This is a genomic window from Stenotrophomonas sp. Sm10 (genome assembly GCF_030985515.1).
In the GTDB taxonomy this organism is placed as follows: domain Bacteria; phylum Pseudomonadota; class Gammaproteobacteria; order Xanthomonadales; family Xanthomonadaceae; genus Stenotrophomonas; species Stenotrophomonas hibiscicola.
This window is the reverse complement of sequence record NZ_JAPTFO010000003.1, coordinates 55642-109520: the sequence shown is the minus strand read 5'-3', so window position 1 is coordinate 109520 and position 53879 is coordinate 55642. Positions and strand designations below refer to the sequence as shown.

Genomic DNA, 53879 nt, shown 5'->3' with positions numbered 1-53879 from the left:
TCAGTCACGACCTGCCGCTGCTGCGCCGCATGCGCAAGCGCGTGCTGATCCTTGACCACGGCCGGCTGGTGGATGACATCTCGCCGCAGGACCTGGCGGAGTAACCATGGCGAAGAACGAAAACAGCGAAGCCGCCGCCCCCTCGCGCGTGGGCGTCTGGTTCCAGCACCACGTGCACAGCGTGGTGTTCAGCCTGGGCCGTGCCTGCCGCAAGCCGTGGGCGACCCTGCTGACGGTGATGGTCATGGCGCTGGCGTTGGCCCTGCCACTGGGCCTGTCGATCGCGCTGGACAACCTCAAGCAGTTCGCCGGCAGCGTGCAGCAGTCGCGCGACATCAACGTGTTCCTGAAGGGCAACATCGATGGTCCCGGTGCGCTTCGCCTGGCCGGCCAGCTGCGCGACCGCGATGACGTGGCCGAAGTGAACGTGCGCACGCCCGAGCAGGGCCTGCAGGAACTGCGCGATGCCGGCCTCGGTGAGGCGATCGATGCGCTCAACGACAATCCGCTGCCCTCGCTGCTGGTGATCACCCCCGGCCAGGGCAAGGACGACGCACGCCTGGCGCGCGCGCTGAAAAGCCTGCCCGAGGCCGACCTGGTGCAGCACGATGCGCTGTGGCGCCAGCGCCTGGATGCCTGGCTGGCGTTCGGCGCGCGGCTGGTGCAGGTGCTGTCGGTGCTGCTCGGCGCGGGTGCCGCGCTGGTGGTCGGCAACACGGTGCGCCTGGACATCCAGGCGCGCCGCGAAGAGATCGGCGTGCTGCAGCTGCTTGGCGCCAGCGATGGCTTCATCCGCCGCCCCTTCCTGTATCTGGGTGCGTGGTATGGCCTGGGCGCAGGCGCGGTTGCACTGGCCCTGATCGGCGCCGCCGGTGCCGCGCTGCGCGTGCCGCTGGCCGAACTCTCGCGCAGCTACGGCAGCCCGTTCGTGCTGCATGGCCTGGACCTGCTGCATGGTGGCCTGGTCCTGCTCGGCACGCTGCTGCTGGGCTGGCTGGGTGCCTGGCTGGTGACCGGCCATTTCCTGCGCCAGACCCGCCCGACCGATACCTGAGACCGGCATGCAACCGCAAGCGCTGAAGCACCTTGAAGGGCCCGCGACGCGGGTGATGGTGGTCGATGGCTCGAAGCTGGTCCGCAAGCTGATCGCCGACGTCCTGCAGCGCGACCTGCCGGGCGTGGAGGTGATTGGCTGCGACAGCATCGAAGACGCGCAGCAGGCGCTGGCGCAGGGCCCGGTGGACCTGGTGACGACCTCGCTGACCCTGCGTGATGGCGACGGCCTGGCGCTGGCGCGCATGGTCCGCGAAGCGGCCGGACAGGCCTATGTGCCGGTGATCGTGGTTTCCGGCGACGCCCAGCAGCACCTGGAGCAGCGCCGCTTCACCGAGTACGTCACCGACTATTTCGACAAATCCCTGGGCCATGAAGCGCTGGCGACCTTCATCCGTGGCTATGTGCAGCCGCAGACCATCCCCGGCGCCACCATCCTCTATATCGAGGACAGCCGCGTAGTGGCCGAGGCCACCAAGCGCATGCTCGAGCGGCAGCAGTTGAACGTGCTGCACGTGGTCAGCGCCGAAGAGGCCTTCACCCTGCTCACCGCCGAGTCGCTGGGCCGCAGCCGCCACCGCATCGACCTGGTGCTGACCGACGTCACCCTGAAGGGCGAGCTGAGCGGCCGCGACGTGGTGCAGCGCGTGCGCGTGGACTTCGGCTACGGCAAGCGCCGCCTGCCCGTGCTGGTGATGACCGGCGACGGCAACCCCCACAACCAGACCGGGCTGCTGCAGTCCGGTGCCAACGACCTGGTGCTCAAGCCGATCGAAGAGCGGCTGCTGGTCACCAAGGTGCTGTTCCAGCTGCGCCTGGCTCGATTGAATGATGGACCTTTGTTGCGATGATCGATGAAGTAACCGACACCCCGACGATCCAGCTGGAACCGAGCTGGAAGCAGCACGTCGGTGAGTACCTGTTGCAGCCGCAGATGCGCGAGCTGTCGGCCTTCCTGCGCCAGCGCAAGGCCAGCGGTGCGGCGGTGTTCCCGCCCGGGCCGCAGATCTTCGCAGCGTTTGACGCCACGCCGTTCGAGCAGGTGAAGGTGGTGATCCTCGGCCAGGACCCGTACCACGGGCGCGGCCAGGCCCACGGCCTGAGTTTCTCGGTACCGCCCGGCGTGCCGGTGCCGCCGTCGCTGCTGAACATCTACAAGGAGATCGAGAGCGATCTCGGTATCCCGCGCCCGGACCACGGCTGCCTGATCCCGTGGGCGCAGCGCGGCGTGCTGCTGCTCAATGCCGTGCTGACGGTGGAAGAGGGCAAGGCCGGCGCGCACCAGGGCCGCGGCTGGGAAGGCTTCACCGATCATGTGGTGGATGTGCTCAACCGCGAGCGCGAAGGACTGGTGTTCATGCTCTGGGGTGCCTATGCGCAGCAGAAGGGCAAGGTGATCGACACCCGCCGCCATCGCGTGCTGAAGTCGCCGCATCCGTCGCCGCTGTCGGCCCATCGGGGCTTCCTCGGCTGCCATCATTTCTCGATGGCCAACGAGTACCTGCAGCGCCACGGCCAGGCCCCGATCGACTGGTCGCTGCCGCCGCGCTCGGCACTCTGAGCGTCGGCGGGCCGCTGGGCCTGAACACCGGGCAACGTCCCCGGGCCTGAATGGGCCTTCAGAACGGCCCGTTCAGCTCCGCTTGACTGGAATCGGCCGCTTCATGGCAGGTAATTGCTTGAATTCCAAGGGATTGTGAATCCCGAAAAGCGTGCTCGCCACTGTCATCAAATCGCGCTACGGTAGGGCTCTGTTTGGGACCAGTGTTGCATCAATGGGATGCTGGAACTTTTTCCTCCTTTAGCAGTCCAAATCCCGGACTGCTAAGATGGGTGCCTATGAGCCAGAACACCTCTACTGCCCTTGTGGCAAACAATCTCCCGATTCCCAGTGCGCTCGGTTCGCTGGACGCCTACATCGGTGCCGTGCACCAGATCCCGGTGCTGTCGGTCGATGACGAACAGGACCTGGCCCGTCGCTTCCGCGACGGCAACGATCTGGACGCCGCCCGCGAGCTGGTGCATTCGCACCTGCGCTTCGTGGTGCACGTGGCCCGCGGCTACAACGGCTACGGCCTCGCCCTGGGCGACCTGATCCAGGAAGGCAACATCGGCCTGATGAAGGCGGTCAAGCGCTTCGACCCGGACATGGGCGTGCGCCTGGTCTCCTTCGCCGTGCACTGGATCCGTGCCGAAATGCACGAGTTCATCCTGAAGAACTGGCGCATCGTGAAGGTCGCCACCACCAAGGCGCAGCGCAAGCTGTTCTTCAACCTGCGCAAGTCGAAGACGCGCCTGGGCTGGATGAACGCGGCGGAAGTCAGCGCGGTGGCCAAGGACCTGAACGTGTCCGAGCGCGAGGTCATGGAAATGGAATCGCGCCTGTCCGGTCGCGATATCGGTTTCGATGCGCCGACCGACGAGGACAACGAGCACGCCCCGCCGTCGCCGGCTGCGTTCCTGGTTGCCGATGACGAAGACCCGTCGATGGCCTACGAGCGCGAGGACAACGAAGACAACCAGATGCAGCTGCTGCGCGAAGGCCTGGCCGAACTGGATGCGCGTTCGCGTGACATCATCCGCCGCCGTTGGCTGGATGCCGACAGCAAGGTGACGCTGCAGGAACTGGCAGACGAGTACGGCGTGTCGGCCGAACGCATCCGCCAGGTCGAGGCGAATGCCCTGAAGAAGATGAAGGCGCTGTTCACCGCGTAAGGCGGGGAGGCGTTGAAGCAATGAAAAGGCCCGGCACTGCCGGGCCTTTTCTTTTCGGTGGCGTTCTCATCCATGCATGGCGTGGATCTACCCAATGTCAGTAGAGCCACGCCATGCGTGGCTGCGGCGCGGTCGTCACTCTTCGCGTGCGATCGCGCGCCAACCAATGTCGTTGCGGTGGAATTCGTTGGCCCAGCTCACCTTGGCTACGCCGGCATAGGCATTGGCCTGCGCGTCGCGCACGCTGTCGCCCAGTGCGGCCACGCACAGCACGCGGCCGCCGGCGCTGACCACCTGGCCCTGCGCATCCAATGCGGTACCGGCATGGAACACCTTGGCAGCGGCCGGCACGTCGTCCAGGCCGGAAATCACGTCACCGGTGATCGGCGCTTCCGGGTAGGGCTTCGCCGCCAGCACCACGCCCAGCGACGGGCGCGCATCCCACTGTGCCTCGATCTGGTCTAGGCGGCCATCAATCGCCGCTTCCACCAGGTCCACCAGATCCGACTGCAGGCGGAGCATCACCGGCTGGGTTTCCGGATCGCCGAAGCGCACGTTGAATTCGATCACCTTCGGTGCGCCGCTGGCATCGATCATCAGGCCGGCGTAGAGGAAGCCGGTGAACGGGATGCCGTCGGCGATCATGCCCTGCACGGTGGGATTCACCACCTCACGCATCACGCGGGCGTGTACTTCCGGGGTGACCACCGGCGCCGGCGAGTACGCGCCCATGCCGCCCGTGTTCGGGCCGGTGTCGCCGTCGCCGACGCGCTTGTGGTCCTGCGAGGTGGCCATCGGCAGCGCATGCACGCCATCGACCATCGAAATGAAGCTGGCTTCCTCGCCGTCGAGGAACTCCTCGATGACCACGCGCGCGCCGGCATCGCCGAAGGCGTTGCCCGAGAGCATGTCACGCACGGCGTCCTCGGCTTCGGCCTGGGTCATCGCAACGATCACACCCTTGCCGGCGGCCAGGCCATCGGCCTTGACCACGATGGGGGCGCCCTTCTCGCGGATGTAGGCCAGCGCGGCGTCCACGTCGGTGTGCACGGCGTAGAACGCGGTGGGGATGTTGTGGCGGGCCAGGAAGTCCTTGGCGTAGGCCTTGCTGCCTTCCAGCTGCGCGGCGGCGGCGGTCGGCCCGAAGATGCGCAGGCCGGCGGCGCGGAAGCGGTCGACCACGCCGGCCACCAGCGGTACTTCCGGGCCGACCACGGTCAACGCCACGCCTTCAGCCTGGGCCAGCGCCAGCAGGCCGTCGATATCGGTCACCTTCACCGCCACGTTGCGGCACTTGTCTTCGCTGGCGGTACCGGCGTTGCCGGGCGCCACGATCACGTCGGTGACACGGGAGGACTGGGCCAGCTTCCATGCCAGGGCGTGTTCGCGGCCGCCAGAGCCGATGACGAGGATCTTCATGGGACAGGGTTCTCGGGTGCGGAAAAGAAAAGCCGGGCAGGGCCCGGCTTGGTGATGCGGATCAGTGGCGGAAGTGGCGCACGCCGGTGAACACCATGGCCAGGCCATGTTCGTCGGCAGCGGCGATCACTTCGGAATCGCGCATCGAACCGCCCGGCTGGATGACCGCCTTGATGCCGGCGGCAGCGGCGGCATCGATGCCGTCGCGGAACGGGAAGAACGCATCGGAGGCCATCACCGAACCCTCGACCACCAGGTTCGCGTCGGCGGCCTTGATGCCGGCGATGCGGGCCGAGTACACGCGGCTCATCTGGCCGGCGCCGACACCGATGGTGCGGTTGTCCTTGGCATAGACGATCGCGTTGGACTTCACGAACTTGGCCACCTTCCAGGCAAACAGCAGGTCGCTGAACTGCTTGTCGGTCGGCGCCAGCTTGCTGACCACCTTCAGCTCGTCGCGGGTCATGCCGCGGTTGTCCGACGACTGCAGCAGCAGGCCCGAGCCGACGCGCTTGCTGTCGAAGTTGTTCAGGCCGTCGCCATGCGGGATGCGCAGCACGCGTACGTTGGCCTTCTTCTGCGCGTATTCCAGCGCGGCCAGCTCGTAGTCCGGGGCAATCAGCACTTCCACGAACTGGCGGTCCAGGATCACCTTGGCGGTGGCGGCGTCCAGCGGCGTGTTGAAGGCGATGATGCCGCCGAAGGCGCTGGTCGGGTCGGTGGCGTAGGCCAGCTCGTAGGCATCGCCGTTGCCGGCGCCGACGGCCACGCCGCACGGGTTGGCGTGCTTGACGATGACGCAGGCCGGCGCATCGAACTGGCGCACGCATTCCCACGCCGCGTCAGCATCGGCCAGGTTGTTGTAGCTCAGTTCCTTGCCCTGCAGCTGCTGGAACGTGGCCAGCGTGCCCGGCACCGGGTACAGGTCGCGGTAGAACGCGCCGCTCTGGTGCGGGTTCTCGCCGTAGCGCAGGTCCATCACCTTCACGAAGGTCGAGTTCATCTGTGCCGGGTACTCGGCACGCACCGGCACGGCGGCGTCGGTGGCGGTGACCGCCGACAGGTAGTTGCTGATCGCCGCATCGTACTGGGCGACGCGGTTGAACGCGGCCACCGAGAACGCGAAGCGGGTGGCAGCCGTCAGCTGGCCGTTGTTGGCCTCCAGCGAGGCCAGCAGCTCGGGGTACTGCGACGGGTCGGTGGCCACTGCCACGCGGGCGAAGTTCTTGGCCGCCGAACGCAGCATGGCCGGGCCGCCGATGTCGATGTTCTCGACCGCGTCGGCCAGGGTGCAGTCGGCCTTGGCGGTGACCGATTCGAACGGGTACAGGTTCAGCACCAGCAGGTCGATGGCGCCGATGCCGTGCTCGGCCATCACCGCGTCATCCAGGCCGGAGCGGCCCAGCAGGCCGCCGTGCACCATCGGGTGCAGGGTCTTGACCCGACCGTCCATCATTTCCGGGAAACCGGTGACCTCGGCCACGTCCTTCACGGCCAGGCCCGCCTCGCGGATCGCCTTGGCGGTGCCGCCGGTGGACAGCAGCTCCACGCCGCGTGCCGCCAGCGCAGTGGCCAGCTCGACCAGACCGGTCTTGTCGGAAACGGAGAGGAGGGCCCGGCGGACGGGCAACAGATCAGCAGTCATGGGACGGAATCGGCAGCGGAGCGGGGCCGATATTGTAGGCGGTGGGGGCCGGTGGCGGGCGCCGCAGGGGCAGATTTGCCGTGGCAGTTGACGTAAAGGCGGGTCGGGCACATCGATCCGGCCCGATCCGGGGGCTGGGCTGCGGACCGGAGCAGGGTTGTTGGAATCTGCCAACGATGGGGTAGGCTGTGCCCCGCACTGCCAAGGATCAGCGGGTACGGATCATGTCGATCTACGCATTGAAAGGACGTTTCCAGGACCTGTTGCGTCCGGCCGTACGCGGTCTGTTCCGCATGGGGATCACTGCCAATACGGTGACCGTGGCCGCTGCCTTGGTCTCGCTGCTGGTGGCCGCGGCCGTGTGGTGCTGCGCGCCTGCCCAGCCTCTGCTGTACCTGCTGCTGCCGTTGTGGATGCTGCTGCGCATGGCGCTCAACGCGGTGGACGGCATGCTGGCGCGCGAATTCGGCCAGCAATCGCGGCTGGGCGCCTATCTGAACGAATTGTGCGATGTGATCGCCGATGCGGCGCTGTACCTGAGCCTGCTCAGCATACCCGGCGTGCGCCCGGAGGCGCTGTGGCTGCTGGCCTGGACGGCGGCGCTGAGCGAGTACGCCGGCGTGCTGGGGCTGATGGTCGGTGCCAGCCGCCGCTATGACGGCCCGATGGGCAAGAGCGACCGCGCCTTCGTGATCGGTGCGCTGGGCTTGCTGCTGGCCTTCGGCTGGGGCGGTGCACTGACGGCCAGCGGCGTGGCTGCAGCCATGGCAGTGTTGTGCGTGCTGACGATGATCAACCGCGTCCGTCGCGGACTGCGGGAAGCGGCGGTTTCGCCGAATTAATCAAGCAGATACAAAAAGACAATCAGGAGATTGCATGCGTCAGGCGCAGGAACGGGAATTCCACAGCTTCGACCAGGTACCGCTGTTCTACCGGTACTGGGCGGGCACCACCGCAACCCCGGCCACCAAGGCCATCGTGCTGCTGCACCGCGGCCACGAGCACTCCGGCCGGGTCACCCACCTGGTCGATGAGCTGGACCTGCCCGACACCGCCTTCTTCGCCTGGGATGCGCGCGGCAATGGCCGTTCGCCGGGCGCACGTGGCGATGCACCGGGCTTCCCGGCGCTGGTGCGCGACCTCGATAGCTTCATTGCCCACATCGGTGCCGAGCACGGCATCGCGGTGGAAAATATCGTGGTGATCGCGCAGAGCGTGGGCGCGGTGGTCGCCGCGACCTGGGTGCACGATTACGCGCCGCGCCTGCGTGCGCTGGTGATGGCTTCGCCGGCGTTCAAGGTGAAGCTGTACGTGCCGTTCGCGCGCCCGGGCTTGGCCTTGATGCAGAAGCTGCGCGGCAACTTCTTCGTCAACAGCTATGTCAAGCCGCAGTGGCTGACCCATGATCCGGCGCGGGTGGAAAGCTACCGTACCGATCCGCTGATCACCCGGCCGATCTCGGTGCGCGTGCTGCTGGGCCTGTACGAAGCGGCTGACCGCATCGTCGCCGATGCGCAGGCCATCAGCGTGCCGGTGCAGCTGCTGGTGTCCGGTTCGGACTTCGTGGTGCACCGTGGCCCGCAGGATCGCTTCTATGAACGCCTGTCCAGCCCGATCAAGGAGCGGGTGCATCTGCCGGGCTTCTTCCACGACACGCTGGGCGAGCGCGATCGGGCACCAGCACTGGCGCGCATCCGCAGCTTCATCCAGGCGCGTTTTGCCGAGCCGCTGCGCGAACTGCCGCGGCGTGACGCGCACCGTCATGGACCGACCTTCGAGGAATCAGAGATCCTGGCGTGGCCACCCGAACGCAACAGCCTGGCCGACCTGCGCTGGCGCGTGGTGCGCGGCGGCCTGCGCTTCGGTGGCACGCTGTCCGAAGGCATTGCGCTGGGCCTGCAGACCGGTTTCGATTCCGGCAGCACGCTCGACTACATCTATCGCAACGAAGCGCGCGGCAAGGGCCCGCTGGGCCGCATGGTCGACCGCAATTACCTGGACGCAATCGGCTGGCGCGGCATCCGCATCCGTGGCCAGCACCTGCAGGAACTGCTGCGCGATGCTGCCCAGCGCCTGCGCGGGCAGGGCACGCCGGTGCGCGTGCTGGACGTGGCCGCCGGCCATGGCCGCTATGTGCTGGAAGCGCTGGGCCAGGGCGAACAGCGCGCCGACCGCATCGTGCTGCGTGATTTCAGCGATCTGAACGTGACCCAGGGCCAGGCCTTGATCGAGCGCCTCGGTGCAGCCGACATCGCCCACTTCGAGCAGGGCGATGCGTTCGACCCGGCACAGCTGGCCACGGTGGACCCGGCGCCGACGCTGGCGGTGGTGTCCGGCCTGTACGAGCTGTTCCCCGACAACGATGCGGTGCTGCGATCGCTGCAGGGCATCGCTGCGGCAGTGCCAGTGGGCGGCTACCTGGCCTACACCGGCCAGCCCTGGCACCCGCAGCTGGAATTCATCGCCCGCGCGCTGACCAGCCATCGAGGCGGCGCCGCGTGGGTGATGCGCCGCCGTACCCAGCAGGAGATGGATGAGCTGGTGCGCCTGGCCGGGTTCGAGAAGGTGGCGCAGCGCATCGATGACTTCGGCATCTTCACCGTGTCGCTGGCGCGCCGGACCGCGTGATGGCGACGCTGGCCGCAACCCCACTGGCCGCGGAAGGGCGCCCCTGGCGGCGCGCCCTGCTGTGGCTGGTTCTGCTGGGACCGTTCTTCTTCGCCAGCTACGGCTTCGCCAACTGGATGGCTGGTCGCCATCCCGAACTGCCGGTGATGGCGTTCGCCTGGGAGACGCGCATTCCCTTCGTTCCGTGGACGATCGTGCCGTACTGGTCGATCGACCTGTTCTACGCGGTCTCCTTCTTCCTGTGCCGTCAGCGCCTCGAACTGGACCGGCACGCGCTGCGGCTGCTCAGTGCACAGCTGATCGCGGTGACCTGTTTCCTGCTGTGGCCACTGCGCTTCAGCTTCGAGCGGCCGGAGATCGGCGGCGTGTTCGGTTGGCTGTTCGATGTGCTGCTGGGCTTCGACAAGCCGTTCAACCAGGCGCCATCGCTGCACATCGTGCTGCTGATCGTGCTGTGGGTGAAGTTCGCGCAGTACCTGCACGGCGTGTGGCGTTGGGTGCTGCATGTGTGGGCACTGCTGATCGGTGTTTCGGTGCTGACCACGTTCCAGCATCATTTCATCGATATCCCGACCGGCCTGCTGGCCGGCTGGCTGTGCGTCTGGCTGTGGCCGGAGCAGGGTACGCCGCCGCTGCGGGCCTGGCGCACGGCGCGTGATCCAAAGCGCTGGCGTCTGGCCTCGTTCTATCTGCTGGGCGCGGGGGTGCTGCTGGTGCCGGTGGTGGTGCTGGGGGGCACGGCGCTTTGGCTGCTGTGGCCGGTGGTGTCGCTGCTGCTGGTGGCGCTGGCCTATGCGGGGCTGGGTACGGCGGTGTTCCAGAAACGCGCCGATGGTCGCCTGACCGTGGCCGCGCGCTGGCTGCTGGCGCCGTACCTGGGTGCAGCCTGGATCAATTCGCGGCTATGGACGCGGCGTGTGCCGCAGCCGGTGCCGGTGATGGACGGCGTGTGGCTGGGGCGCATTCCCGACGGCGCGTTGCCGCCGCCACTGTCGGGCGTGGTGGATGCCTGTGCCGAGCTGTCCTGCCGCGCGCCAGGCGCGGCGTACGCCAGTGTGCCGATGCTGGACCTGGTAGTGCCCACGCCGGAGCAGCTGCGCGAGGCAGTCGAGGCCATCGAGCGGCTCCATGCGCACGGACCGTTGCTGGTGTGCTGTGCGCTGGGCTATTCGCGCAGTGCGGCCAGCGTGGCCACCTGGCTGCTGCGCAGCGGTCGTGCGGCCGATGCTGACGCTGCGGTCGCGATCGTGCGTGTGGCACGCCCCGGCATCGTGCTGGGCGCGGCGCATCTGCATGCCATCACCGCTGCAGCAGGAGCGCGCGCATGAGCACCGTTCCCGATCTGGCGACCATGCAGCTGCTGCTGCGGCAGGGGCGTTGGCCGGCATGCCTGTCGCTGGGCCTGTTGCTGGTGGCGTTGCTGCTGCTCGGCATCGAGACGGGGCTGGCGATGATCGCTGCCGGGCTGTTGCTGCTCAGTGTTGCCGCGGGCATCGCACAGGCCTACCACGCGTGGCGTGTGGGGCTGGATGCCGACCTGCTGCAGCTGCTGCGCGATGAGGGCCTGCACGACGAAGCCGCCGCGCGCCGCACCGATCAGCTGCTGCACGACAGTGGCCTGCGCCGTGCCTCGCCCGCTGCACAACTGCGCGGCTGGGATGCGCGTTGGGCCGGCATGCGCCGCCTGCTGCTGCGCCAGTACCTGCTGACCGCAGTGCAGTTCGTACTGCTGGTGGTGGCCGTGTTGTGGCCGCAGACGTGAACGGGAGGGACCGATGCTTGCCGAACTGATTGCCCGCGCCTGCAGTGGCGCGATCCATGTGGTGACCGGCGCCCGCGCGCTGTGGATCGGCTGTGCGCCGTCCAGCGAGCGTCGCGTGTACTACGGCAACCATGCCAGCCATGGTGACTTCGTGCTGATCTGGTCGTCGATGCCACCGGCATTGCGACGGCAGGTGCGCCCGGTGGCCGCGGCCGAATACTGGCAGCGCGACGGCCTGCGTCGCTACCTGATCGACGCGGTGTTCAACGGTGTGCTGGTCGAGCGCGAGGCCGGGCATCGTCAGCAGGATCCGCTGCAGGTACTGCGCGAGGCCGTGGACGAAGACTGCTCGCTGATCCTGTTTCCGGAAGGCACGCGCAATGTGGGCGATGAGCCGCTGCTGCCGTTCAAGAGCGGCATTTACCACCTGGCACGGCAACGACCGGAACTGGAGTTCGTGCCGGTGTGGATCGACAACCTGAAGCGGGTGATGCCCAAGGGCCGGTTCCTGCCGCTGCCGCTGCTGTGCACGGCCACCTTCGGTACGCCGCTGCGGCTGCAGGCTGACGAGGACAAGGCCGCCTTCCTGGCCCGCAGCCGACAGGCGCTGCTGGACCTGGCGCCGAATGGAGGTCGTGCATGAGTTTCGTGCTGGATGTATCTGGCGATCTGGCAACGCAGAGTGTCGGCCAGCAGACCGGCCTGCTGTTTGCCGGTGTGGGGGCGGTGCTGGTGCTGGCCACGCTGGTGGCCGAGACCCTGCGCTGGCGCCAGCGCGGCCAGCCCAGTGCAGTCATCGCCAACCTGGTGTCACGCATCCGCGCCTGGTGGGTGATGGCGATCGTGGTCGGGCTGGCGCTGTTCTTCGGACGTGCCGGGGTGATCGTGCTGTTCGCGATCATCTCGCTGTTCGCGTTGCGCGAGTTCATCACGCTGGCGCCGACCCGCTCGGGCGACTACTACGCGCTGCTGGCCGCGTTCTACATCGTCCTGCCGTGGCAGTACTACCTGGTGTGGATCGACTGGTACGGCATGTACACGCTGCTGATTCCGGTCTATGCGTTTCTGTTCCTGCCGATCCTGTCGACCATCGGCGGTGATACCACGCACTACCTGGAGCGGACCGCGAAGGTGCAGTGGGGCCTGATGATCTGCGTGTTCTGCATCTCGCACGTGCCGCTGCTGCTGAACCTGCACGTGCCGGGCTACGATCCGGCGCGCAACGTATTGCTGTTCGCTTTCCTGGTGATCGTGGTGCAGTCCTCGGACGTGCTGCAGTACATCTGGGGCAAGCTGCTGGGCAAGCATCTGATTGCGCCGAAGCTGTCGCCATCGAAGACGGTGGAGGGCTTCGTCGGTGGCGTGCTGAGTGCCAGCGCGCTGGGCGCAGCGCTGTGGTGGATCACCCCGTTCACGCCGCTGCAGGCGTTCGGCCTGTCGCTGCTGATCAACCTGATGGGGTTCTGGGGCGGCCTGGTGATGTCGGCGATCAAGCGTGATCGTGGCATCAAGGACTGGGGCCACATGATCGAGGGCCATGGTGGCATGCTCGACCGGCTGGATTCGGTGTGCTTCGCCGCGCCGGTGTTCTTCCACGTGGTGCGGTATTACTGGAAGGCGGGCGGCGGCGGTTGATTCTGCCGGCTTCCATCCACGCATGGCGTGGATCTACCGGTAGTGCCGGCCGCTGGCCGGCAACTGCAACATCGTGCCATCGTGCATCATTGGGTTGCCCGCCAGCGGCTGGCGCCACCCACGCGCGCGCTTACGCGCTGATGCCGTATTCCTTCAGCTTCTTGCGCAGGGTGGCACGGTGGATGCCCAGCATCGCCGCGGCGCGGCTCTGGTTGCCTTCGCAGTGGTTGAGCACTTCCACGAACAGCGGGATCTCCATCTCGCGCAGCACGATCTCGTAGACATCGTCCGCATCGCAGCCATCAAGGTCACGCAGGTAGCGGCGCACGGACTGGGCGACGTGTTCACGCAGCGGTGGCCGGGGAGCGCCACGACTGTTGTCAGGACGAGAAAGGACAGCGTTCAAGGGGGTTCCCGATTCGGTTGGCCCGTGCGCGCGGAGCGCGCGGCCGGACGAGGTGGTGGCGGCCAGTCTAGCGCGAGCGTGCCCAGCCTGCCACGGCTGGTCGCCTGCCCCCGGTCAGAGAAAGTCGAAGGTGAATGCGACGGTGGACGCAGCGGGCTCCTGTACCCGGAACGCGACGCGCGCGCTCTGGCCCGGTTCCAGCAGGGCTGCGCCGGGGTTCTCACCCAGGTATTGCGCGGGCGTGAACACGCCGCTGCCGATCACCCGGCCATCGGCATCGGACAATGACAGCCGCAGGTCCGGCCACGCCTGTGCCCAGCGCGCATCATTGCGGATGCTGGCCTGCACCTGCAGCACGCCGGCCTGGCCTGGCAAGGGGCGGATCTCGCGGCTGGTCATGGTGAACGCAGCGGGCTCGTGCCAGGCGGGCAGGCTGCAGCGCAGCACGCCACACAGTGCACCCAGCCATACGCGGTTGCCGGCGTCGGCAGCCAGCCGCGCACGGTCGGCCAGCACACTCTGCAGGACCAGCAACAACGCCAGCCCGGCGACCAGCAGCCAGTGCCAGCGGGGGGCTGGCAGCGTGCGCTGGCGTGCGCTGCCGAGGAAGCTGGGGGCATCGCTGGTGACCGCCGTTGCCTGCACCGCGGCCAGCGCCGGTTCGATGGCTGCAGCTTCAGCAACGATGACAGCGTCATCGTCGTGTCGCATTTGTGTGGCCGGTGGTTGCGCCAGATTGCTGGGCCCGGCCTGCACCTGCTCCACAGGCGTTGTCTGCCCGGTTTGATCCTGCATGCGCGGATCGGACGCAGGCGCAACCTCACCTTCCGGGGTCTTGCGCAGGAAGGTGGCCAGGGGGCGGCGGGGTGGGTTCGGCTCGGACATGCTCAGGGCGCGGGCTCGGATCCAGCGGTCATTCAACCACGATCAGGCGCGGCGCACGCCAGTGATGCGCATCCAGTCGCCGTCCTGGGTGGCCTGCAGATCATCGAACCAGGCCGCGTAGCGCTGCAGCAGTTCGCCTTCCTGGCCATGCAGGATGCCGGACAGGGCGATGCGGCCGCCGGCGGCGACGCGTGCGGCCAGCAGTTCGGCCAGCGCATCCAGCGCCGAGGCGAGGATGTTGGCGACCACGATCGGATAGGTCGCGGCCGGTTCGTCCTGCGGCAGGTACACGTGCATGCGGGCCTGTTCGCCGTTGCGCTCGGCATTGTCGGCGGTGGCGACCAGCGCCTGCGGATCGTTGTCCACGCCGATGGCTTCAGCGGCGCCCAGCTTCAGCGCGGCCAGTGCAAGGATGCCCGAGCCGCAACCGAAGTCGAGCACGCGCTGGCCCTGCAGCAGGCCATCCACGGCCAACTGGTCCAGCCAGCGCAGGCACAGTGCGGTGGTCGGGTGGGTACCCGAACCGAACGCCAGGCCCGGGTCCAGCCGTACCACGGCGGCGTCGGCGGCCTGTGCGGCGTCGGGCAGTTCGTGATTCCACGGCACGATCCAGGTACGGCTGCCGAAATCCATCGGCTGGAACTGGTCCAGCCAGGCGCGTTCCCAGTCTTCATCCTCGACCGCGCGGAAGCTGCCGCTGCTCCAGTCCAGTTCTGGATCGAAGGATTCCAGTGCGGCCAGCAGCAACAGCGCGTTGCTGTCGGCGGGGAACAGCGCGCTCAGCACCAGGGTGTCCCACAGCGGGGTCTCGCCCACGCCTGGTTCGAGAATGGCCTGTTCGTTGCTGGTATCGGCCTCGGCATCGAGCAGGGTCACGGCCAGTGCACCCACGTCCTCCAGCGCATTTTCATAGCGGGGCTGGGTGGCTTCGGTGCAGCGCAGGGTCAGTTCCAGGAACGGCATGGTGGTGGGGGCAATCGCAGGAAAGGGGCCATGCTAGACCATCGGAGCGTCTCCGTATTGCCTGAGATGCTGTGCCTGGATGAACGAAGCCCGTTCAGACACGCCCGTCGGGCCTTGCTAAACTTCGTGCTTTCCTGTGTGCCGTATCGCCCGCCGCCGCCGATGGCCTTCGCTCCTACCCTGAAAACCTGGTTGCTCGTGCTGCCGGCCGTGGCCGTGCTGGGCGTGGCCGGTTATCGGGCCAGCGGCCATGCTCCGGCTTCTTCGGTAGCCTCGGCGGATCTGGCGGTTGGGGGGGCGGCCACTGACAGTGCGGCACCGCTGCCGGTGATGCCGGAGGCGCTCGCGCGCCGGCTGGCACCCTTCGAGCGTGGCGGTGCATTGCCGTCCGGGCTGCCCCTGGATATCCGCGCTGATCTCGAAGAGGCCACCGACCTCTACGCCTATGCGCAGCGTTTGCGTGCGCAGGCGGACGAAGGCAATCACGAGGCGCGCTGGATGCTCAGCCGTGTCTACGACTATTGCGCGCAGTATGCGGTCGATCCGGGTGGCTACCGCCTGGACAACAACGTGCTGGCCGGATTGGGCCTGACTGCCGCACCGGCGATGGTGCAGGCGCGCGAACGCGTCGCGCAGCGTTGCGGCGGGTTCGTGCCGGGCGACAAGCTGGGCACGGCCCTGGTGCTGTCCGAACGGCGCAAGGCGGCTGCACAGGGCAACCTGGCTGCCGAGGCTGCGCTGTTCGCCGAGGGCGAACCGCTGCAGGACAGCCCCGAGTACCGCCGTGACCTGGTTGAACGGGTGCGCACCTCGCGCGACCCGGAGGCCTTCATGGCCATCGCTCCGGGGATGGGCGTGCGTGCCTCGGGTGACCGCGCGCTCAGCGGGCTGGTGGCGGGCGAGCAGCTCAGTGAACTCGCATGGCGGCTCGCGGCCTGCGAACTCGGTCTACCGTGTGGGGCAGACAGTGTGCTGGTCAACAGTTTTTGTGCGAACGGAGGGATCTGTTCGCAGGATGGTACGCAGGATTTCCGGGATTTCGTGTATGACGCTGCGGTATCGCGGCAGGGCGCTGGGAAGATGAAGGAATGGATCAAGCGATTGGTTGGAAAGAGGAACGAGCAATGAACTACCGCCGATTCCTGCACGGGGCCAAGTTCTGGTTCTGGGTGGCCCTGTTCGTGGCCTACTCGGCCGGCGCCGTTGGCCTGTTGATGATCGATACCTATGAAGATCGCTACCGGCATCTGTCGAAGGTGGAACTGACTACTGTGAAGGCGCAGGAAGACGTGCGCCGTGCCGGCGCCAGCCAGGTGGCCGCGGTCTATCGGGCGCAGAGCGGCATGCCGTTTGCGTCGCTGCCGGCGGGCAGCACCTTCCAGGTGGTGTGGCCGGACGGTTCGACCGAGACCATGGTGATCGTCGACCCGACCTCGCCCAACGGCGTGCGTCCGCTGGCGAACTCGCAGATCCCGGCCGAAGCTGCCGACAAGCGCTGATGCGCCTGCTGTAGCGCCGGGCATGGGCTCGGCGCTGCAGCAAACGGAAAAGGGCGGGGATATCCCCGCCCTTTTCATGTCCAGCACGCGGCGCCGATCAGGTCAGCGCGATCGGCTTGTTCTTGCGTTCGGCCAGGCGCTTTTCCAGATAGTGGATGTTCTGGCCACCGGCCTGGAAGCCCTTGTCGCGCATGATCCGCTGCTGCAGCGCGACGTTGGTCTTGATGCCATCGACCACCATTTCGCTCAGTGCCACGCGCATGCGGGCAATGGCGGTTTCGCGGTCCGGGCCGTGCACGATCAGCTTGCCGATCATCGAGTCGTAGTTCGACGGCACGCGGTAGCCACTGTAGATGTGGGTGTCCACGCGCACGCCGGGACCGCCCGGCGGATGGAAGCCGGTGATGGTGCCCGGGCTCGGCACGAAGGTTTCTGCATCCTCGGCGTTGATACGGCATTCGATGGCATGGCCGGTCAGCACCACGTCACTCTGCTTGATCGACAGCTTCTGGCCGGCGGCGATCTTCAGCTGCTCGGCCACCAGGTCGATGCCGGTGACCATTTCGGTGACCGGATGCTCCACCTGGATGCGGGTGTTCATTTCGATGAAGTAGAAGCGGCCGTCCTCGTACAGGAACTCGAAGGTGCCGGCGCCGCGATAACCAATGCGGATGCAGGCTTCCACGCACACCTTGCCGATCTGCTCGCGCTGCTCGGCGGTGATGCCCGGTGCCGGCGCTTCTTCCACCACCTTCTGGTGACGGCGCTGCATCGAGCAGTCACGCTCGCCCAGGTGGATGGCGTTTCCCTGGCCGTCGGCCAGCACCTGGATTTCCACGTGGCGCGGATTCTCCAGGAACTTCTCCATGTAGACCTCGCCATTGCCGAACGCGGCCTTGGCCTCGCTCTTGGTGGTTTCGATCGAGGTCTTCAGCGAGGCTTCGGCGTGCACCACGCGCATGCCGCGACCACCGCCACCGCCGGCCGCCTTGATGATGACCGGGTAACCGATCTCGCGGGCGATCTTGGTGTTGGCGACGATGTCCTCACCCAGCGGGCCGCCCGAACCGGGCACGCACGGCACGCCGGCGGCCTTCATCGCGCGGATGGCCTCGACCTTGTCACCCATCATGCGGATGGTGTCGGCCTTGGGGCCGATGAAGATGAAGCCGGACTCCTCCACGCGTTCGGCGAAGTCGGCGTTCTCCGAAAGGAAGCCGTAGCCCGGGTGAATGGCCTGGGCGTCGGTGACTTCAGCGGCGGCGATCAGGGCCGGGATGTTGAGGTAGCTCTGCGGCGACGGCGCCGGACCGATGCAGACCGACTCGTCGGCCATGGCCACGTGCTTGAGGTTGCGGTCGACCGTGGAGTGCACGGCCACCGTGCGAATGCCGAGGGTGTGGCACGCGCGCAGGATGCGCAGCGCGATCTCCCCTCGGTTGGCGATGACGACTTTGTCGAGCATGGCGTGCCCCTCAGCCGATCACGAACAGCGGCTGGTCGAATTCGACCGGCTGGCCGTTCTCGCCGAGGATGGCGACGATGGTGCCGGACGTGTCGGCTTCGATCGGGTTGAACATCTTCATCGCTTCGATGATGGCCAGGGTCTCGCCTTCCTTGACCTGCTGGCCAACGGTGACGAAGGCCGGCTTGTCCGGGGCGGACGAGGCGTAGAAGGTGCCGACCATCGGCGAGCGCAGCACGTGGCCTTCCGGCAGTGCCGGGCCCGGCTTGGCGGTGCCGCCGGTGGAGGCTTCGGTCGGCGACTGCATCGGCATCGCCTGCGCCGCCGGAGCGGCCGGAGCGGCATACACCGGGGCGGCGACCGGGGCGGCGTAGCCGGCCACCGGCGCGCGCGACAGGCGCACCGACTCTTCGCCTTCCTTGATTTCGATCTCAGCCAGGTTCGACTCTTCCAGCAGGTCGATCAGCTTCTTGATTTTGCGCAGATCCATGAGGGCCTCTTTGGTTTCTTCTAGGTGAGGAGAGCGCCGTGGGCGCCCGGGTCGACAATCAGGTGGCGGATACCCGCAGCAGCGCCGCGTCCATCGCGTAGCGGTAGCTGTCGGCACCGAAGCCGCACACCACGCCCACCGCCTTGTCGCTGAAGTAGCTGTGCTGGCGGAACGGTTCGCGGGTATGCGGGTTGGACAGGTGGATTTCGATGAACGGCACCGCCACCGCCGCCAGCGCATCGCGCAAGGCCACTGAGGTGTGGGTGAACGCGGCGGGGTTGATCAGGATGAAGGCAGTGCCGTCGTTGCGTGCGGCCTGCACGCGGTCCACCAGTACATGCTCGGCGTTGGACTGCAGGCTCTCTACGGCGTGCCCGGCGGCCGAGGCCTGGGCAACCAGGGCCCGGTCGATGTCGGCCAGCGTGGTGTGGCCGTAGACCTCCGGCTCGCGGGTGCCGAGCAGGTTGAGGTTGGGGCCGTGCAGGACCAGCAGCTTCGCCATGGGATCCGGAAGACGGGAAAGGGCGGCAGTCTGGCGGAACCGGCGGATGCTGTCCAGTTCGGCGAAGTTTGCAGCGTTTCAATCGACCGTTTGAAATCTGCGGAAGCGCTTGCGGCCCTATGCGGGGCGGCGGATCAAGGCGCGCTGAATGCCTTGCGGGCGGGGGATGGATGCACGTAGGCCGACGATGGCGGCAAGGGCCACGCCGGTCGATCCGCGCCAAGCGCGGGCGACGGGGCCGGCGGTCAGTAGATCCACGCCATGCGTGGATGAAGGAAGTTCCATATGCAGCAAGCTACGTACGCACCGAAGGGCAGGCCCCGGTTGCGCAGCAAGCTACGCACCCACCGGAAAGGCGGGTCAGGTCTCCAGCGGCACCGTCGGCACCACGTTCGGGAACACCTCTTCCAGCGGTTCCGGCTGCCCGGGCTTCGGCGCCGGCCAGTTGTAGGCATTGACCGGCTGCGCGCGGTTCACCCACAACGCGTAATACAGATGATCGGCGCGGCCGTCCCCGGTGTTGGGATGGATCAGGATGGTCAGGCCCAGGCTGTTGAGCTGCAGCCAGGGCACCAGCACGGGGAGCAGGTCGTTGGTAAAGCCGAAATAGAACGAGGGCGTGACATGCGGCCCACGCGGCTCAAGGTTCCAGTTGCCCAGCTCCACCGGGAACCGCTCGGCGGCCCAGCGCCGTAGCAGCGCGGCCTTTTCGAAGCTGTCCTCATCGAAGTAGATGTGAGCGTGATAGCTCTTGATGTCGGTGTAGGCGCGTGGGGTCACGGGCAGGGTGGCCTCGCCGGGACGCACGCTGGCCGGGCGCGGGGTCGGTTCGCTGGCCGTGGCCTGGCCCCAGGGGCTGCGCCCTTCCGGTGCTGGCGGCACGATGGCCCGGAAGCCGGGGCGGCCAGGCTCGGTGGTGTTCACCGCGTCGTTGCCGCGCGGTGCTGCGGCGGCGGTCGAGGCACTGGCCAGGCCGCCAGCGGCCAGACCCGCCGAAGCGATCAGGCGTCGGCGTGCGGGCGAGAGCAGGTCGGCCCAGTGGGTGTCATCGGTGAGGGTCTGCGGGTCCGGGTGCATGAAGGGCTCCGTGGCGGCATCGTGTGGGCAGGCAAGCACGCTCGGGCACCCGCATCCACAGCGTCCAATAAGCAGGGGGCATCACCTCATGCAGGTGCGCCCCGTTGTCGTTGAGCGTGGCCGCTGGGCGGGCTAGGGTGCAGGTCTGCCGCCCCGGAGACCTTCCATGATCTCGCCCGATGCCGACACACAGCAAAAGCGCGCGTTTTTCCGCCAGCTGCACGCGCAGGGTTGCTTCGTGCTGCCCAATCCGTGGGACGTGGGCAGCGCCCGCTACCTGCAGCGGCAGGGCTTCCAGGCACTGGCCACGACCAGTGCCGGCTGCGCCTGGAGTGAAGGGCGGCCGGATGGGGCGGTTTCGCTGCAGGCCACACTGGAACATCTGCGGCTGATGGCGGCCGCGACACCGCTGCCGTTGAACGCCGATTTCGGTGATGGCTTCGGCGCCACGCCACAGGCAGTGGGCGAGGCGGTGGCGGCGGCCATCGACACCGGTATCGCGGCGCTGTCGATCGAGGACGCCAGCGGCGTGGCCGATGCGCCGCTGCGGCCGATCGGGCAGGCGGTCGAGCGACTGTGTGCAGCACGTGCGGCCATCGACCGCGCGGGGGGCGATGTGCTGCTGGTCGCGCGGGCCGAGAATTTCTTCGTTGGCGTGCCGGATCTGGAGGACACCCTGCAGCGCCTGCGCGCCTATGCCGAGGCCGGCGTCGATGTGCTGTATGCACCGGGCATCAGCACGCGCGAACAGATCAGCGCGGTGGTCGCCGCTGCGGGGGCGAAGCCGGTGAACCTGCTGGTGGGTGGACCGACACCGCTGAGCCTGCAGGACATCGCCGCACTCGGCGTGCGACGGGTCAGCCTGGGCGGTGCGCTGGCGCGAGCTGCGTGGGGTGGGTTGATGCAGGCGACCCAGCCGATCGTGCAGGACGGACGCTTCGATGGCCTGCAGCAGGCGGCTTCGGGCGCGGCGTTGAACGCGCTGTTCCGCTGACACACACCCAGGCCTGCAATGGATCCAGCCCGGGCGTGGATGGACGCGCGCCTGCGACTACAGCGCTTCCATCCCACCCCTGGGCAGCGTCACGCCCGGCTCCAGTGCCGGCAGCAGTTGCCGCAGCAGTGCCGGGTTGTCCAGCATCGCCGCGCCGTCCAGATAGCGCCATTGCGTTGTACCGACGCGTCGCACAGCAACCATGAATGACGTGCTGCGCATCGGCGCTTCGCGCACGCGCAGCAGTGACTGGCGCGGTACGAAGCAGACTTCCTCGTCACCGGCCGCATAGGTGCGGCCCGGCACGCCTGCCTCGTCGCTGATGATGGTGACGCCGGCCTTGCGCAGCGCCTTCACCGTGTCGCGGGTCGCCCGCGCATAGGCCTCGTCGCCACCGGCCAGCTGCTTCAGGCTGGGATGGGTACGCGCGATGATCAGCTCGGTATCGCCACGGGCGAAGGCGCCCATCATCGCCTGCACCTCCTTGCGCAATGCGGCCGAGTCTTCCGGACTGAGTTCACCGGCCAGCGCGGGCGTAACGTCCATTGCCATCGGCAGGGCCAGCAGAAGGGCAAGCAGATACCGGTGCATCGTCGGGCAGCTCAGCGGGAACCGCCGCACTATACGTTGGACGCGAAAACAGCGTCCCATCGGTGGCGCTGGTTTCCCCGGAATCGATACTTACCATTGGTAGGTATTGATGTCTGGAGATCCCCATGCACAGCCTCATTGTCATCGCCCACCCTGAGCCCGGTTCACTGACCCACGCGATGGCGCGTCGCATCGGTGATGCCATTGCCGCGGCCGACACCGGCAACACCGTGGCCTATGCCGACCTGATGGCCGAAGGCTTCGATCCGCGCTTCAACCCGCAGGACCAGGCGTTGTTCCGCAGCACAGGCGCGGTACCCGCCGATGTCGCTGCCGAGCACGCGAGGCTAGATGCCACCGATACGCTGGTGCTGGTGTTCCCGTTGTACTGGTGGTCGTTCCCGGCGCTGCTGAAAGGCTGGATCGACCGTGTGTTCACCAACGACTGGGCCTACGCGCAGGACGCGCAGGGCAGGCTGGTGAAGAAGCTGCAGCGCCTGAATGTGCATCTGGTGGCGCTGGGCGGCGCCGACGCAGCCATGGTCGAACGTCGTGGCTACGACGCGGCAATGAGGACGCAGATCGACATGGGCATCTTCGACTATTGCGGCGCACGCGTGCTGTCGTCCGACCTGCTGTTGGACGCCGATACCGGTGCCGCTGAAGCGCATCTGCAGACCGCGCTGGCGATCGGCCGTAAAATCGGTGTTCCGATGCGCTGATCGCCGTGCTCCGCCGATGCCCGCCAACGCCACCCCCACGCGCCGCCGAATGACCCGGGAGCAACGCACCCGCCAGTTGCTGGATGTGGCCTGGGCACTGGTTCGCGGAGAAGGTACCGGAGCGTTGACGCTGGGGCGGCTGGCTGAGGCGGCGGGCGTGACCAAGCCTGTGGCCTACGATCACTTCGTGACCCGCAATGGCTTGCTGGCGGCGCTCTACGATGACTATGACGGACGCCAGACAGTGGTCTTCCACGAGCGCATCGGCCGCGCCCGGGCTCAACTGGTCGATCGGGCGGCGGCCATCGCCTCCGGCTACATCGACTGCGTCCTCAGCCAGGGCAGCGAAGTGCAAGGCATCCTCGCCGCGCTGGTGGGGGCGCCGGAACTGTATGAGGTGCGACGGCGCTACCAGCAGGATTTCATCGACAACTGCCAGGTCTGGCTGGGCCCGTTCGCAACCGGCGGCACGGTGTCGCTGGCGGGGCGCTGGGCCATCCTCGGTGCGGCTGAAGCCCTTTCAGAGGGTGTTGTTGCCGGCGCGTTGGACAAGGCCGGTGCCGTGGCCGAGCTGCAGCGGCTGATCGTGGCGACGGTCAAGCGGCGCTGAGCCGCACGAGCGGTCAGCCGCCGGCCAGAGCGGCGAATCCCGCGGCCAGCCGGTCGCGCACCAGTGCGTGGCGCGCGTCGCGGCTTGCAGAGCCCAGCACCACGGTGATCAGCCGTACCGGCTGGTCCCGCCCGGGTACTGGCCGGCACGCGGTGGCGGCCAGGCAGAAGCCTGCGGCCTGGGTGTAGCCGGTCTTCAAGCCGTCCACGCCGTCTTCGCCGAGCAGGGCGTTCTGGTTGTTGCGGTTGAAGCTGCCATGGGCGAACGCGCGCTGCGCGGTGATCGCCAGGATCTGCGGATGATCGTTCAACAGGCGGGCGGCCAGCACCGCCATGTCGCGCGCGCTGGAGGCATGGTGCGGTGTGGTGATGCCCGACACGCTGGCAAAACAGGTGCTGCCCAGCCCGAGCTGGCGTGCGTGCCGGTTCATGCGTTCCAGGAATGCCGCCTGCGATCCGTCCAGGTGGCGCGCGATCGCCAATGCAGCGTCATTGCCGGAAACCACCATCAACCCTTCCAGCAGGCGCGCCAGGGAGATTGTCTCGCCGGGCACCAGGCCCATGCGCGTTTCATCGTCGGCGACCGCATGCACGTCGTCGGCGGCGATGGGGACTTCGTCGTCCCACGAACGCCCGCGCTCTTCCACACATTCGTAAGCCGCATAGGCGGTCATCAGCTTGGTCAGCGAAGCCGGTTGCCTGGCGATGTCCGCGTTGTACTGGTGAATCACCGCAAAGGTGGCCGCTTCCAGAGTGATGGACGAGGCCGGTAGGGGGGCAGGTGCAGCAGAGGGCATGGCGGCGGTGATGACAGCGACAGCCAGCAAGGATAGTCCGCAGCGGCATGAAGCCGCACTGCCCAAGCGCCGCAGTGCACACGGTAACGCCCGGTTGCGCCCGGGCTGTTGACGAGGCAGCCTGCGCACATGCAATCGGATATCCGCATCGACGGTCGTGTCTTTGCCTATGTCTTCCCCTGTGCGTGGGAAGACTACGCGAAGATCGGCTTTTCACGTGATCCGCTCGGACGCATCAGCGCATTGCACCGGCGCTGGTTCGAGTTCTTCGACCTCGACGCCGGTGCACTGGTGGAAGCGGAAAGCGAGCGCGATGCGCGGGATCTGGAGCTGCAGCTGCGTTCGCCGTTCAAGGCGCACCGCGCACCGGCGCCGATGACGGTCCAGGACAAGGCCGGAGGCCACACCGAGTGGGTACGTGGTGCCAACCAGGCGTTGTTGCTCGCGGTTGATGCGTTGGGCGAACAGGGCTATCGCTGTTTCCCGCTGAAGGCATGGCTGCGGGCTGCGCTGCGCGTGCGCATGGACCGGCTGCACGACTGGGCGGCGGTGCAGCTTCCGGAAGAGGAAGGCCTGCGGATGCCGGGCGGCCCCGGCGAGGGTGTGCTGCGGGACACCCTCGACGGTTGTCGGGCATTGGATATCGATCCAATGCCGTGGCTGCCTGAACACGTCCAACGCTGGTATGCAGGTTGAAGAGCGTTCAACGGGTTCGCGGCCGCTGAACCGGCCTGGCCGGTTGCAGCGCGCGCGGCGGAGCCGGTGTGGACGGGCCGGCCAGCTGGCGTGCCAGCTCGGCGCTGGCCACGTGGCCGTGCAGGAACAACAAACCGCCGAAGATGTTCATGAGCGCGCCTCCACTTGAGTGGATTGCACGATACGGGCAGCATGAAGCGTCAAGAAGCGACATTTCCGCAAGCGTGACGTGAGAGGATTTCAAGCCTGATGTCCCGTGCTCCGCTCCATGCCCTGCAGGGCTTCGTGGCTGCCGCCCGGCTGGGCAACCTGTCGCGTGCGGCAGCGTCGATGAACCTGACCGTCAGCGCGCTCAGCCATCAGATGCGGCAACTGGAAGAGCGGCTCGGGCAGCCGCTGCTGATCCGTCAGCCGCGGGGTGTCTCGCTCACCCTGGAGGGACAGCGCCTGCTCGACCAGGTGGGGCCGCACCTGGATGCGATCAACGAAGCCTTCCAGCCCTATGCGGCGCGTGCCGAGCACGTACTGACGATCAGCGCGGTGCCATCGATGGCGTCGGCGTGGCTGGTACCGCGCCTGGGTCATTTCGTGGCTGAGCACCCACAGATCGAGATCAACCTGCAGTCGAGCGAGCGCCTGGTCGATTTCGAGCGGCAGCGCCAGTTCGACGCCGCGCTGCGTCTGGGCAGCGGGCAATGGCCGGGCCTGGTGGTGGAACCGTTGTTCGATGAATGGCTGCTGCCGATGGCCAGCCCGGCGCTGATCGAACGCATGGGAGGGATCGAGCGCGTGCCGCTGAACCAGTGGCCGCTGCTGGGTGATCCGGACGGCGCCTGGGGCGCGTGGTTTGCATTGAGTGGGCAGAGTGCGCCGGCGCGGTTCGTGGCGGTGCTGGATGATTCGGAGGCGCACCATCGCGCCGCTCTGGACGGCGTGGGCGTGGCCCTCGGCCGAGTGACGCGGGCGAGGCTGCTGCTCGACTCCGGCCAGCTGGTCGCACTGTCCAGCCAGCGCCTGAAGACGGCGTGGCCGCATTGGTTGGTGTACCCGCAGCGCTCGGCCAGCCATCGCGGCTTCCTCGCCTTTCGCGACTGGTTGCACGCGCAGGCTGCTGAGCATGTGCGACACATGGCAGACGCGCATCCGTAGCGTCGCGGCATGCTCGACCATCGCATCTGCATCTGTAGAGTCGGGCCACGCTCGACTGCGCTTGCGGAGGGCGAGTCGAGCATGGCTCGACTCCAAACTCATCGCACCAGCGTGACCGCCTGCCCGCCACGCGCGAACGCTTCCTCCAGCAACGGGCCCGCCTTGATCGCTTCCACTTCCTCGAACAGCGCCCGCAGTGCATCGGCGGGGCGCGAGGCCGGCGCCGCGACCGCCTGCTGGATCACGGTGAAACGGTCGGCCAGCACGCGGTGGCCGGGATGCGCCTGCGCCCAGGCGGCCAGCGGCTGGCGCACGCCGGCAGCGGCATCCAGGCGCTGCAGATCGAACAGGGTGATGGCAGCGGCCGACGTCTCGGCTCGCTCGATCATCGCGTGGCGCAGTTCACGGCTGAGAAACAGGTCGTAGGCTGCACCGCGGCCCACCGCGATGCGCAGCCCCTCGCGGTCGAGGTCGGCCACCTGTTGCGCAGGGCTGTCCTCGCGCACCAGGTAGGTGCCTTCGATCTCCACATAGGGGGCGCTGAAGGCGATGCGGTCGGCACGCGCCGGATCGATCGCCAGGAAGGCCAGATCCCAGGCATCTTCGGCGGCCGCGGCAACCACCGAGGCTGCGGCGTCGTGGCAGGTGAAGCGGGCCTGCACGCCCATCCGTTGCGCCAACGCGGTCGCCAGTTCCAGTGATGGACCGCGCGGTGAGCGCGCATCGCCCTGTGCCAGCACAGGGTTGCCCAGGTTGATGGCCACGCGCAGGAAGCCCAGCGGTGCCAGCGCACCACGATGATCGGCCAGGGACATGCAGGACTCCGCGGGGAAAGGGCGGTTCAGCATGCCAGTACGGACCTGCAAGGCAGTGTCAGTATCCGGTTATCCTGCGGACATGAACCCCATCCTGCACGTCGAGATACCGGTCACTGACCTGGCCCGGGCCATCACGTTCTACCAGCACTGGCTGCAGGTGGCGGTGGACGAACCGATCCTGCAGCACGACTGCCGGATGGCCTACCTGCCGTTTTCCGATGAGGCCGCCGGTGCCAGCATGGCGCTGGTGCGGGGGGCCGACTATCTGCCCTCCGTCCACGGTGCGCGCATCTACATCGGCGTCGATGACCTGGACGTGAGCCTGGAGCGTGCACTGCAAGCGGGCGCTGCGCTGCGCTTCGGACCGGCCGACGCGGGCGACTGGCGCGTGGCCGAGATCTTCGACAGTGAAGGCAACCGTATCGCGCTGCAGGCGCGCGCGGTTGCGTAGAGCCGAGCCCATGCTCGGCTGCTGTTGACCCAGCAGCCCAAGCTCAGCCGAGCATGGGCTCGGCGCTACAAGGTTTCGGCGCGTGAGCGCTGCAGCCAGTCATTGATCGCCGGGTCAAGCCGCGGGTCTTCGGGCAACTGCATGCCGAAGCGTTGCTGCAGTACCTCGCGCACGTCGGCAACATCGTGCAGCGGACGCTTGTCCGGTACCTGGCCGGGGCGGTACTCGGTGTAGTTGCCGCTGCCGATCGTGCGGCGCCAGTCCGGCCCGGTCAGCGATGCGCGCAGCTGGCCGGGGAAGCTGGAATCGGGATGGGTGCACACGTACCAGTTGCCCACCACGTTGTCGATTGGTGCCGGCGCCTGCCGGTCGAACCGATACATCGCCCGCCAGCCATCGTGGGACTCGGCCGACAGCACGAAATCACCGTTGCCAGGCAGTCGGCGCAGCAGGTAGCGCTCGTGCGGCGTGGCCTGTGGCTGCGGATCATGCAGGCGCAGCGGCACGGTCGGGGTCAGGCTGCCGAAACCGGCATCCACCAGCCAGTCATCGCCGTCCACCTGCACGCGCAGCAGCAGGTGGGTGCGTGCGGTCAGTTCGCCGTCCTGGGCGGCCAGCAGCACGCGCGCGCTCAACGGCTGTGCATCGAAGCCCAGCGCCTGCAGCAGTGCCAGCAGGCCGCCATTGAGTTCGAAGCAGTAGCCGCCACGACGGTCGTCGAGCAGCTTGCGCTGCACGCTGTCCAGGTCGATCGGTACTGCATCGCGCAGCAGGCAGCTGAGGGTTTCGAACGGCAGCAGTGCGTTGTGGCGCTGCTGCAGCAGGGTCAGGCCGGCCAGGGTCCGCGGTGGCGGTGCATCCAGCTGCAGGCGCTGCAGGTAGCGGGGGACATCGAGCGTCGTCATGGAGACACCGGGCGGGGGAGGGATGCCCACTGTGCTCCCCCAACCGGGGTTGAGGTCAAGCGCGGCGGCCGTGTCATGCCTCCGTCGCCTGCACCCGGTACAAAGGCCGCGTCCACCAGCGATGGGGGGACGCAGACGAAGAAAGCCCTAAAGTTGTCCTGAGTCAGGCCGATACAGATGCGTCTTTCCGCCTGGAGTCTGTCATGCCGGCCGTTGTCCCCCACCTCCGGTCCCTGCGCACGCGCCTTGCTGCGTTGCACTCGGCGTCCCCTGGGCTGCTGCGCTGGCTGCAGCCACATCGGCTCAGCGTGGCCAACAAGCTCAAGGCCACACTGTGGATCTGCGGCCTGGGCCTGGTGGCGATCGCTGCTGTCTACGCCTGGACTGGCCATGCCAACGCACTGGCTGCGCGCAGCCAGGCCAGCTACCAGCGCGGCAGCGATCTGGCTGCCAGCCTGTCCACGCGGGTGGCCGAAGCGCGTCGCCTGCAGGCCCAGTATGCACGCAGTTTCGATGATGCCGACCGCGCGCAGCTGTTGGCCACGCAGAAGGCGTTGCAGACCGATCTGCAGGCGCTGCGCGCGATGCCGATGGATGCTGGCCGGCGCAAGGCCCTGCAGGCGCTGACCGAAGCCGCCGACGCGTTCTCGCAGGGTGTGGCCGCCCTGTTCGAACGGGTCGACGAGATGGGCCGTGGTGATGCCGGCCTCGCTGCGCAGCTGCAGCAGGCCGCCGACACTCTGCAGGCGCAGGTGGATGTGCAGCAACGGCCCGCGCTGGCGCTGTCCCTGCAGAAGATGCGAAGGCAGGAGGCACTGCTGCTGCTCGACGGTGATTCCACCCACGCCGACCGCGCCAGCGAGGAGAAGCTGCCGTTCGACCTCGCGCTGGCGGGCCTGCCTGCGGATGTGCAGGACACCCTGCGCACCGGGATGGAGGCGTATCAGGCCGCATTGCTGGGGTATGCCGCTGCCCGTGTCGGCCTGGATGTGGAAGCGCAGTCGCTGCTGGGTGCCGCTGCGGACGTAGCGCCTGCACTGGCCGCATTCCAGCGGGCGCAGGTGGCGGCGCTGGCCAGGGCGCAGGCACGCCAGCAGGCCGGCGCGCGCACCATGAGCGTGCTGTTCGCACTGACCCTGCTGCTGGTGGCCGGCGTGCTGATCACCAGCCTGGTGCTGGTGCTGCGTGCGGTGCGCCGGCCGATCCAGGACACCCTGCGCTTCGCCAGCGACATCGCCGACGACCGCCTCGACACCACCCTGCGCGTCTACAACGCCAACGACGAGATCGGCCAACTGGCCCAGCGCCTGGTCGACATGCAGCAGCGCCTGCGCGCGCGCATCGAGATCGAGCGTGCGGTGGCCCGCGGCAACACCCGCGTGCGCCAGGCATTGGACAGCGCGCAGACCGGCCTGATGGTGATCGATGCGGAAGGGCAGGTCGCCTACGCCAACCCGGCATTGCTGCAGCTGCTTGAACTGACGAACGAAGCGCTGGTGGGCAGCGACGCGGTACGCCTGCATCCGGCGTTGGCCAGCCTGGCCGGCGTACGCCAGCGCGAGGAGCGCGAGATCGGCCATGCCGGCGTGCGCTACCAGCTGATCGCCAATGCCATCACCGACGAAGGGCATTTCCTCGGCGTGGCAGTGGAGTGGCGCAGCCGCGCGCTGGAAACGCTGCTGGAAACCGAAGTGGCAGCACTGGTCGACGCCGCCGCACATGGCGACCTGCACGGCCGCATCGCGCTGGAGGGAAAACAGGGCTTCGTGCGCACGTTGTCGACCAGCATCAACCGCCTGCTGGCGACCTTCGAGACCAACCTCGGCGATCTGCAGGCGCTTCTGGCGGCGCTGGCCCGTGGTGACCTCAGCGTGCGCATGGAAGGTGAGCTGCAGGGCGTGTTCGCACGCATGCGCGACGATGCCAACGCCACGGTCGCGCAACTGGGCCGCATCGTCACCCGCATCCAGCAGGCGACGTCCAGCCTCGACACCGGTGTGGGTGAGATCGTTGCCGGTCACCATGATCTGTCGCAGCGTACCGAACAGCAGGCGGCCAACCTGGAAGAGACGGCAGCGTCGATGCACGAGTTGACCGACACCGTTGGCCGCAATGCCGATGCCGCGGGCCGCGCCGATGCCCTGGTGCAGGGGGCGGCCGGGGTGGCCCAGCGCGGTGGCGAGGCCGTCGGCCAGGTGGTCGCAACCATGCATGGCATCAGCGAGGCCTCGCGGCGGATCGGCGACATCACCCAGCTGATCGATGGCATCGCTTTCCAGACCAACATCCTCGCGCTGAATGCCGCGGTGGAAGCTGCGCGCGCAGGTGAGCAGGGCCGCAGCTTCGCCGTGGTGGCTGCGGAAGTGCGCCTGCTGGCCCAGCGCAGTGCCGAAGCGGCCAAGCAGATCAAAGGACTGATCGAGGATTCGGTGGCGCGTGTTGGCCAGGGCAACCAGCAGGCCGAGCAGGCGGGCATCACGATGGGCGAGATCGTTGGCAGCGTGCAGCAGCTGGCCGAGCTGCTGGCCGGTATCCGCAGTGCATCGCAGGACCAGCATGCCGGCATCGCGCAGGTGAAGCAGACCATCGTGCAGATGGAAGCCAGCACCCAGCGCAACGCCAGCCTGGTGGAAGAGGCTGGTGCCTCCACCGCGCAGATGCAGGCGCAGGTACACGCGCTGGCCGAAGCGGTGGGCGCGTTCCAGTTGCAGTCGATGCCACAGGCGCGCGCTGCGGCCTGATCCTGCTCCGGTAGTGCCGGCCGCTGGCCGGCACGCCCTGATCATGCCGGCCGGCGGCCGGTACTACCCTTGTGGTTCAATACACGTCGCGACGGTAGCGCCCGGTCTCCAGCAGCGTTTCCACTGCTTCATCACCCAGTGCTTCGCGCAGCACCTGGTCCACACCTTCGCCCATGCCCAGCAGCGAACCGCAGACGTGGATGACCGCACCGCGCTGCATCCAGTCGCGCAGGGCATCGGCTGCTGCACGCAGGCGATCCTGCACATAGCCGCCCTTACCATCGCGCGAGAACGCCAGGTCCACCCGCGCGAGATGGCCATCGCCCTGCCACGCTTCGATCTCATCGGCGAACAGGAAGTCGTGCGCGCGCTGGCGTTCGCCGAACAGCAGCCAGTGCCCGTGCTCACCTGCATGCGCGGCTTCGCGCAGCAGGCTGCGCAGGCCCGCGATGCCGGTGCCATTGCCGATCAGCACCATTGGCGCACCGCCAACGCGATGGAAACCGGGGTTGCGGTGCACACGGGCCACGATGCTGGCACCGACAGGCGCATGCAGCGACAGCCAGCCCGAACCCAGGCCGGTGCGTCCGGTTTCGTCATGGACCAGCCGTACCACCAGTTCGACCGCACCGTCATCCGTACAGGATGCGATGGAGTACTCGCGCCCCGGCAGCAGTGGCAGCCCTGCCAGCCAGAGGCAGGCATCCTGCACCGCCAGCGCAGCATCGGCATCGGGCAGCTCGCGCTCGCTGGCCAGCGCCAACAGCGTGCGCGGCTGGCCGTCAATCAGCAGCGGCTGCTGGGGATCCAGCCCATGTGCCTTCAGCACCGCAACGGCGTGCCGCGCGTTGTGGCGGGGCGCGATGTGCAGGATGTCGCCCGCCTGCCACTGCACATCGGCCGGTGGCGCAAGACGGATGTGCCAGATGGCGCCGCCCACGCTGCCTGGATTGAGGCGGTCACGGCCGAGCAGGCGCCACTCGTGCATCTGCGTCGCGGTCGGCAACACGCTGTCATCGGTGGCGATGCCGGTCAGCGCGCCGAGATGTTGCTGCCACTGGCGCAGCGCCGGTATCGCAGCGGCATCGACATCGATGCGCTCGAACAGCGCACGTGCCCCGTTGCCCAGCAGCCAGCCATCGAATTGGCGGCCAAAGCCGCAGTAATGCGGGTACTGGCGGTCACCCAGGGCGAGCAGGCCGAACTGCAGGCCCGACAGATCCGGCGCTTGTGCCAGCAGCCGTCGCGCAGCGCCCCGCGCCGCATCCGGAGGTTCGCCATCACCAAAGGTGCTCAGCACGAACAATGCCTGTGCGGTGCGTGCCAGCCGCGCGGCATCGACGCGGGCCAGCGGCAGAACCTGCACTGCATGGCCGGATGCTTGCAGCTGCGCGGCAGCGCGCCATGCGAGTTGTTCGCCCAGTCCGCTCTGGCTGGCATGCACCACCAGCCTCGGCGTGCCATCGCCATCTGCAGGTGTTGTTGGTAGCGACTTGCGCAGCCCGCGCGCAGCGCGCTGGCTGCGGCGCCGGTCCAGGTACAGCAGCCAGCCAGTGATGAAGAACAGGCTCATGCCCAGGCTGCTGAGCATCACCACCACCCGCCCGGGCATGCCGAAGTAACTGCCCGAGTGCAATGCGAACACGCTGGTGGCCAGCTGTCCTCCGGTGCCCTGGCGCGCGTAGGGGCGTGAATCGAGGATGGCCCCGCTGGCCGGATCCAGCTGCAGCAGATCGTGCGCGCGGTCATGCCGCCCACCGCGCTGCGACGGGTCACCGGCCATCACGCGCACATTCAGTACCTGCCCCGGTTTCTCCGGCAGACGCAGGTCGATGTAGCCGGTGCGCACGCCGGGCAGCGCATACAGCGTGGCTTCGATGCGCTCCAGGTCCAGGGCGGCGTCGGCGGCGACCTTGTGTTTGGCGGCCGGTGCGACGCCCAGCAGGGTGTTGGCTGCGCTGCGGTACCAGTCGAAGGACCACCACAGGCCGGTCAGCGCACTCATCAGGTAGATCAACAGCACCCAGGTGCCGGCCACGGAGTGCAGGCTCCACAGGAAGCCGCGTCCACTGCGCTTCCACTCCACTGCCAGCCAGCTGCGCCAGTGCCACCAGCGTCGTGGCCAGCGCAGGTAGAGCCCGGACAAGGTGAAGAACACCAGGGCGATGGCGCAGCTGCCGGTGATCCATTTGCCGCGCTCACCGGCGGCAAGATGCCGATGCAGGTCCTCGACGAAGTCAAAGAGGGCCTGCCCGCGCAGGGCGCTGAAGCGCTCACCGCTGTAGGGGTCGAAGTACACCCAGTGTTCCTTGCCGCCAGCAAAGCGCGCCACCGACGGTCGCTGGCCGGTGGCATCCACGCGCAGGCGCTGCAGGGGGCGATCACCGCCGGCCTGCAGCAGCGTTGCCAGTTCGCTGAGTTCGAGCGGAAGCTGGCCATCAGCATGGTGTTCAGCGATCTCGGCGAAGCCGGGGTTGGCCGCTCGCAGCAGCTCATCCTCGAAGGACAGCACGGCGCCGCTGAGGCCCATCACGGCCAGTACGGCGCCGGCGGTGATGCCCAGCAGCCAGTGCAGTTGGAACAGGACGTTCTTGAACATCGAAGGAGGGGGCCCCGAAGGCTGCCGCCCGCATCCTGCGCAACAGCAAATGAGAATTAATCGCGGAATTCTCCGCGGCGGACGGGCTACGGTCAAGGAGGGTTTTGTTGCAGGGCTTTGCAGCCCTGCACCCGCTACAAGCCGGAGCAACGTCAACGTCAAAAGCTGGCTTTCCGTGGGTTGGCGGGGTGGGTCCGGTTGAGGGGGACGCTGCAAGTACGTCCATGTAAGCTCGGTCGCCGCATCCATGCGGCTCACGCCCCCTCAACCGGACCCACCCCGCCAACCCACGGAAAGCCCGCTTTGGCTTTGGCTCTGGCCGTTGCCGTTGCATTGAGCAGGGTGCAGGGCTGCAAGCCCTGCAAAAAAACACCCTCACTTCACCCAGCTGTCGATCTCGCCGTGGGCGAACGGTCCCAGCTTCGCCTTCACCAGCCGCCCCTGTGCATCGAACAGCACGCTGTAGGGCAGCAGGCCCTGTGTATTGCCCAGCTGCACGCTGGCATCGCGCGGCCCCGGGGTCTCGATCACGATCGGGTAATCCACCGGTACCCGCTGCAGGAAACGGCGCACGTCCTCCGGCGTATCCAGCGCCAGTCCCAGCACCTGCACACCGTGCTCGCCCTGGACATGTGCGAAACGCGCCAGTTCGGGCATTTCTTCAACGCAGGGCGCGCACCAGCTGGCCCAGACATTGATCAACAGCGGGCGACCGCCAGCGTGCTGGCGCAGGTCCAGCGGCCGGCCTTCAAGATCCGGCAGCGACAGTGCGGGCAGGCTGTCGCCGACCTGCAGGGTGGGTGCGGCAGCCGCCACAGCAGGCGCTCCCGGCACGGCCTCAGGCGCCACCGGCGCCGGTGTCAATCGATGGCCGGCCCACAAGCCAAGGCCGGCGGCCAGCACCGCTGTCCACAGCAGCGCTGGCCGTTGCCACTTCATCGTGCGGTGCGCAGCAGCGCTTCCTCCACCACCGCCTGGGTCAGCAGGGTCGGCAGCACGGTCGGCGGCGCGCCGGGGCCGTACACCACGTACAATGGCACGCCGACGGCCTTGTGCTCTTCCAGGAACGTGGTGATCTGGGGGTCGACATTGGTGTAGTCGCCGCGCATGTACACCGCGTTGGTGCGCTTGAGCAGTTCCTTGAATTCCGGCCGCGACAGCACGGCGCGCTCGTTGGCCTTGCAGCTTACGCACCAGTCGGCGGTCATGTTGACGAACACCACCCGGTTGTCGGCGCGCAGGCGGTCCAGCAACTGCGGTGAATACTCGACCACGTTGTCGCTGGCGGCCTGTGCGGCCCGCGCCGGCGGTGCGAGCTGGGTCACACCCCAGGCCGGCACCAGCGCGCCGATCGCCAGCAGTACGCCCAGCAGTGTCACCGCACGCGAGCCGGTCCAGCGGTTGCGCTCGAACAGCCACAGGCCGAACGCCAGCAGCAGCAGGCCACCCAGCACCAGCGCCATGCCATCCACGCCACGCTGCTTGCCCAGCACCCACAGGAGCCACAGCGCGGTGGCATACATCGGGAAGGCCAGCACGTGCTTGAGCGTTTCCATCCACGGGCCCGGCTTGGGCAGGCGGCGTGCGAGCGCCGGCACGAAGCCGATCAGCAGGAACGGCAGCGCCAGGCCCAGGCCGAGGAACAGGAACACGGTCATCGCCTTCAGCGGCGGGGCAATGAACGCGTAGGCGATCGCGCCACCCATGAACGGGCCGACGCAGGCACTGCCGACCACGCAGGCCAGCGCACCGGTGAAGAAGTCACCGGCCGGGCCGCTGCGGCTGGCCAGCGACTGGCCCAGATTGCCGATGCCGCCGCCCAGGGTGAACACGCCGGACAGGCTCAGGCCTACCGCGAACATGATGTAGGCCAGCGCCGCCACCACACCCGGGTGCTGCAGCTGGAAGCCGATGCCGACGGCATTGCCGATCGCGCGCAGGCCGACCATCAACGCGCCGATCACGGCGAACGCGACCAGCACGCCCAGCGTGTACCAGAGCGCGTGGCTGCGCGCGCGCTGCGCGCTTTCGCCGCTCTGCGCCAGGCTCAGCACCTTCAGCGAGAGGATCGGCAGCACGCAGGGCATCAGGTTCAGTACCAGGCCACCGGCCAGCGCCAGCAGCAGGACCCAGACGAACGAACGATCAGGATTCGGCGTCGTCACCGGCGGACGCGTGCGCAGCGCATTGTCGCCCTGTGCATCGGTGGCGAATTCACTGCTGGCGGTGGCGCCACCTGCGGCGGCCGGTGCCGCTACATCCGTGTTGGGCACGGTTGGCAGCAGGCGCAGCGGGGCGCCGTTGGCGGCTTCGCGCGGTGCACCGTTGGCAGCAGGCAGCGGGTTGATCACGTCATTGCGCGCTGGCGCCTGGTCGGCGCTGGCGCTGACCTTGCCGGCCGGAATCGACAGCTTCACCCGGCGGGTCATCGGCGGGTAGCAGATACCATCGGTCTGGCAGCCCTGGAAAGTCACCACCAGGGTGCTGTCGACCGCATCAGTAACGGTGCGGCGCAGCGGCAGCGGCACTTCCACCTGGTTGAAGTACACCGAGACATCGCCGAAGTGCTCGTCGCGATGCGACTGCGCGGCCGGCCAGCGCGGCTTGTCGGCGAGCACGCCGGCGCTGCCTTCCAGCTTCAGCGAAGTGCGGTCGCGGTACAGGTAGTAGCCGGGTGCCGGGCTGAAGCGCAGCAGCAGGGTGTTGCCGTCGCTGGCGATGGCATCGAAGCCGAACGCCTGTTCCGACGGCAGCGGCAGCGCCTGGCTGTTGTTGGCCGCGCCCGGCAGGCGCAGGCCACCGCTGTTGCCGGCACCGGCCAGCGGGTTGTTGAACGGGCTGGCCGCACCGGCACGCGCGGCAGGCACCGCCGCCGCCGCACCGGCGCCCGGCAGGGTGACCTGCACCACGCGCTTCTGCGGCGGGTAGCAGACACCGGCATCGGCGCAGCCCTGATAACGCACTTCCAGGCTGATGGTGCCGGCAGCGTCGGTCGGCGTGCCGGGCAGGGTGGCCAGCAGGCGCTCGCGATAGGTCTCGACCTCGCCGAAGAAATCGTCGTGGTGCTTGTCGCCCTTGGGCATCTGCAGCGCGCCGGCATTGAAGGCCGGGTCGGCTTTGACGCTGGTGCGGTGGCGATACAGGTAATAGCCTGGCGCGATCTTGAACTGCAGCTGCACCTGGCCACGTTCGGGGGCAGTGGCGGTCAATGCGAACGCCTGGTCCACCGGCAGCAGGTCTTTCTCATCCAGGGCGAAGGCGGGCAGCGAAAGGCACAACAGGGCGCACAAGGCGGCGCCACGCGCAAACAGAGTCTTCAATCAGTGTCCTCCCGGGTCTGTGCCCGGATCCAATCCAGATACGCCGGCAGGCCGGCCCGGGTTTCGACCGCGATGCACTCCGGGAGTTCATACGGATGCAGTTCGACGATCCGGGCGATTGCGTCATCGACGCGGCTCGAGGTGGTTTTCACCAGCAGCTGCAGCTCCGCGTCGGTGGTCACCTCGCCCTGCCAGCGGTAGGTCGACTGTGCGCCGTCGAGGCGGGTCACGCACGCCGCCAAGCGCTCGCCTACCAGCGCGTGCGCGATGCGCTCGGCACTGGCCCGGTCCGGGCAGGTGGTCAACAGCAGCAGGACGGGATCGACGGTCGACATGACCGTCGAGTATAGGGCCGCCGCCGGGTCAGGGCCCGGCGGCGGCAGTGGACCGCAGCGTTGCGCGGTCAGTTGGCCAGCTGGCAGGTGGCTGGCTTGGCCGAGGTGAACAGGGCCGGGGTGGCCCACTCGGGGTGGTCGATGAACGGGTTGCGATTGCCCTGGAAGCTGTAGACCACGTCATTGCGGGCACGCTCGGCATCATCCGGCGGATCGGACAGGTGCCAGTCGATCAGCGTCGATAGCAGGCCCATGTAGGCCGGCGAACTGCTGGTCTTGACGATCCTGCTGCGGTCGTCGGTCAGCTCCAGGTCCGGCTCGGACTGACCGGTGGCCGCATCCTTGCCACCCTCATAGCGGATCGCCATGTACATCACCGCGCGCGCCATGTCGCCCTTGCGCTTGCCCCACACCTCGAACGTGCCGGTGTTGCCGTCCGGCGTGCGCACCCAGTTGGAGTTGCCCGGATAGCCACCACTGCCGCCGCCCTGCCCATTGTTGGCTTCGGTGGCACGCTCACCGCAGCTGGCATCGCACTTGCCGAACGGCTTGTTGCCGCGGTCGGCGTTCCACTGCGCGTCGGTCAGGTACAGCATGTGGGTATCGGTGTACGGCGCGTAGGGCAGGCCCTTGTCGCCGGTGGTGCTGGCAAAGCCCAGCGAGTTCGGCCAGGTGTGCTCGCGGTTGTAGGTCAGGCCGCTGCCGGTGCCCGCACGATCACTGACCTTGGCGTAGCTGCGGTTGCGGTAGGCATCGAGGATGCGGTTCGGGTTGTTCGGATCCTCGTCGGCGATTTCCAGGATGGTCCAGGTATTGGTGCCCGAGCCGCTGTACGGGTAGGCGGTATGGCCCTTGATGGTGGCGTGCAGCGAGCAGCGCAGCTGGCTGGGGCTGCTGGTGTTGACCCTGGAGTAGTAGCCGGCCGGCACGCCCGGGTTGCCCGGGTCCGGATTGCCGCCGGTGCTGGCCACGGTGAAGGCGATGCGGCTGTCGGCGGCCGGGTGCGCGCCCAGCAGGTCGGTGATGCGCGCGGCGCGGATGTCGAAGCGGCAGGCTTCACCGGCCACCAGCGCGGTGTTGGTGGACAGCTTCACGCTGCGGCCGCTGGCCGGGAAGGTCAGCGGCACGCTGCCGGAGGTGCCGCAGCTCAGCGCGAACGCGCCGCTGGCCAGGTTCACGGTTTCGCTGAACACCACTTCCAGATCGGCCGCAGCCGGGAAGGTGCTGCTGCCCTGCGCCGGGGTGGTGGTGGACACCGACGGCGGCGTGTTCGGGCCTGGCGTGCCACCGCCGCTGAAAGTCTGGCCGTTGTTGCAGCTGCCGAAGGTCTGGCCGGCCGATTCGGCCCAGGTGAAGTGGGTGTACTGGCTGCCGCTGCCGGTCAGCTGCAACGAGGTGCCCGGCGCGGTGCTGTTGGTCTCGGCTACCGGGATGTTCTGGCTGGTCATGCCGGCGGCAGGGCCACCGGAGGCGGTGATGGGGCCCTCATAGCTGAGGAACTGGACCACTTTGCCACTGGCATCGACCAGGGCGATGCCGTCGGTCGGGCCGTTCTGGATCCCGTTGGTCGGGTAACTGACCACGGCGATGGTGGCGCTGCCGCAGCCGGCGGCGGTGCCGGCCGGGACCGGGTTGTTGGCATAGACGGTGGCGGCGGACGGATTGCTGCCGTTGTAGAGGTACAGGCGGTAGCCGGACAGGTCCTCACCGGCAGTGGCTACGACCTCGATCGCTTCGCCGACGTCACCGGCGGCGGTGCTGTCGTCGTAGTGCAGTTCGTTGATGAAGACCTCGGCCTGGGCCGGCGCAGCGGCCAGCGCCAGCAGGCAGGCAGCGGCAAGCGGGGACAGCAATCGCATCGACTCCTCCTTGTGATTGGGAATGCCGGACCGAGCCTAAGGCCGATCCAGTGACACTTTGTCGTAAATGAACGTCAGATGTCTGACAGTGCGACGCTTGTCACCGAAATTGATCTGGACCGACGCCCTGGCCGAGGCGCGCGGGTGGAAAAATTTTTTTCATTCCGCCCTTGAAAGGGGGCGGCGGGGCTCCATCTCTGCCCTGCTCCCGACGTTGTCGGGTTTCTTCACGTGCGGTTCTGGCACTCGCCTGGGGCGAGTGCTAACATCGCCGGACTTTTTTAGACCAATCAATCACTTAAGAGGTCTCCTATGAGCATCAAGCCGCTGCACGACCGCGTTGTGGTCAAGCCGATCGAAGCCGACGAAATCTCCGCCGGTGGCATCGTCATCCCCGACTCGGCCAAGGAAAAGTCCACCAAGGGTGAGGTCGTGGCCGTCGGCCCGGGCAAGCCGCTGGACAACGGCAACGTGCGCGCGCCGTCGCTGAAGGTCGGCGACAAGGTCATCTACGGCCAGTACGCCGGCAGCTCGTACAAGAGCGAAGGCGTCGAGTACAAGGTCCTGCGCGAAGACGACGTGCTCGCCGTCATCGGCTGAGCCCCGGCGCGACCTGTTCCATCCCCTGATTCCAACACCCAGCCGCCGGGCATGGCCCGGCGCTACCAGATGAGGTAACTGCACATGGCTGCCAAGGATATCCGTTTCGGTGAAGATGCCCGTTCGCGCATGGTGCGCGGCGTCAACGTTCTCGCCAATGCCGTCAAGGCCACCCTGGGCCCGAAGGGCCGCAACGTCGTGCTGGAAAAGAGCTTCGGCGCCCCGACCATCACCAAGGACGGCGTCTCCGTCGCCAAGGAAATCGAACTGGCTGACAAGTTCGAGAACATGGGCGCGCAGATGGTGAAGGAAGTTGCTTCGCGCACCAACGACGATGCCGGCGACGGCACCACCACCGCCACCGTGCTGGCCCAGGCCCTGATCCGCGAAGGCGCCAAGGCCGTGGCCGCCGGCATGAACCCGATGGACCTCAAGCGCGGTATCGACAAGGCCGTGTCGGCCGCCGTCGCCGAGCTGAAGAACATCTCCAAGCCGACCGCCGACGACAAGGCGATTGCCCAGGTCGGTACCATCTCGGCCAACTCGGACGAGTCGATCGGCCAGATCATCGCTGACGCGATGAAGGAAGTCGGCAAGGAAGGCGTCATCACCGTTGAAGAAGGCTCGGGCCTGGACAACGAGCTGGACGTGGTCAAGGGCATGCAGTTCGACCGCGGCTACCTGTCGCCGTACTTCATCAACAACCAGCAGTCGCAGACCGCTGACCTGGATGACCCGTTCATCCTGCTGCACGACAAGAAGATCTCCAACGTCCGCGACCTGCTGCCGGTGCTGGAAGGCGTCGCCAAGGCCGGCAAGCCGCTGCTGATCGTGGCCGAGGAAGTCGAAGGCGAAGCGCTGGCGACCCTGGTGGTCAACACCATCCGTGGCATCGTCAAGGTCGTGGCCGTCAAGGCCCCGGGCTTCGGCGACCGTCGCAAGGCGATGCTGGAAGACATGGCCGTGCTGACCGGCGGCACCGTGATCTCCGAAGAAGTCGGCCTGTCGCTGGAAAAGGCCACCATCAAGGACCTGGGCCGCGCCAAGAAGGTGCAGGTCTCCAAGGAGAACACCACCATCATCGACGGCGTCGGCGACAAGGCCAACGTTGATGCACGCGTGGCGCAGATCAAGACCCAGATCCAGGACACCTCCTCCGATTACGACCGCGAGAAGCTGCAGGAACGCGTGGCCAAGCTGGCCGGCGGTGTTGCCGTGATCAAGGTCGGCGCCTCGACCGAAATCGAGATGAAGGAAAAGAAGGACCGCGTCGACGACGCCCTGCACGCCACCCGTGCAGCCGTTGAAGAAGGCGTGGTCCCGGGCGGCGGTGTTGCCCTGGTCCGCGCGATCACCGCGCTGGCCGGTCTGAAGGGCGCCAACGAAGACCAGAACCACGGCATCCAGATTGCCCTGCGTGCGATGGAAGCCCCGCTGCGCGAGATCGTTGCCAACGCCGGTGACGAGCCGTCGGTCATCATCAACAAGGTCAAGGAAGGCACCGGCAGCTTCGGCTACAACGCGGCCACCGGCGAGTTCGGCGACATGCTGCAGTTCGGCATCCTGGACCCGACCAAGGTGACCCGTTCGGCGCTGCAGAACGCGGCCTCGATCGCCGGCCTGATGATCACCACCGAAGCCATGGTTGCCGAAGCTCCGAAGAAGGACGAGCCGGCCATGGGTGGCGCCGGTGGCATGGGCGGCATGGGTGGCATGGGCGGCATGGACTTCTAAGTCCCCGCTGTCACCCCGCAATGAAAAACCCCGCCGGAAGGCGGGGTTTTTTTGTGGCCGGTCGGAATCAAAGTAGATCCACGCCATGCGTGGATGCCGCTCCCAGGCGGGAATCTACGCGCGGTCCTCGCGCCGCTGCAGCCACAGGTGGGCCGCCAGCAGGGCCAGCGCACCTCCCGCGATCATGCCTTGTACCCACGGCAGCTCCGTGATCGGCGCAAGCAGCAGGCCCGCCGCCATGCCGATCAGACTGGCGCCGGCTCCCACCCGCTGACGTCGCTGCCGATGTGCCGCCTGGCGATGGCGTGCAGCGATGCACAGACGTCGTGCACCCGGCTGCAACACCGCTTCGGCAATGGCATCGATCTCTGGGCGCTTCATCCTGTCTCCTGCATTGCGTCCGTGTCTGCATGCTGCACGACTGCGGGACCTGTGTGCAACGGTAACGCTTCGATCATCTGACAAACGCCTTCGCCGCGCCGTACTCCCACTGCCACGGCACGCCGGTGTCGCCCAGCACGAACGCCACCAAGGCCGGGAAGGCCGCCTCTGCCCGCACATCGTTGCCCAGGATCACCACGCAGCGCTGGTGCTGCTCCATGCATACCAGCGTATTGCCCACCGCATCGTCGTGGCCGCCCTTGTAGAAGCCTGCGCCCTGCGGGCCGAGAAACGTCACCACGCCCAGGCCAGCCGCCAGGTCCTTGCGCTGCTGCGCCTTCGGCAGCTCCGGCTGCAGGGTGGGGAACTGGCTGGCGGTGGTGATCTGCAGCTGCGGCCGCACCAGCTCCCTGCGCATCGCCGCTGACAATCCATCGCCGCGCACGTAGCCAGCGGCGAAACGGGCCATATCGGCGATGGTGGTATCCATCGAACCAGCCGCACGCACGCGGCTGCGTTCATCATGCGGCTCTGTATTGCCTTCGGCGGTCCAGCCATCGGCCAGGTTGCCGGCGAAATCCGCGCGCCACAGCATGCTGGTGCGCGCCATGCCGAAGCGATCGAACACGCGCTGCTGCATCAACGCACCCACATCCTCGCCCAGCCGCCCGCGTTCGATCACGAACTGCAACAGGATCAGTCCTTCTCCGGAATACCCATATCGACTACCCGGATCGAAGTGGAACTTCAGGCGCCCATCGGGCTCCAGAAAGCCGAAGTTGGCAAAGCCACTGGAATGGTTGAGCAGCAGGCGTGGGGTGAGCTGGCGCCAGCGGGCATCTCCGGCCAGCACACTGTAGTCGGCGTACTTCTTCGGTTCCGGTGGATAGTCCGGCAGCGGTTTGTCCAGGGCGGTAGCGATGCTGGCATCCAGATCGATCCGCGCGTCCTGCGCCAGCTGTGCGACCAGATGGCCGAAAGCCATCTTGGTCAGTGACGCAGCGTACATCACGGTGTCGGTGCGCAGCGGCTCGCCTGCGGCGTTGCGTTCACCGTAGGCGGCCACATGCACCACCTTGCCGCCATCGATCACCGCCAGCGCCATGCCGCGCGCGTGGGCCGCCTGCATCAGCCGCTGTGCTTCGGCATCGATGCGAGTGGGCGAGGGCACGGGTGGCGGCGCGGCCAGTACCGCCAGCGGGAGCAGCGTCAGCAACATCAGGGTGGCACGGCACATGCGTGGAACTCCTGGTGGGGCGCACGGCGATGCTACGCCAAGCTGCCGCTGGCGTCATTGCCAGATGTCAACTGGCTGGCCGGCGCAGGCAGATCCGGGCCGCGCCGGCACCGATGTCCACCTGGCCGCCGCGCATTGCATCCGCACCAAGGATCAGCGCCGGCCGACCCTCCAGGCCGATCGCCTTGAACACTGGCAGTTCGCTGATGCGGACCTCCATCGACGGGTGCTGCCAGCCGCCGCCGGTCATGCCGGGCAGGGTGTACAGCCAGGTTGCCTGCTTTCCGCCGCCCAGGCCTTCGGTGCCCTTTTCACGCACCCGCACCCGCGCGTCGCTGCCGTCGGTGCGCAGCCCCAGTGCGCGGGCTGCTTCGGCGTTGAGGACGGTCTGCGCGGCACCGGTGTCGACCACGGCGATGGCGTCCACCGCAGGCGCGCCCAGTGCAAGCGTGATGAAGCCGAACTGGCGCAGGCCGTCAGTGCGGCCGGGCAGCGCATTGGGCTGGCAACCCGGTCCTTCCAGGTTCAATCCACCGGGTGTCCACAGCGCCAGTTGATTGGGGCCGAAATCCCAACGGGTGTCCCAGCGTCCGGTCAGATCGTTGCCGATCAAGCCGTCAATGGCCGGATCATCCTCCTTCGGCAACGACGACAGATCGACCTTCATGGCTTGGGCCTGCAGCTGCCAACTGCCCAGCTGCCAGGACGTGCTGCGTATGCGCTGCAGCCGCGCGGACGCTGCACTGGCCCCTTGGGCCTGTGATACCTCTGCATCCGCATCCTCCAGACCATAGCGTCGCACGACGCGGTCATCGACCAGAGTGGCGCCTGCCGCGCTGTCGACCACGAAGCGCAGCGGTTCGGCACGCCCGTCCAGCGACACGGCCACGGCCGGATGACCGCCCTGCATCCACATCGGCAGGATGTGTTCGGGGGGATCGGACGCCAGCGCAGGCAGCGGGGCAGCAAGCAGGAAGAATGGGATGAGGCGCAAGGGAAGTCTCCGCAGTGATCATGGGTGACCATTGGCGCGCAGCGGCGTATCGCGGGAATATCGGCGTTGATACCGTCCTGATACAGACCTGCCTGATACTGCCCGCATGACGACTCCCGCCCGTGTCATCGTTGTCGATGACGACGCCAGCATCCGTGATGCCATCGCCGATTGCCTGCTGCTGCACGGCTACCAGGTGCGAGTGGCTGCCGACGCAGCGGCGCTGGATGTGCTGCTGCAGGTCGAACGTCCGGACCTGATCGTGCTCGACTGGATGATGCCCGGTGAGGATGGCCTGTCGGTATGCCGCCGGTTGCAGGCGCGGGCCATCCCGATCCTGATGCTGTCGGCGCTGGGCAGCGCACCGGACAGGGTGATCGGACTGGAGATGGGCGCGGACGACTATCTGGCCAAACCGTTCGATCCGCGCGAGCTGCTGGCGCGGGTACGTGCGCTGCTGCGCCGGCAGGACAAGCTGCGCGCGCAGGTCGCCAGTGAACTGCGCTTTTCTGGTTGGCGGTTGCTGCCGGAACAACGTCGCCTGCTGGCCCCGGATGGCAACGAGCTGGTGCTCAGCCGTGGTGAATTCAGCTTGTTGCTGGCGCTGGCCGAACGCCCCGGGCGGGTGCTGGGGCGCGAGCAGCTGCTGCAGCTGAGCCGTGGCGAGCCCAGTGACAGCGTCGACCGCGCGGTCGACCTGGCGATCAGCCGCCTGCGCCGCAAGCTCGGGCAGGCTTCACCCGGTGCGGAATCGCTGGTGCAGACATCGCGTGGCGAAGGCTATCGCTTCGACGCCGAGGTACAGCTGCTGTGAGCAGCCGGTGGCCGACCGCGCGTTGGATCACGATGCTGGCCCTGGCCAGCCTGCTGCTGGCGACACTGGTCAGCGTGGCCGTGGTTGGCTGGATGCCTCGGCCCGCGCCGCCACCGATGCAGTTGGACCAGGCCGTGCAGGTGCTGCGAGGGGAACAGGCCGCGGCACCACTGGGCCTGCATCTGGCGACGCAGGATGCGCCACCACAGGGCAGTGCCAGTGACTGGCTCACCCAGTTGGCGGCGCTGCAGATGGGTTTGCCGGTGGAGGATGTTCGGCTGGTATGGAGCGGACAGGGCAAGGCGCCTGATGTGCAGGTCATCGAAAGCGGCGCCCTGCTCGACGCCACGGCGCGGGCCGGGGTACTGAAGGCGCAGGCTGCCGTGCTGACCGCGATGCAATGGCCACCATTTGAACTGGGCGTGCGCCAGGCCGATGGCCGATGGCAGGTGGTCGGCAGCGATCACAGTGATCTGGCAGCTTGGCGGCGACAGGTGATACTGGCGCTGCTGGGCGGTGCCGTGTTGTTGGCGCCGCTGGCGGCGTGGGCATCGATCCGGCTGGGGCGCCCATTACGACGCTTGGCCGATGCCAGTGCACGTGTGGACCTGCAGGCCGAAACGCCCCTGCCGGATGATGGCCCTCGCGAGGTACAGATGCTGGCCGCCGCGATCGGCACCGGTCGAGAGCGCCTGCGTGCGCAGGCACAGGACATGACCCATATGCTGGCTGCAGTGGCGCATGACCTGCGCACACCATTGACCGGCCTGCGCCTGCGCGCCGAGTTCGCGCCCACACCACAGGCGGCCCGGATGGTGGCGGACATCGAGCGCATGGACACGATGATCGAGCAGGTGCTCGACTACGCACGCGGTGAACTGCAGCCGTTGCAGATGCGCCCGCTGGATCTGGCCGCGCTGCTGGAGGAGTGCGTGCAGGCAGCGTTGCTGCGCGGTGTAGAGATCTCCATCCAGGGGCCGGACAGTCTGCCCTGGCACGGCGACGCGCTGCTGCTTCGGCGTGCGTTCGACAACCTTATCGACAACGCCGATCGCTATGCCGGGGCGGTGGAGCTGCGGGTTGCCGTGGTTGAGCGAGGGGTCCAGCTGGAGGTGATGGATCGCGGCCCAGGTATCGCCGAGGGCGACCGAGTACGCCTGCTGCAGCCCTTCCAGCGCAGCGAGAGCTCGCGCAGCCGCGCCACGGGTGGGACCGGGCTGGGCTTGGCGGTCGCCGCCAATGTGGCGCGGCGGCATGCGGGCGAACTGCAGCTTCTGCACCGGGAGGGAGGTGGACTGATCGCGCGCGTGCTGCTGGGAAGGCTCCCCTGATATCGGCTGTGGTTTACAGGCTGCGGCTATTTGGCCGTATGATTAGGCGCCTAACAATATCGCGTGCGTGAGATGATCGAAGCCAAGCACCATGCCCTGATGGATGAAGCACAGCGACGCGGCCATGCCAGCACCGCGCAGCTGCGCCTGTGCTTCCAGCTGCTCTCGTTGTCCTCGTCGATCGATCGCGACTGCGCTACCCGGCTGGCACCGCACGGGCTCAGCGAGGGTCGCTTCATCGTGCTGTTCCTGCTGCATGGGGCCGGCGGCACGTTGCCGCCCCACGTGCTGGCCGAGCGCGCAGGCGTGACCCGCGCCACCATCAGTGGCCTGCTCGATGGCCTGCAGCGTGAAGGACTGCTGCAGCGTCGCAGCGATGCCGAAGATGGCCGTCGCCTGCAGATCGTATTGACCGCACCGGGAATACGCTTGGCCGAGACCTTGTTCGACCAGCACACGCAGTGGATCGGTGGGCTGTTCAACGGCCTGGATGCTGATGAACAGCAGCAGCTGTCGCAGCTGCTGCACAAGATCTGGCAGCACACGGATGCCGGGCGGGAATCCGCAGCATGAGTACGTCCATTCCGGCGGAACGTCGGCAAGCACTCAACACCGGCCGCGTCGCCGCCACCCATCTGGCCGAATGCCTGGCAGTGGATTTCGCCGCGCTGCTGCAGGTGGTAGCGCCTGCGCTTGCACCGGAAGCGCTGCAACGCATGCAGGATGCTTCAGGCAAGGGCATCACACTGCGCATGGCCTTGGCTGCGCAACTGCTGCGTGAGGCGGGGCAGGGCGATCCCGTGCAATGGCAGGACCATGCGTCCGACACCGTGCGCGGCTGGGCCTGCTACCTGATCGGCAGTGACGCCGGCACGCCCCTGGCAGGGAAGCTGCAGGCGATACGAACGCTGGCCGATGACCCGCACTTCGGCGTGCGCGAATGGGCCTGGCTGGCACTGCGCGCGGACATCGTTGCTGCACCGCTGCAGGCGCTTGGGTACCTGCAACCGTGGACGCAGGAAGTATCGCCGTACCTGCGCCGTTTCGCCTGCGAGGCGCTGCGTCCCCGGGGCGTCTGGGCTACGCATATCGCGCTGTTCAAGCAGCAGCCCCAACACGCAGTGCCGTTGCTGGACGCGTTGGCCGACGACCCCGAGCGCTATGTGCAGGACTCCGTCGGCAATTGGCTCAACGATGCCGGCAAGACGCAGCCGCAATGGCTGCGTGGGCTGTGCGCACGTTGGCAACGCGAGCACCACAGCGATGCCAACGCCTACATCCGCAAACGCGCCATGCGATCACTGCGGTAATGGCGGCCGCTGGCCGGCAATCCCATGAACCTCAAGGAAGAACCGCAATGCCCCACACCTTCATCGAGCTCTACACCGCCACCCCCGCCTGGACGGCGCTCTCGCCCGGACAACGCACCGCCTTCTTCGCCCGCATCGGTGAGGGCATGCAGCGTTTCGACCCGGAATGCATCAGGCCGGTGGCCATGGGCCGCATCGCTACGGACGTGCCGCGTGGCAGCGGCGAGCAGTTCTATGCGGTCTGGCACTGCGCCAGCCGCGAAGCGGCCGACACGCTGGTGGCCGGGATCGCCGCCACCGGCTGGCATGATTACTTCACCACCACCCATGCCATCGGTGAGGTGGACAGCATGGGCCAGCATCTGGCCGACCTGGCCGCGCTCTAGTGGTACGGCGGCGGCCTGCGATCCCCGCCATGGGCGGCACATGCGCCTGTCACCGATACACGGTAAACAGTGCGTTGCCCATGTCCATCCGCAGGGACGTTGATCATGCAGAGCAAGCTCGAGGTCACGCTGTTCGGTCCGCTTGGCGAGTGCCCGGCATTGCAGTTGCCGGGGCAGGAGAACCCGTCGGTGGCCATCCCGGAATCGGCCCTGCGTCGATTGGTCTCCGACCTCTACACCGCACGCTCCCTGCTCAACCCCGAGCAGCTGGACGAGGCCCGGCAGGAGCTGGACCGCGTGCTGGAGCGCTGGGCCGACATCCACGAAGGCCTGCTGCTGGACGTGGAAGTGCATGGCAGATGAGCGACGTTGCACAGCGGCCACCGCGTGCGCTGCGCAGTCAGGCGCATCACTGAACCGCGCCCCCAGTTGCGGATGAAACATTTTGCACTGCGCAAAAGCTGTGCTATCAATAGATCCCATGAACGCAGCCGCTACCCGCTTTTACTGGTATTACTTTCCGAAGCCACTGGCGGAGGAAGGACTGCGCTCACCCTGAAGAAAGCTTCAGACGCATTCCCGAAAGCCGCCAGCGAACCTGGCGGCTTTTTTCATGCCGCCACGCTGGGGACCCCCAACGTTCCGGAGATCTCCTGCAATGCCCCCGCACACCGACGACCTGCGTATCCGCACCATCGAACCGCTGACACCGCCTGCCCAGCTGCTGGCGATGCTGCCCTGTGACGATGAAGCTTCCGACACCGTCAGCGCCTCGCGCGCGGCGCTGCACCAGATCCTGCACGGCCGTGACGACCGCCTGGCGGTGGTGGTGGGCCCGTGCTCGATCCACGATCCGAAGGCCGCCATCGAGTACGCCCAGCGCCTGAAGCCACTGCGCGACGCGCTGGCAGGCGAGCTGGAAATCGTCATGCGCGTGTACTTCGAGAAGCCACGCACCACGGTGGGCTGGAAGGGCCTGATCAATGACCCGGACCTGGATGGCAGCTTCAGGATCGACAAGGGCCTGCGCATCGCCCGTGGCCTGCTGCGCGACATCAACAAGCTTGGCCTGCCGGCGGGTGTTGAATTCCTCGACGTGATCTCACCGCAGTACATCGCCGATCTGGTGGCGTGGGGCGCGATCGGTGCGCGTACCACCGAAAGCCAGGTGCACCGTGAGCTGGCCTCGGGACTGTCGTGCCCGGTCGGCTTCAAGAACGGCACCGATGGCAACGTGAAGATCGCCGCCGACGCGGTGGGTGCGGCTTCCAATCCGCATCACTTCCTGTCGGTCACCAAGCAGGGCGGCACTGCCATCGTGTCGACCACCGGCAACCCTGATTGCCATGTGATCCTGCGTGGGGGCAAGCAGCCGAACTACGACGCAGCCAGTGTTGCCGACGCCTGCCAGGCGCTGGCCAAGGCCAAGCTGCCGGCGCGCCTGATGATCGATGCCAGCCATGCCAACAGCCTGAAGAACCCGGAGAACCAGCCGAAGGTGATCGAGGACATTGCTGTTCAGCTGGAAGACGGCGAACAGCGCATCGTGGGCGTGATGATCGAGAGCCATCTGGTCGGGGGCCGCCAGGAACTGGTGGAAGGCCAGCCGCTGGTCTACGGCCAGAGCATCACCGATGGCTGCATCGACTGGGACACCACCGTGACGGTGCTGGAGCGACTGGCCGCGGCCGTGCGCGCCCGTCGCGACGTAAAGGTGTCCGAAGCCGCTTGAGTGCGGCACGTGTGTGGATGGCGGCCAGCGCCTGCGGGGGTGCGGCCGCGATCAGGGCCGGTCGGAGTTGGAGACCGGCCCATCTGCACCGGCGATGCGCCTGGCGCTGCGCATGAGCGACAGCGCCAGGTACATCGCCGGGGGGGTGAGAACAATGGATGGGGCCTTCATGTAGCGTCGAGCCCGCGAAGCGCGGGGCTTTGTAGAAGATCCGCTCCACGTACGCTCCAGGTCACGTCACAATGCCACTTCCTGTTTGGTGGCCGCAGCCATGAAAGAACTGATCATTCCAGAAGCCGCACAGCGCGATGAGGATTCCATCGAGATGATCCGCGTGTGGATTGCCGAACGGGGATTGCATGCTTCGCTGAACGTTGGCCTGTATGGCGATCGTCCTGGCATTCGAGAGGAGCATGCGTGGGGACGCATCCTGGCAGACGTCGCCCAGCATGTCGCAGATGCTCTGGTCGTGAGTGGCGGGATGGACCGCGGCGCGGCGATCAACGCGATCAAGGATGCATTCGATGAAGAGCTGCGGGCGCCGTCCAGTGGGCGTTCGGGGGGATTCGTGGTCCGCCACTGAGGGCCCAGATGGGCGCCGTGGCGCAGGAGACAGCGTCCCAACGCAACACGGCAACAAGCGCTGGGCGACGTGGAGAACGCGAACTTCAATGCACTTCGTCGTGGTACACGAACTTCGGCATTTCCCAGCGGTAGTGGATCGCCAGCAGGCGCAGCGCGAAGCCGCCGCCGAGGCAGCACAGGATTGCGGTGGCATCGGCCACGCCCCAGTGCAGCAGCAACAGGTAGGCCGCGCCGGTCAGCAGCGCGATGATCGCGTACAGCTCTTTCTGGAAGATCAGCGGCACCTCGTTGCAGAGGATGTCGCGCAGCACGCCGCCGAACGCGCCGGTCAGCATGCCGGCAATCAGCACGATGGGCATGGCATGGCCGGCCTCGCGCGCGATCGAGCAGCCGATCAGGGTGAAGGCGATCAGGCCCAGGCCATCGAGCACCAGGAAAGTGCGGCGGAAGTGGTGCATCCAACGTGCGACCCAGGTGGCGATCAGCGCCGCGCATACGGTGAAGCCCAGGTACTCGGGATGCTTCACCCAGCCCAGCGGATAGTGGCCGAGCAGGATGTCGCGCAGTGATCCGCCGCCGAGGGCGGTGACGCAGGCGATCATGACCACACCGAACAGGTCCATGCGGCGGCGGCCTGCGGACAGTGCGCCAGTCATGGCCTCGGCGGAAATGGCAATCAGGTAGATGATGGACAGCAGCATGGGACAGGCTCCGGGCGCGGTGGGGCCGGCCATGCGCGACTACCGCCAGTGCCTGCGCAATGACGGGATGACGATGACCGGTGCCGCTCCCGCTGTCCTTTTGCCTGAGAGTTCAGCGACATGGGCCGCGTGCCCCTTCGGCGGATCGTCCCGGGCGTGCCCGGTGACCTCTCTCCAGCTCGGCGAGTCGAATGCATGGTTGGTGGGATTCCAGCCCACCGGCCTGAGCGATCATGGGAGCCTGCGCCTTCGGCGGGCGCCAGCGCGGCGCCTCTCTCCTGCATTCGGGCGCCAGTATATCCGCTGCAGTGCAGCACGGCATAATCCAGGCATGGCCCCGTCCCTCCGCCCGTGGTTCCTGTACCTGCTCGAATGCCGCGATGGCAGCTATTACGCCGGCATCAGCACCGATGTGGAGGCGCGTTTCGCCGCCCACCAGGCCGGCAAGGGCGCGCGCTACACCCGGGCCCGGCCGCCGCTGCGCGTGCTGGCCGTGCGCGAATACCCGGACCGGGCCGCCGCGTCACGGGCCGAATGGCAGCTCAAGCAGCAGCCGCGCGAACGCAAGCTGGCCTGGCTGCAGGCGCCGGATCCCGCGCTTCTGTAGGGCCGAGCCCACGCTCGGCTGTTGTTGCTGCTGCCTGATGGTGAAGCCGAGCATGGGCCCGGCTCTACAGTAGATCCACGCCATGCGTGGATGCGGCTTGCACATGCCATGATCGCCCAGCCCTCAGCGCTGGAGACCCGGATGTCCACGATCGCCCTGCTGTTCGCTCTTTCCGCAGCAACGAGCCCCGCCGCCGACCCGGCCACCCTCGCGGCCATCGAAGCCACCTGCCACGATTACGTTGACGGCCAGCTGGAGGCCGACCCGCAGCGCGTCGCCCGCTCCCTGCATCCGGAGCTGGCCAAGCGCGCGGTCCTCGGCGATACGCCCGACGAACGCCTGGGCCTGCGCCGTATGTCGAAGGAAGAACTGGTCTCGCTGACGAAGCAGGGCGCGTTGAAGACCCCGAAGGATCAATGGGACCGCCGCTGCACGGTGCTGGACGTGACCGGCAACGCGGCCTCGGTGCGGCTGGAAACCCCGTGGTTCGTCGACTACTTCCACATGGGGCGCTTCGACCAGCGCTGGGTAATCGTCAACGCACTGTGGTACCCGAAACCGAAGGCGCCGTAGAGCCGAGCCCATGCTCGGCTTCTGCAAACCGCGCGAAGTACAGCCGAGCATGGCTCGGCGCTACAGGAGCATGCGTGCGGCCCTAGCGCTTCGGTCGCCGGTCGTCCTGGTCATCACCGAAGATGATGCGCGCGCTGCGCTGGTAGCTCCAGTACGCCACGGCCCAGTTCAGCAGCACCACGATGCGGTTGCGGAAGCCGATCAGGAAGAACACGTGCGCGGCCAGCCAGAACCACCAGGCCAGCACGCCGGAAAGCTGCAGCCGGCCCAGGTGCACGATCGCGGCCATGCGGCCGATGGTGGCCAGGTTGCCGTAGTCGGCGTACTTGAACGGGCCGGGCTCGGGCTTGCCGTGCAGGCGCGCGCGGATCACCTCGGCCACGTATTTGCCCATCTGCTTGGCGGCCGGTGCCACCCCGGGTACCGGCTTGCCGTCGGCCTGGCTCAGTGCGGCCAGGTCGCCGGCCACGAACAGCTCCGGGTGATCGGGCAGGGTCAGGTCCGGTTGCACCGGCACGCGTCCGGCGCGGTCCAGCGGCACGTCCAGCGTGCGCGCCAGCGGTGAAGCGGCCACGCCGGCGGCCCAGACCACGGTGCGCGCCGGTACGAACTGTTCGCCGAGCTTGAAGCCCTGGCTGTCGATGTCGCTCACCGGGGTACCGGTCAGCACTTCCACGCCCAGCTTTTCCAGTTGGCGACGCGCCTTCAGCGAAAGCACATCCGGGAACGAGGACAGCACGCGGGGCCCAGCCTCGACCAGCCGCACCCTGGCGCTGGCCGGGTCGATGTGGCGGAATTCGTTGCGCAGCGTGTGGCGCGCGATCTCGGCCAGGGTGCCGGCCAGTTCGACGCCGGTGGGACCACCGCCGACGATGGCGAAACTCAGCCACGCCGCCTTCTTCGCCGGGTCCGGTTCGGCCTCGGCGCGTTCGAACGCCAGCAGCAGCTTGCGGCGCAGCGCGATGGCATCGTCCAGCGTCTTCAGGCCGGGCGCATCATCGGCCCACTGATCGTTGCCGAAGTAGGCGTGGGTGGCGCCGGTGGCCAGCAGCAGGCTGTCGTAGTCCAGCGTGCTGCCATCGGCCATGCGGATCTGCCGCGCCCGCTTGTCGATGGCCACCACTTCGCCGAGGCGGACTTCCACATTGCGCTGGTGGCCGAGGATGTGGCGCAGCGGTGCGGCGATATCCGGCGCGGACAGGCCGGCGGTGGCCACCTGGTACAGCAGCGGCTGGAACAGGTGATGGTTGCGGCGATCGACCAGGGTGATGCGTATGCGCTCGCGGGCCAGGGCACGGGTGGCCCAGAGACCGGCAAAACCGCCGCCGACAACGACCAGGTGGGGAACGCGCTTGCGACTCATCGACTCACTCCAGTGGGGGCATCGGGGGAAGCGCCTGGCATCTTCGCACGGCGGCCACCTGTCACGTCAGCGCCTGCCCGGATCGGCGATACTCGGGTTCAGGCAACGGCCCGTGAGGAGCCCATGAGCGAACCGGAAAAGCGCATCGCCCTGTTGATCGACGCCGACAATGCGCCGGCCTCGAAGATCGACGAGGTCCTGGCTGAAGTCGCCCGCTACGGCGTGGCCAACGTGCGCCGCGCCTATGGCAACTGGAAGAGCCCGCGGTTGAAGGGCTGGGAGGCGGTGCTGCACGAATATGCGATCCGCCCGATCCAGCAGTTCGCCTACAGCAAGGGCAAGAATGCCTCGGACATGGCGATGGTGATCGATGCCATGGACCTGCTCTACGCACGCAACCTTGATGGCTTCGCCATCGTGTCCAGCGATGCCGATTTCACTCCGATGGTGATGCGTCTGCTGACCGATGGCGTGAAGGTGTACGGCTTCGGCGAGAAGAAAACGCCCGAGCCGTTCGTCAACGCGTGCTCGAAATTCACCTACCTGGAAGCACTGGGCCAGACCCATGCCAGCGTGCCGGATACCGAACAGGCTTCCAGCGAACAGGCATCGAACGAGCCTGTGGCCAACGACGATGCCCGGCCACGCAAGAGCGGTGCGGAAATGCGCAGCGATACCCGGCTGGTGAAGATGCTGCGCCGCGCGGTGTCCTCAGCCGAGGGCGAGGACGGCTGGTCGCATCTGGGGCCGGTTGGCAGCCAGATCGGCAACCAGGCCTCGTTCGATCCGCGCAACTACGGT

57 protein-coding genes and 2 riboswitches (2 of these 59 only partly in view) are annotated in these 53879 nt (G+C 67.4%); of the genes, 33 read left to right on the top strand and 24 right to left on the bottom strand.

The window, feature by feature from the left end:
• The 5 genes from ftsE to rpoH all read left to right on the top strand — a co-directional run.
• Positions 1-104 carry the end of a cell division ATP-binding protein FtsE gene (gene ftsE, locus O0J15_RS01775; RefSeq protein ID WP_032129538.1) on the top strand. 583 nt of this gene lie to the left of the window's left edge, so 104 of the gene's 687 nt are visible here — the last part of the coding sequence; its start codon lies beyond the left edge, outside the window; the stop codon is at positions 102-104.
• A 2-nt stretch (positions 105-106) separates the two neighbouring features.
• Positions 107-1054 carry a permease-like cell division protein FtsX gene (gene ftsX, locus O0J15_RS01770; RefSeq protein WP_308304986.1) on the top strand — a complete coding sequence of 316 codons (948 nt, stop codon included), beginning with the start codon at positions 107-109 and terminating at the stop codon, positions 1052-1054.
• 7 nt (positions 1055-1061) lie between these two features.
• Positions 1062-1904: a response regulator gene (locus O0J15_RS01765; protein ID WP_019660837.1), complete on the top strand. Its 843-nt coding sequence runs from the start codon at positions 1062-1064 to the stop codon at positions 1902-1904.
• A complete protein-coding gene (gene ung / locus O0J15_RS01760) occupies positions 1901-2614 on the top strand; it encodes a uracil-DNA glycosylase (protein WP_308304985.1) in 714 nt (237 codons plus the stop codon). Before O0J15_RS01765 ends, ung begins: the two co-directional genes overlap by 4 nt.
• 278 nt (positions 2615-2892) lie before the next feature.
• On the top strand, positions 2893-3768 hold the full coding sequence (gene rpoH / locus O0J15_RS01755; RefSeq protein WP_049412914.1) for an RNA polymerase sigma factor RpoH: 876 nt from the start codon (positions 2893-2895) through the stop codon (positions 3766-3768).
• Positions 3769-3903: 135 nt separating this feature from the next.
• On the opposite strand, the gene purD is transcribed toward rpoH, so the two are convergent.
• Positions 3904-5187 carry a phosphoribosylamine--glycine ligase gene (purD, locus tag O0J15_RS01750; protein ID WP_134735084.1) on the bottom strand — a complete coding sequence of 428 codons (1284 nt, stop codon included), beginning with the start codon at positions 5185-5187 and terminating at the stop codon, positions 3904-3906.
• Between the two features lie 61 nt (positions 5188-5248).
• Positions 5249-6832, bottom strand: coding sequence for a bifunctional phosphoribosylaminoimidazolecarboxamide formyltransferase/IMP cyclohydrolase (gene purH, locus O0J15_RS01745; protein ID WP_308304984.1), 1584 nt, complete (start codon positions 6830-6832; stop codon positions 5249-5251).
• A gap of 224 nt (positions 6833-7056) precedes the next feature.
• Between purH and O0J15_RS01740 the strand changes: the two genes are divergently transcribed.
• From O0J15_RS01740 to O0J15_RS01715, 6 genes are read left to right on the top strand one after another with little or no spacing between them, the layout of a single operon-like run.
• Complete coding sequence (locus tag O0J15_RS01740; protein ID WP_134730104.1) at positions 7057-7674, top strand: CDP-alcohol phosphatidyltransferase family protein; 618 nt, start codon at positions 7057-7059, stop codon at positions 7672-7674.
• 34 nt (positions 7675-7708) lie between these two features.
• A complete protein-coding gene (locus O0J15_RS01735) occupies positions 7709-9460 on the top strand; it encodes a bifunctional alpha/beta hydrolase/class I SAM-dependent methyltransferase (protein ID WP_308304983.1) in 1752 nt (583 codons plus the stop codon).
• Positions 9460-10788, top strand: coding sequence for a phosphatase PAP2/dual specificity phosphatase family protein (locus tag O0J15_RS01730; RefSeq protein ID WP_308304982.1), 1329 nt, complete (start codon positions 9460-9462; stop codon positions 10786-10788). The genes O0J15_RS01735 and O0J15_RS01730 overlap by 1 nt, the downstream gene beginning before the upstream one ends.
• Positions 10785-11222, top strand: a complete 438-nt coding sequence (locus tag O0J15_RS01725; protein ID WP_021203254.1) for a hypothetical protein — start codon at positions 10785-10787, stop codon at positions 11220-11222. The genes O0J15_RS01730 and O0J15_RS01725 overlap by 4 nt, the downstream gene beginning before the upstream one ends.
• Before the next feature lie 13 nt (positions 11223-11235).
• A complete protein-coding gene (locus tag O0J15_RS01720; protein ID WP_021203255.1) occupies positions 11236-11865 on the top strand; it encodes a 1-acyl-sn-glycerol-3-phosphate acyltransferase in 630 nt (209 codons plus the stop codon).
• On the top strand, positions 11862-12857 hold the full coding sequence (locus tag O0J15_RS01715) for a phosphatidate cytidylyltransferase (RefSeq protein WP_021203256.1): 996 nt from the start codon (positions 11862-11864) through the stop codon (positions 12855-12857). The genes O0J15_RS01720 and O0J15_RS01715 overlap by 4 nt, the downstream gene beginning before the upstream one ends.
• Positions 12858-12987: 130 nt before the next feature.
• On the opposite strand, the gene fis is transcribed toward O0J15_RS01715, so the two are convergent.
• The 3 genes from fis to prmA all read right to left on the bottom strand — a co-directional run bounded on the left by fis (position 12988) and on the right by prmA (position 15111).
• Positions 12988-13263, bottom strand: coding sequence for a DNA-binding transcriptional regulator Fis (fis, locus tag O0J15_RS01710; protein WP_005419706.1), 276 nt, complete (start codon positions 13261-13263; stop codon positions 12988-12990).
• 114 nt (positions 13264-13377) lie between these two features.
• Entirely contained in the window at positions 13378-14148 is a 771-nt protein-coding gene (locus O0J15_RS01705; RefSeq protein ID WP_134730098.1) for a DUF3426 domain-containing protein, read from the bottom strand.
• 42 nt (positions 14149-14190) lie between these two features.
• Positions 14191-15111 carry a 50S ribosomal protein L11 methyltransferase gene (prmA, locus tag O0J15_RS01700; protein ID WP_026347109.1) on the bottom strand — a complete coding sequence of 307 codons (921 nt, stop codon included), beginning with the start codon at positions 15109-15111 and terminating at the stop codon, positions 14191-14193.
• A gap of 162 nt (positions 15112-15273) precedes the next feature.
• Between prmA and O0J15_RS01695 the strand changes: the two genes are divergently transcribed.
• Together O0J15_RS01695 and O0J15_RS01690 are read left to right on the top strand one after the other, a co-directional pair.
• Positions 15274-16239 carry a hypothetical protein gene (locus O0J15_RS01695; protein WP_021203258.1) on the top strand — a complete coding sequence of 322 codons (966 nt, stop codon included), beginning with the start codon at positions 15274-15276 and terminating at the stop codon, positions 16237-16239.
• Positions 16236-16610 carry a hypothetical protein gene (locus O0J15_RS01690; RefSeq protein ID WP_010481078.1) on the top strand — a complete coding sequence of 125 codons (375 nt, stop codon included), beginning with the start codon at positions 16236-16238 and terminating at the stop codon, positions 16608-16610. Before O0J15_RS01695 ends, O0J15_RS01690 begins: the two co-directional genes overlap by 4 nt.
• A 97-nt stretch (positions 16611-16707) precedes the next feature.
• Here the strand turns inward: O0J15_RS01690 and accC are convergent, their stop codons facing one another.
• The 4 genes from accC to O0J15_RS01670 form a co-directional block, all read right to left on the bottom strand.
• Entirely contained in the window at positions 16708-18075 is a 1368-nt protein-coding gene (gene accC / locus O0J15_RS01685) for an acetyl-CoA carboxylase biotin carboxylase subunit (protein WP_019660825.1), read from the bottom strand.
• Between the two features lie 10 nt (positions 18076-18085).
• Positions 18086-18565, bottom strand: a complete 480-nt coding sequence (accB, locus tag O0J15_RS01680) for an acetyl-CoA carboxylase biotin carboxyl carrier protein (protein WP_019660824.1) — start codon at positions 18563-18565, stop codon at positions 18086-18088.
• Between the two features lie 58 nt (positions 18566-18623).
• Positions 18624-19067 (bottom strand): type II 3-dehydroquinate dehydratase, encoded by a 444-nt coding sequence (aroQ, locus tag O0J15_RS01675; protein WP_134730096.1) that lies wholly within the window; start codon positions 19065-19067, stop codon positions 18624-18626.
• Between the two features lie 360 nt (positions 19068-19427).
• Positions 19428-20144, bottom strand: coding sequence for a DOPA 4,5-dioxygenase family protein (locus O0J15_RS01670; RefSeq protein ID WP_308304981.1), 717 nt, complete (start codon positions 20142-20144; stop codon positions 19428-19430).
• A gap of 166 nt (positions 20145-20310) precedes the next feature.
• On the opposite strand from O0J15_RS01670, the gene O0J15_RS01665 reads away from it, so the two are divergent.
• The gene (locus tag O0J15_RS01665) at positions 20311-21138 is read left to right on the top strand and encodes an isocitrate lyase/phosphoenolpyruvate mutase family protein (RefSeq protein ID WP_308304980.1); all 828 of its coding nucleotides are present in this window, start codon (positions 20311-20313) and stop codon (positions 21136-21138) included.
• Positions 21139-21195: 57 nt separating this feature from the next.
• Here O0J15_RS01665 and O0J15_RS01660 read toward each other — a convergent pair whose 3' ends face one another.
• Positions 21196-21729 (bottom strand): hypothetical protein, encoded by a 534-nt coding sequence (locus O0J15_RS01660; RefSeq protein WP_049407907.1) that lies wholly within the window; start codon positions 21727-21729, stop codon positions 21196-21198.
• 125 nt (positions 21730-21854) lie between these two features.
• On the opposite strand from O0J15_RS01660, the gene O0J15_RS01655 reads away from it, so the two are divergent.
• Together O0J15_RS01655 and O0J15_RS01650 are read left to right on the top strand one after the other, a co-directional pair.
• On the top strand, positions 21855-22451 hold the full coding sequence (locus O0J15_RS01655; RefSeq protein WP_019660820.1) for an NAD(P)H-dependent oxidoreductase: 597 nt from the start codon (positions 21855-21857) through the stop codon (positions 22449-22451).
• A gap of 16 nt (positions 22452-22467) precedes the next feature.
• The gene (locus tag O0J15_RS01650; protein ID WP_021203264.1) at positions 22468-23061 is read left to right on the top strand and encodes a TetR/AcrR family transcriptional regulator; all 594 of its coding nucleotides are present in this window, start codon (positions 22468-22470) and stop codon (positions 23059-23061) included.
• Positions 23062-23074: 13 nt separating this feature from the next.
• Here the strand turns inward: O0J15_RS01650 and O0J15_RS01645 are convergent, their stop codons facing one another.
• The gene (locus O0J15_RS01645; RefSeq protein WP_134730132.1) at positions 23075-23857 is read right to left on the bottom strand and encodes a D-alanyl-D-alanine carboxypeptidase family protein; all 783 of its coding nucleotides are present in this window, start codon (positions 23855-23857) and stop codon (positions 23075-23077) included.
• A 129-nt stretch (positions 23858-23986) separates the two neighbouring features.
• On the opposite strand from O0J15_RS01645, the gene O0J15_RS01640 reads away from it, so the two are divergent.
• A complete protein-coding gene (locus O0J15_RS01640; RefSeq protein ID WP_021203266.1) occupies positions 23987-24553 on the top strand; it encodes a GIY-YIG nuclease family protein in 567 nt (188 codons plus the stop codon).
• 7 nt (positions 24554-24560) lie between these two features.
• On the opposite strand, the gene O0J15_RS01635 is transcribed toward O0J15_RS01640, so the two are convergent.
• Entirely contained in the window at positions 24561-24704 is a 144-nt protein-coding gene (locus O0J15_RS01635) for a hypothetical protein (protein WP_167692756.1), read from the bottom strand.
• Positions 24705-24802: 98 nt separating this feature from the next.
• Between O0J15_RS01635 and O0J15_RS01630 the strand changes: the two genes are divergently transcribed.
• On the top strand, positions 24803-25702 hold the full coding sequence (locus tag O0J15_RS01630) for a LysR substrate-binding domain-containing protein (RefSeq protein WP_134730090.1): 900 nt from the start codon (positions 24803-24805) through the stop codon (positions 25700-25702).
• Between the two features lie 98 nt (positions 25703-25800).
• Here the strand turns inward: O0J15_RS01630 and O0J15_RS01625 are convergent, their stop codons facing one another.
• Positions 25801-26517 carry a transporter substrate-binding domain-containing protein gene (locus O0J15_RS01625; protein ID WP_134730088.1) on the bottom strand — a complete coding sequence of 239 codons (717 nt, stop codon included), beginning with the start codon at positions 26515-26517 and terminating at the stop codon, positions 25801-25803.
• A gap of 82 nt (positions 26518-26599) precedes the next feature.
• On the opposite strand from O0J15_RS01625, the gene O0J15_RS01620 reads away from it, so the two are divergent.
• On the top strand, positions 26600-26971 hold the full coding sequence (locus tag O0J15_RS01620; protein ID WP_134730086.1) for a VOC family protein: 372 nt from the start codon (positions 26600-26602) through the stop codon (positions 26969-26971).
• Positions 26972-27036: 65 nt separating this feature from the next.
• On the opposite strand, the gene O0J15_RS01615 is transcribed toward O0J15_RS01620, so the two are convergent.
• The gene (locus O0J15_RS01615) at positions 27037-27876 is read right to left on the bottom strand and encodes an arylamine N-acetyltransferase (RefSeq protein WP_111102229.1); all 840 of its coding nucleotides are present in this window, start codon (positions 27874-27876) and stop codon (positions 27037-27039) included.
• Between the two features lie 203 nt (positions 27877-28079).
• Here O0J15_RS01615 and O0J15_RS01610 point away from each other — a divergent pair, with 203 nt between their 5' ends.
• The gene (locus O0J15_RS01610; protein ID WP_308304979.1) at positions 28080-30617 is read left to right on the top strand and encodes a methyl-accepting chemotaxis protein; all 2538 of its coding nucleotides are present in this window, start codon (positions 28080-28082) and stop codon (positions 30615-30617) included.
• Positions 30618-30693: 76 nt separating this feature from the next.
• On the opposite strand, the gene O0J15_RS01605 is transcribed toward O0J15_RS01610, so the two are convergent.
• The 5 genes from O0J15_RS01605 to O0J15_RS01585 all read right to left on the bottom strand — a co-directional run bounded on the left by O0J15_RS01605 (position 30694) and on the right by O0J15_RS01585 (position 38730).
• Positions 30694-33216: a sulfite reductase flavoprotein subunit alpha gene (locus tag O0J15_RS01605; RefSeq protein WP_308304978.1), complete on the bottom strand. Its 2523-nt coding sequence runs from the start codon at positions 33214-33216 to the stop codon at positions 30694-30696.
• A gap of 375 nt (positions 33217-33591) precedes the next feature.
• Positions 33592-34155 (bottom strand): TlpA disulfide reductase family protein, encoded by a 564-nt coding sequence (locus O0J15_RS01600; protein ID WP_019660809.1) that lies wholly within the window; start codon positions 34153-34155, stop codon positions 33592-33594.
• Positions 34152-36536, bottom strand: a complete 2385-nt coding sequence (locus tag O0J15_RS01595) for a protein-disulfide reductase DsbD (protein ID WP_308304977.1) — start codon at positions 36534-36536, stop codon at positions 34152-34154. Before O0J15_RS01595 ends, O0J15_RS01600 begins: the two co-directional genes overlap by 4 nt.
• Complete coding sequence (gene cutA / locus O0J15_RS01590) at positions 36533-36871, bottom strand: divalent-cation tolerance protein CutA (protein WP_019660807.1); 339 nt, start codon at positions 36869-36871, stop codon at positions 36533-36535. Before cutA ends, O0J15_RS01595 begins: the two co-directional genes overlap by 4 nt.
• Before the next feature lie 68 nt (positions 36872-36939).
• Positions 36940-38730 carry an endonuclease gene (locus O0J15_RS01585; RefSeq protein ID WP_308304976.1) on the bottom strand — a complete coding sequence of 597 codons (1791 nt, stop codon included), beginning with the start codon at positions 38728-38730 and terminating at the stop codon, positions 36940-36942.
• Between the two features lie 312 nt (positions 38731-39042).
• Here O0J15_RS01585 and O0J15_RS01580 point away from each other — a divergent pair, with 312 nt between their 5' ends.
• On the top strand, positions 39043-39330 hold the full coding sequence (locus tag O0J15_RS01580; protein WP_005411227.1) for a co-chaperone GroES: 288 nt from the start codon (positions 39043-39045) through the stop codon (positions 39328-39330).
• 84 nt (positions 39331-39414) lie between these two features.
• Positions 39415-41064 carry a chaperonin GroEL gene (groL, locus tag O0J15_RS01575; protein ID WP_005411226.1) on the top strand — a complete coding sequence of 550 codons (1650 nt, stop codon included), beginning with the start codon at positions 39415-39417 and terminating at the stop codon, positions 41062-41064.
• Positions 41065-41178: 114 nt separating this feature from the next.
• Here the strand turns inward: groL and O0J15_RS01570 are convergent, their stop codons facing one another.
• The 3 genes from O0J15_RS01570 to O0J15_RS01560 form a co-directional block, all read right to left on the bottom strand.
• Positions 41179-41445 (bottom strand): hypothetical protein, encoded by a 267-nt coding sequence (locus O0J15_RS01570; protein ID WP_134730074.1) that lies wholly within the window; start codon positions 41443-41445, stop codon positions 41179-41181.
• A 73-nt stretch (positions 41446-41518) separates the two neighbouring features.
• The gene (locus O0J15_RS01565) at positions 41519-42682 is read right to left on the bottom strand and encodes a serine hydrolase (protein ID WP_134730072.1); all 1164 of its coding nucleotides are present in this window, start codon (positions 42680-42682) and stop codon (positions 41519-41521) included.
• 67 nt (positions 42683-42749) lie between these two features.
• Positions 42750-43676, bottom strand: coding sequence for a pepsin/retropepsin-like aspartic protease family protein (locus O0J15_RS01560; RefSeq protein ID WP_134730070.1), 927 nt, complete (start codon positions 43674-43676; stop codon positions 42750-42752).
• 106 nt (positions 43677-43782) lie between these two features.
• Here O0J15_RS01560 and O0J15_RS01555 point away from each other — a divergent pair, with 106 nt between their 5' ends.
• The 8 genes from O0J15_RS01555 to O0J15_RS01520 all read left to right on the top strand — a co-directional run bounded on the left by O0J15_RS01555 (position 43783) and on the right by O0J15_RS01520 (position 49832).
• Positions 43783-44490, top strand: a complete 708-nt coding sequence (locus O0J15_RS01555; protein ID WP_134730068.1) for a response regulator transcription factor — start codon at positions 43783-43785, stop codon at positions 44488-44490.
• Positions 44491-44522: 32 nt separating this feature from the next.
• Entirely contained in the window at positions 44523-45821 is a 1299-nt protein-coding gene (locus tag O0J15_RS01550) for a cell wall metabolism sensor histidine kinase WalK (RefSeq protein WP_134735073.1), read from the top strand.
• A gap of 72 nt (positions 45822-45893) precedes the next feature.
• Entirely contained in the window at positions 45894-46394 is a 501-nt protein-coding gene (locus O0J15_RS01545; protein ID WP_134730064.1) for a MarR family winged helix-turn-helix transcriptional regulator, read from the top strand.
• Complete coding sequence (locus O0J15_RS01540; RefSeq protein WP_308304975.1) at positions 46391-47131, top strand: DNA alkylation repair protein; 741 nt, start codon at positions 46391-46393, stop codon at positions 47129-47131. Before O0J15_RS01545 ends, O0J15_RS01540 begins: the two co-directional genes overlap by 4 nt.
• Before the next feature lie 47 nt (positions 47132-47178).
• A complete protein-coding gene (locus O0J15_RS01535; protein WP_171952579.1) occupies positions 47179-47517 on the top strand; it encodes a DUF6616 family protein in 339 nt (112 codons plus the stop codon).
• A gap of 105 nt (positions 47518-47622) precedes the next feature.
• Entirely contained in the window at positions 47623-47880 is a 258-nt protein-coding gene (locus tag O0J15_RS01530) for a hypothetical protein (RefSeq protein ID WP_111097643.1), read from the top strand.
• A gap of 295 nt (positions 47881-48175) precedes the next feature.
• Positions 48176-49249, top strand: coding sequence for a 3-deoxy-7-phosphoheptulonate synthase (locus O0J15_RS01525; RefSeq protein ID WP_134735070.1), 1074 nt, complete (start codon positions 48176-48178; stop codon positions 49247-49249).
• 271 nt (positions 49250-49520) lie between these two features.
• Positions 49521-49832, top strand: coding sequence for a DUF5076 domain-containing protein (locus tag O0J15_RS01520; RefSeq protein WP_010481144.1), 312 nt, complete (start codon positions 49521-49523; stop codon positions 49830-49832).
• Positions 49833-49917: 85 nt separating this feature from the next.
• On the opposite strand, the gene O0J15_RS01515 is transcribed toward O0J15_RS01520, so the two are convergent.
• Positions 49918-50535: a trimeric intracellular cation channel family protein gene (locus O0J15_RS01515; protein WP_005411215.1), complete on the bottom strand. Its 618-nt coding sequence runs from the start codon at positions 50533-50535 to the stop codon at positions 49918-49920.
• A gap of 84 nt (positions 50536-50619) precedes the next feature.
• Positions 50620-50723: riboswitch (glycine riboswitch) on the bottom strand.
• Positions 50724-50736: 13 nt separating this feature from the next.
• Positions 50737-50826: riboswitch (glycine riboswitch) on the bottom strand.
• Between the two features lie 40 nt (positions 50827-50866).
• On the opposite strand from O0J15_RS01515, the gene O0J15_RS01510 reads away from it, so the two are divergent.
• Positions 50867-51142 carry a GIY-YIG nuclease family protein gene (locus O0J15_RS01510; RefSeq protein ID WP_049480213.1) on the top strand — a complete coding sequence of 92 codons (276 nt, stop codon included), beginning with the start codon at positions 50867-50869 and terminating at the stop codon, positions 51140-51142.
• A gap of 141 nt (positions 51143-51283) precedes the next feature.
• Positions 51284-51715, top strand: coding sequence for a nuclear transport factor 2 family protein (locus O0J15_RS01505; protein WP_111104310.1), 432 nt, complete (start codon positions 51284-51286; stop codon positions 51713-51715).
• A gap of 82 nt (positions 51716-51797) precedes the next feature.
• Here O0J15_RS01505 and O0J15_RS01500 read toward each other — a convergent pair whose 3' ends face one another.
• Positions 51798-53078, bottom strand: coding sequence for an NAD(P)/FAD-dependent oxidoreductase (locus tag O0J15_RS01500; protein WP_308304974.1), 1281 nt, complete (start codon positions 53076-53078; stop codon positions 51798-51800).
• Positions 53079-53201: 123 nt separating this feature from the next.
• Here O0J15_RS01500 and O0J15_RS01495 point away from each other — a divergent pair, with 123 nt between their 5' ends.
• Positions 53202-53879 carry the 5' portion of an NYN domain-containing protein gene (locus O0J15_RS01495; protein ID WP_010481148.1) on the top strand. 102 nt of this gene lie beyond the right edge of the window, so 678 of the gene's 780 nt are visible here — the first part of the coding sequence; its start codon is at positions 53202-53204; its stop codon lies off the right edge, out of view.

What these genes read in the sequence shown, in the direction of transcription:
- O0J15_RS01660 (WP_049407907.1), bottom strand. Translation starts at nt 21,729, where the DNA reads ATGCACCGGTATCTGCTTGCCCTTCTGCTGGCCCTGCCGATGGCAATG.
- groL (WP_005411226.1), top strand. Translation starts at nt 39,415, where the DNA reads ATGGCTGCCAAGGATATCCGTTTCGGTGAAGATGCCCGTTCGCGCATG.
- ung (WP_308304985.1), top strand. Translation starts at nt 1,901, where the DNA reads ATGATCGATGAAGTAACCGACACCCCGACGATCCAGCTGGAACCGAGC.
- O0J15_RS01765 (WP_019660837.1), top strand. Translation starts at nt 1,062, where the DNA reads ATGCAACCGCAAGCGCTGAAGCACCTTGAAGGGCCCGCGACGCGGGTG.
- O0J15_RS01530 (WP_111097643.1), top strand. Translation starts at nt 47,623, where the DNA reads ATGCAGAGCAAGCTCGAGGTCACGCTGTTCGGTCCGCTTGGCGAGTGC.
- O0J15_RS01635 (WP_167692756.1), bottom strand. Translation starts at nt 24,704, where the DNA reads ATGAACATCTTCGGCGGTTTGTTGTTCCTGCACGGCCACGTGGCCAGC.
- O0J15_RS01650 (WP_021203264.1), top strand. Translation starts at nt 22,468, where the DNA reads ATGCCCGCCAACGCCACCCCCACGCGCCGCCGAATGACCCGGGAGCAA.
- O0J15_RS01515 (WP_005411215.1), bottom strand. Translation starts at nt 50,535, where the DNA reads ATGCTGCTGTCCATCATCTACCTGATTGCCATTTCCGCCGAGGCCATG.
- rpoH (WP_049412914.1), top strand. Translation starts at nt 2,893, where the DNA reads ATGAGCCAGAACACCTCTACTGCCCTTGTGGCAAACAATCTCCCGATT.
- ftsX (WP_308304986.1), top strand. Translation starts at nt 107, where the DNA reads ATGGCGAAGAACGAAAACAGCGAAGCCGCCGCCCCCTCGCGCGTGGGC.
- O0J15_RS01520 (WP_010481144.1), top strand. Translation starts at nt 49,521, where the DNA reads ATGAAAGAACTGATCATTCCAGAAGCCGCACAGCGCGATGAGGATTCC.
- O0J15_RS01615 (WP_111102229.1), bottom strand. Translation starts at nt 27,876, where the DNA reads ATGACGACGCTCGATGTCCCCCGCTACCTGCAGCGCCTGCAGCTGGAT.
- O0J15_RS01600 (WP_019660809.1), bottom strand. Translation starts at nt 34,155, where the DNA reads ATGAAGTGGCAACGGCCAGCGCTGCTGTGGACAGCGGTGCTGGCCGCC.
- O0J15_RS01555 (WP_134730068.1), top strand. Translation starts at nt 43,783, where the DNA reads ATGACGACTCCCGCCCGTGTCATCGTTGTCGATGACGACGCCAGCATC.
- O0J15_RS01505 (WP_111104310.1), top strand. Translation starts at nt 51,284, where the DNA reads ATGTCCACGATCGCCCTGCTGTTCGCTCTTTCCGCAGCAACGAGCCCC.
- O0J15_RS01510 (WP_049480213.1), top strand. Translation starts at nt 50,867, where the DNA reads ATGGCCCCGTCCCTCCGCCCGTGGTTCCTGTACCTGCTCGAATGCCGC.
- O0J15_RS01695 (WP_021203258.1), top strand. Translation starts at nt 15,274, where the DNA reads ATGGCCTTCGCTCCTACCCTGAAAACCTGGTTGCTCGTGCTGCCGGCC.
- O0J15_RS01565 (WP_134730072.1), bottom strand. Translation starts at nt 42,682, where the DNA reads ATGTGCCGTGCCACCCTGATGTTGCTGACGCTGCTCCCGCTGGCGGTA.
- O0J15_RS01725 (WP_021203254.1), top strand. Translation starts at nt 10,785, where the DNA reads ATGAGCACCGTTCCCGATCTGGCGACCATGCAGCTGCTGCTGCGGCAG.
- purH (WP_308304984.1), bottom strand. Translation starts at nt 6,832, where the DNA reads ATGACTGCTGATCTGTTGCCCGTCCGCCGGGCCCTCCTCTCCGTTTCC.
- O0J15_RS01670 (WP_308304981.1), bottom strand. Translation starts at nt 20,144, where the DNA reads ATGCACCCGGACCCGCAGACCCTCACCGATGACACCCACTGGGCCGAC.
- aroQ (WP_134730096.1), bottom strand. Translation starts at nt 19,067, where the DNA reads ATGGCGAAGCTGCTGGTCCTGCACGGCCCCAACCTCAACCTGCTCGGC.
- O0J15_RS01610 (WP_308304979.1), top strand. Translation starts at nt 28,080, where the DNA reads ATGCCGGCCGTTGTCCCCCACCTCCGGTCCCTGCGCACGCGCCTTGCT.
- O0J15_RS01715 (WP_021203256.1), top strand. Translation starts at nt 11,862, where the DNA reads ATGAGTTTCGTGCTGGATGTATCTGGCGATCTGGCAACGCAGAGTGTC.
- O0J15_RS01570 (WP_134730074.1), bottom strand. Translation starts at nt 41,445, where the DNA reads ATGAAGCGCCCAGAGATCGATGCCATTGCCGAAGCGGTGTTGCAGCCG.
- prmA (WP_026347109.1), bottom strand. Translation starts at nt 15,111, where the DNA reads ATGCCGTTCCTGGAACTGACCCTGCGCTGCACCGAAGCCACCCAGCCC.
- O0J15_RS01645 (WP_134730132.1), bottom strand. Translation starts at nt 23,857, where the DNA reads ATGCCCTCTGCTGCACCTGCCCCCCTACCGGCCTCGTCCATCACTCTG.
- O0J15_RS01525 (WP_134735070.1), top strand. Translation starts at nt 48,176, where the DNA reads ATGCCCCCGCACACCGACGACCTGCGTATCCGCACCATCGAACCGCTG.
- O0J15_RS01640 (WP_021203266.1), top strand. Translation starts at nt 23,987, where the DNA reads ATGCAATCGGATATCCGCATCGACGGTCGTGTCTTTGCCTATGTCTTC.
- cutA (WP_019660807.1), bottom strand. Translation starts at nt 36,871, where the DNA reads ATGTCGACCGTCGATCCCGTCCTGCTGCTGTTGACCACCTGCCCGGAC.
- O0J15_RS01535 (WP_171952579.1), top strand. Translation starts at nt 47,179, where the DNA reads ATGCCCCACACCTTCATCGAGCTCTACACCGCCACCCCCGCCTGGACG.
- O0J15_RS01690 (WP_010481078.1), top strand. Translation starts at nt 16,236, where the DNA reads ATGAACTACCGCCGATTCCTGCACGGGGCCAAGTTCTGGTTCTGGGTG.
- accB (WP_019660824.1), bottom strand. Translation starts at nt 18,565, where the DNA reads ATGGATCTGCGCAAAATCAAGAAGCTGATCGACCTGCTGGAAGAGTCG.
- O0J15_RS01605 (WP_308304978.1), bottom strand. Translation starts at nt 33,216, where the DNA reads ATGTTCAAGAACGTCCTGTTCCAACTGCACTGGCTGCTGGGCATCACC.
- O0J15_RS01630 (WP_134730090.1), top strand. Translation starts at nt 24,803, where the DNA reads ATGTCCCGTGCTCCGCTCCATGCCCTGCAGGGCTTCGTGGCTGCCGCC.
- O0J15_RS01545 (WP_134730064.1), top strand. Translation starts at nt 45,894, where the DNA reads ATGATCGAAGCCAAGCACCATGCCCTGATGGATGAAGCACAGCGACGC.
- O0J15_RS01550 (WP_134735073.1), top strand. Translation starts at nt 44,523, where the DNA reads ATGCTGGCCCTGGCCAGCCTGCTGCTGGCGACACTGGTCAGCGTGGCC.
- O0J15_RS01665 (WP_308304980.1), top strand. Translation starts at nt 20,311, where the DNA reads ATGATCTCGCCCGATGCCGACACACAGCAAAAGCGCGCGTTTTTCCGC.
- O0J15_RS01655 (WP_019660820.1), top strand. Translation starts at nt 21,855, where the DNA reads ATGCACAGCCTCATTGTCATCGCCCACCCTGAGCCCGGTTCACTGACC.
- O0J15_RS01740 (WP_134730104.1), top strand. Translation starts at nt 7,057, where the DNA reads ATGTCGATCTACGCATTGAAAGGACGTTTCCAGGACCTGTTGCGTCCG.
- O0J15_RS01705 (WP_134730098.1), bottom strand. Translation starts at nt 14,148, where the DNA reads ATGTCCGAGCCGAACCCACCCCGCCGCCCCCTGGCCACCTTCCTGCGC.
- purD (WP_134735084.1), bottom strand. Translation starts at nt 5,187, where the DNA reads ATGAAGATCCTCGTCATCGGCTCTGGCGGCCGCGAACACGCCCTGGCA.
- O0J15_RS01540 (WP_308304975.1), top strand. Translation starts at nt 46,391, where the DNA reads ATGAGTACGTCCATTCCGGCGGAACGTCGGCAAGCACTCAACACCGGC.
- O0J15_RS01730 (WP_308304982.1), top strand. Translation starts at nt 9,460, where the DNA reads ATGGCGACGCTGGCCGCAACCCCACTGGCCGCGGAAGGGCGCCCCTGG.
- O0J15_RS01720 (WP_021203255.1), top strand. Translation starts at nt 11,236, where the DNA reads ATGCTTGCCGAACTGATTGCCCGCGCCTGCAGTGGCGCGATCCATGTG.
- O0J15_RS01625 (WP_134730088.1), bottom strand. Translation starts at nt 26,517, where the DNA reads ATGTCCCTGGCCGATCATCGTGGTGCGCTGGCACCGCTGGGCTTCCTG.
- accC (WP_019660825.1), bottom strand. Translation starts at nt 18,075, where the DNA reads ATGCTCGACAAAGTCGTCATCGCCAACCGAGGGGAGATCGCGCTGCGC.
- O0J15_RS01620 (WP_134730086.1), top strand. Translation starts at nt 26,600, where the DNA reads ATGAACCCCATCCTGCACGTCGAGATACCGGTCACTGACCTGGCCCGG.
- O0J15_RS01585 (WP_308304976.1), bottom strand. Translation starts at nt 38,730, where the DNA reads ATGCGATTGCTGTCCCCGCTTGCCGCTGCCTGCCTGCTGGCGCTGGCC.
- O0J15_RS01500 (WP_308304974.1), bottom strand. Translation starts at nt 53,078, where the DNA reads ATGAGTCGCAAGCGCGTTCCCCACCTGGTCGTTGTCGGCGGCGGTTTT.
- O0J15_RS01580 (WP_005411227.1), top strand. Translation starts at nt 39,043, where the DNA reads ATGAGCATCAAGCCGCTGCACGACCGCGTTGTGGTCAAGCCGATCGAA.
- O0J15_RS01735 (WP_308304983.1), top strand. Translation starts at nt 7,709, where the DNA reads ATGCGTCAGGCGCAGGAACGGGAATTCCACAGCTTCGACCAGGTACCG.